The sequence below is a fragment of the Mycolicibacterium chitae genome, assembly GCF_900637205.1.
Taxonomy (GTDB): Bacteria; Actinomycetota; Actinomycetes; order Mycobacteriales; family Mycobacteriaceae; genus Mycobacterium; species Mycobacterium chitae.
This window is the reverse complement of the sequence record NZ_LR134355.1, coordinates 5232983-5289647: the sequence shown is the minus strand read 5'-3', so window position 1 is coordinate 5289647 and position 56665 is coordinate 5232983. Positions and strand designations below refer to the sequence as shown.

At 69.2% G+C, this 56665-nt stretch carries 53 protein-coding genes and 1 riboswitch (2 of these 54 cut by a window edge); of the genes, 35 read left to right on the top strand and 18 right to left on the bottom strand.

All coding sequences use genetic code 11. The features are described from left to right. The 4 genes in view from EL338_RS25160 to EL338_RS25145 are tightly spaced (at most 47 nt apart) and all read left to right on the top strand, a layout consistent with a single transcriptional unit that may run on beyond the window. Window positions 1–725, top strand: the 3' portion of a protein-coding gene (locus tag EL338_RS25160; protein ID WP_126336309.1) for a cytochrome P450. The gene continues 568 nt to the left of window position 1, outside the view; only the last 725 of its 1293 coding nucleotides appear in the window; its start codon lies beyond the left edge, outside the window; it ends in the stop codon at window positions 723–725. 3 nt (window positions 726–728) lie between these two features. Beyond that, window positions 729–1484 (top strand): SDR family NAD(P)-dependent oxidoreductase, encoded by a 756-nt coding sequence (locus tag EL338_RS25155; protein ID WP_126336307.1) that lies wholly within the window; start codon window positions 729–731, stop codon window positions 1482–1484. Then, entirely contained in the window at window positions 1481–2314 is an 834-nt protein-coding gene (locus EL338_RS25150; RefSeq protein ID WP_126336305.1) for an enoyl-CoA hydratase/isomerase family protein, read from the top strand. Before EL338_RS25155 ends, EL338_RS25150 begins: the two co-directional genes overlap by 4 nt. A 47-nt stretch (window positions 2315–2361) precedes the next feature. Further along, a complete protein-coding gene (locus tag EL338_RS25145) occupies window positions 2362–4560 on the top strand; it encodes a phosphatase domain-containing protein (RefSeq protein WP_235666292.1) in 2199 nt (732 codons plus the stop codon). Between the two features lie 13 nt (window positions 4561–4573). On the opposite strand, the gene EL338_RS25140 is transcribed toward EL338_RS25145, so the two are convergent. Further along, the gene (locus EL338_RS25140) at window positions 4574–5494 is read right to left on the bottom strand and encodes an SDR family oxidoreductase (protein ID WP_126336303.1); all 921 of its coding nucleotides are present in this window, start codon (window positions 5492–5494) and stop codon (window positions 4574–4576) included. A gap of 174 nt (window positions 5495–5668) precedes the next feature. After that, on the bottom strand, window positions 5669–6523 hold the full coding sequence (locus EL338_RS25135; protein ID WP_126336301.1) for an EamA family transporter: 855 nt from the start codon (window positions 6521–6523) through the stop codon (window positions 5669–5671). A 238-nt stretch (window positions 6524–6761) separates the two neighbouring features. Between EL338_RS25135 and EL338_RS25130 the strand changes: the two genes are divergently transcribed. From EL338_RS25130 to EL338_RS25095, 8 genes are all read left to right on the top strand, one after another. Further along, window positions 6762–7922: an aminotransferase class III-fold pyridoxal phosphate-dependent enzyme gene (locus tag EL338_RS25130; protein WP_126336299.1), complete on the top strand. Its 1161-nt coding sequence runs from the start codon at window positions 6762–6764 to the stop codon at window positions 7920–7922. Window positions 7923–7963: 41 nt separating this feature from the next. Continuing rightward, window positions 7964–8716, top strand: a complete 753-nt coding sequence (locus EL338_RS25125) for a PIG-L deacetylase family protein (protein WP_126336297.1) — start codon at window positions 7964–7966, stop codon at window positions 8714–8716. Window positions 8717–8816: 100 nt separating this feature from the next. Further along, on the top strand, window positions 8817–9770 hold the full coding sequence (locus EL338_RS25120; RefSeq protein ID WP_126336296.1) for a metal-dependent hydrolase: 954 nt from the start codon (window positions 8817–8819) through the stop codon (window positions 9768–9770). Beyond that, window positions 9763–10938: a hypothetical protein gene (locus EL338_RS25115; protein WP_126336294.1), complete on the top strand. Its 1176-nt coding sequence runs from the start codon at window positions 9763–9765 to the stop codon at window positions 10936–10938. The genes EL338_RS25120 and EL338_RS25115 overlap by 8 nt, the downstream gene beginning before the upstream one ends. Before the next feature lie 52 nt (window positions 10939–10990). Then, the gene (locus EL338_RS25110) at window positions 10991–11608 is read left to right on the top strand and encodes a TetR/AcrR family transcriptional regulator (protein WP_126336292.1); all 618 of its coding nucleotides are present in this window, start codon (window positions 10991–10993) and stop codon (window positions 11606–11608) included. Between the two features lie 75 nt (window positions 11609–11683). Then, entirely contained in the window at window positions 11684–12517 is an 834-nt protein-coding gene (locus EL338_RS25105; RefSeq protein ID WP_126336290.1) for a cutinase family protein, read from the top strand. A gap of 185 nt (window positions 12518–12702) precedes the next feature. Beyond that, window positions 12703–12942: a type II toxin-antitoxin system Phd/YefM family antitoxin gene (locus EL338_RS25100; RefSeq protein WP_126336288.1), complete on the top strand. Its 240-nt coding sequence runs from the start codon at window positions 12703–12705 to the stop codon at window positions 12940–12942. Window positions 12943–12998: 56 nt separating this feature from the next. Beyond that, window positions 12999–13349 (top strand): type II toxin-antitoxin system VapC family toxin, encoded by a 351-nt coding sequence (locus EL338_RS25095; protein ID WP_235666291.1) that lies wholly within the window; start codon window positions 12999–13001, stop codon window positions 13347–13349. Window positions 13350–13420: 71 nt separating this feature from the next. Here EL338_RS25095 and EL338_RS25090 read toward each other — a convergent pair whose 3' ends face one another. From EL338_RS25090 to EL338_RS25080, 3 genes are all read right to left on the bottom strand, one after another. Beyond that, entirely contained in the window at window positions 13421–14449 is a 1029-nt protein-coding gene (locus EL338_RS25090; RefSeq protein WP_126336284.1) for a fused (3R)-hydroxyacyl-ACP dehydratase subunits HadA/HadB, read from the bottom strand. A gap of 93 nt (window positions 14450–14542) precedes the next feature. After that, window positions 14543–15361 (bottom strand): PucR family transcriptional regulator, encoded by an 819-nt coding sequence (locus EL338_RS25085; RefSeq protein WP_126336282.1) that lies wholly within the window; start codon window positions 15359–15361, stop codon window positions 14543–14545. Between the two features lie 157 nt (window positions 15362–15518). Beyond that, window positions 15519–16958, bottom strand: a complete 1440-nt coding sequence (locus tag EL338_RS25080) for an APC family permease (RefSeq protein WP_126336280.1) — start codon at window positions 16956–16958, stop codon at window positions 15519–15521. A 257-nt stretch (window positions 16959–17215) separates the two neighbouring features. Between EL338_RS25080 and EL338_RS25075 the strand changes: the two genes are divergently transcribed. The 6 genes from EL338_RS25075 (at window position 17216) to EL338_RS25050 (ending at window position 24309) form a co-directional block, all read left to right on the top strand. Next, window positions 17216–19486, top strand: a complete 2271-nt coding sequence (locus EL338_RS25075) for a propanediol/glycerol family dehydratase large subunit (RefSeq protein ID WP_126336278.1) — start codon at window positions 17216–17218, stop codon at window positions 19484–19486. Further along, complete coding sequence (locus EL338_RS25070) at window positions 19483–19842, top strand: diol dehydratase small subunit (RefSeq protein ID WP_126336276.1); 360 nt, start codon at window positions 19483–19485, stop codon at window positions 19840–19842. The genes EL338_RS25075 and EL338_RS25070 overlap by 4 nt, the downstream gene beginning before the upstream one ends. Next, complete coding sequence (locus tag EL338_RS25065) at window positions 19839–21410, top strand: diol dehydratase reactivase ATPase-like domain-containing protein (protein WP_126336274.1); 1572 nt, start codon at window positions 19839–19841, stop codon at window positions 21408–21410. Before EL338_RS25070 ends, EL338_RS25065 begins: the two co-directional genes overlap by 4 nt. Window positions 21411–21660: 250 nt before the next feature. Continuing rightward, window positions 21661–22653, top strand: coding sequence for a glycoside hydrolase family 6 protein (locus tag EL338_RS25060; protein ID WP_179967134.1), 993 nt, complete (start codon window positions 21661–21663; stop codon window positions 22651–22653). Between the two features lie 184 nt (window positions 22654–22837). Beyond that, window positions 22838–23314, top strand: a complete 477-nt coding sequence (locus tag EL338_RS25055; protein WP_126336272.1) for a general stress protein — start codon at window positions 22838–22840, stop codon at window positions 23312–23314. Between the two features lie 113 nt (window positions 23315–23427). Further along, entirely contained in the window at window positions 23428–24309 is an 882-nt protein-coding gene (locus EL338_RS25050) for a TIGR03854 family LLM class F420-dependent oxidoreductase (RefSeq protein WP_126336270.1), read from the top strand. A gap of 23 nt (window positions 24310–24332) precedes the next feature. On the opposite strand, the gene EL338_RS25045 is transcribed toward EL338_RS25050, so the two are convergent. From EL338_RS25045 to EL338_RS25035, 3 genes are read right to left on the bottom strand one after another with little or no spacing between them, the layout of a single operon-like run. Then, on the bottom strand, window positions 24333–25388 hold the full coding sequence (locus EL338_RS25045; RefSeq protein ID WP_126336268.1) for an ABC transporter substrate-binding protein: 1056 nt from the start codon (window positions 25386–25388) through the stop codon (window positions 24333–24335). 14 nt (window positions 25389–25402) lie between these two features. Beyond that, window positions 25403–26194, bottom strand: a complete 792-nt coding sequence (locus EL338_RS25040; protein ID WP_126336266.1) for an ABC transporter ATP-binding protein — start codon at window positions 26192–26194, stop codon at window positions 25403–25405. Then, entirely contained in the window at window positions 26191–27225 is a 1035-nt protein-coding gene (locus tag EL338_RS25035; protein WP_126336264.1) for a FecCD family ABC transporter permease, read from the bottom strand. Before EL338_RS25035 ends, EL338_RS25040 begins: the two co-directional genes overlap by 4 nt. Window positions 27226–27288: 63 nt before the next feature. Beyond that, window positions 27289–27473, bottom strand: a riboswitch (cobalamin riboswitch). 121 nt (window positions 27474–27594) lie between these two features. Here EL338_RS25035 and EL338_RS25030 point away from each other — a divergent pair. Continuing rightward, window positions 27595–28620, top strand: coding sequence for a phosphotransferase (locus tag EL338_RS25030; RefSeq protein ID WP_126337130.1), 1026 nt, complete (start codon window positions 27595–27597; stop codon window positions 28618–28620). A gap of 60 nt (window positions 28621–28680) precedes the next feature. On the opposite strand, the gene EL338_RS25025 is transcribed toward EL338_RS25030, so the two are convergent. Then, on the bottom strand, window positions 28681–29403 hold the full coding sequence (locus EL338_RS25025; protein ID WP_126336261.1) for a (2Fe-2S)-binding protein: 723 nt from the start codon (window positions 29401–29403) through the stop codon (window positions 28681–28683). A gap of 174 nt (window positions 29404–29577) precedes the next feature. Here EL338_RS25025 and EL338_RS25020 point away from each other — a divergent pair, with 174 nt between their 5' ends. After that, window positions 29578–33972 (top strand): cation-translocating P-type ATPase, encoded by a 4395-nt coding sequence (locus EL338_RS25020; RefSeq protein WP_126336260.1) that lies wholly within the window; start codon window positions 29578–29580, stop codon window positions 33970–33972. A 2-nt stretch (window positions 33973–33974) separates the two neighbouring features. On the opposite strand, the gene EL338_RS25015 is transcribed toward EL338_RS25020, so the two are convergent. Next, window positions 33975–34427 carry a hypothetical protein gene (locus EL338_RS25015; RefSeq protein WP_126336258.1) on the bottom strand — a complete coding sequence of 151 codons (453 nt, stop codon included), beginning with the start codon at window positions 34425–34427 and terminating at the stop codon, window positions 33975–33977. A gap of 183 nt (window positions 34428–34610) precedes the next feature. On the opposite strand from EL338_RS25015, the gene EL338_RS25010 reads away from it, so the two are divergent. From EL338_RS25010 to EL338_RS24995, 4 genes are all read left to right on the top strand, one after another. Beyond that, the gene (locus tag EL338_RS25010) at window positions 34611–35549 is read left to right on the top strand and encodes an SDR family NAD(P)-dependent oxidoreductase (protein ID WP_235666290.1); all 939 of its coding nucleotides are present in this window, start codon (window positions 34611–34613) and stop codon (window positions 35547–35549) included. 61 nt (window positions 35550–35610) lie between these two features. Beyond that, window positions 35611–36228, top strand: coding sequence for a biotin transporter BioY (locus EL338_RS25005; RefSeq protein WP_126336255.1), 618 nt, complete (start codon window positions 35611–35613; stop codon window positions 36226–36228). A gap of 22 nt (window positions 36229–36250) precedes the next feature. Then, a complete protein-coding gene (locus EL338_RS25000; RefSeq protein ID WP_126336254.1) occupies window positions 36251–36937 on the top strand; it encodes an energy-coupling factor ABC transporter ATP-binding protein in 687 nt (228 codons plus the stop codon). Beyond that, window positions 36934–37539, top strand: a complete 606-nt coding sequence (locus tag EL338_RS24995) for a CbiQ family ECF transporter T component (protein ID WP_126336252.1) — start codon at window positions 36934–36936, stop codon at window positions 37537–37539. The genes EL338_RS25000 and EL338_RS24995 overlap by 4 nt, the downstream gene beginning before the upstream one ends. A gap of 72 nt (window positions 37540–37611) precedes the next feature. Here EL338_RS24995 and EL338_RS24990 read toward each other — a convergent pair whose 3' ends face one another. Both EL338_RS24990 and EL338_RS24985 read right to left on the bottom strand, forming a co-directional pair. After that, on the bottom strand, window positions 37612–38064 hold the full coding sequence (locus tag EL338_RS24990; RefSeq protein WP_126336251.1) for a hypothetical protein: 453 nt from the start codon (window positions 38062–38064) through the stop codon (window positions 37612–37614). Between the two features lie 26 nt (window positions 38065–38090). Next, window positions 38091–38864 (bottom strand): SDR family NAD(P)-dependent oxidoreductase, encoded by a 774-nt coding sequence (locus EL338_RS24985; RefSeq protein WP_126337128.1) that lies wholly within the window; start codon window positions 38862–38864, stop codon window positions 38091–38093. A gap of 253 nt (window positions 38865–39117) precedes the next feature. On the opposite strand from EL338_RS24985, the gene EL338_RS24980 reads away from it, so the two are divergent. From EL338_RS24980 to EL338_RS24945, 8 genes are read left to right on the top strand one after another with little or no spacing between them, the layout of a single operon-like run. Further along, complete coding sequence (locus EL338_RS24980; protein ID WP_126336249.1) at window positions 39118–39930, top strand: MlaE family ABC transporter permease; 813 nt, start codon at window positions 39118–39120, stop codon at window positions 39928–39930. A gap of 14 nt (window positions 39931–39944) precedes the next feature. Next, window positions 39945–40802, top strand: a complete 858-nt coding sequence (locus EL338_RS24975; protein WP_126333066.1) for an MlaE family ABC transporter permease — start codon at window positions 39945–39947, stop codon at window positions 40800–40802. 14 nt (window positions 40803–40816) lie between these two features. Further along, window positions 40817–42001 carry an MCE family protein gene (locus EL338_RS24970; protein WP_126336247.1) on the top strand — a complete coding sequence of 395 codons (1185 nt, stop codon included), beginning with the start codon at window positions 40817–40819 and terminating at the stop codon, window positions 41999–42001. Beyond that, complete coding sequence (locus EL338_RS24965; RefSeq protein ID WP_126336245.1) at window positions 41998–43029, top strand: MCE family protein; 1032 nt, start codon at window positions 41998–42000, stop codon at window positions 43027–43029. The genes EL338_RS24970 and EL338_RS24965 overlap by 4 nt, the downstream gene beginning before the upstream one ends. Further along, window positions 43029–44105 (top strand): MCE family protein, encoded by a 1077-nt coding sequence (locus EL338_RS24960; protein ID WP_126336244.1) that lies wholly within the window; start codon window positions 43029–43031, stop codon window positions 44103–44105. Before EL338_RS24965 ends, EL338_RS24960 begins: the two co-directional genes overlap by 1 nt. A gap of 2 nt (window positions 44106–44107) precedes the next feature. Then, on the top strand, window positions 44108–45589 hold the full coding sequence (locus EL338_RS24955; RefSeq protein ID WP_126336243.1) for an MCE family protein: 1482 nt from the start codon (window positions 44108–44110) through the stop codon (window positions 45587–45589). Next, window positions 45586–46809, top strand: a complete 1224-nt coding sequence (locus EL338_RS24950; RefSeq protein WP_126336241.1) for an MCE family protein — start codon at window positions 45586–45588, stop codon at window positions 46807–46809. The genes EL338_RS24955 and EL338_RS24950 overlap by 4 nt, the downstream gene beginning before the upstream one ends. Further along, the gene (locus EL338_RS24945; protein WP_126336238.1) at window positions 46809–48311 is read left to right on the top strand and encodes an MCE family protein; all 1503 of its coding nucleotides are present in this window, start codon (window positions 46809–46811) and stop codon (window positions 48309–48311) included. The genes EL338_RS24950 and EL338_RS24945 overlap by 1 nt, the downstream gene beginning before the upstream one ends. 93 nt (window positions 48312–48404) lie before the next feature. Here EL338_RS24945 and EL338_RS24940 read toward each other — a convergent pair whose 3' ends face one another. From EL338_RS24940 to EL338_RS24930, 3 genes are read right to left on the bottom strand one after another with little or no spacing between them, the layout of a single operon-like run. After that, on the bottom strand, window positions 48405–48914 hold the full coding sequence (locus EL338_RS24940) for an Rv2253/PknI dimerization domain-containing protein (RefSeq protein ID WP_126336236.1): 510 nt from the start codon (window positions 48912–48914) through the stop codon (window positions 48405–48407). Window positions 48915–48945: 31 nt separating this feature from the next. After that, a complete protein-coding gene (locus tag EL338_RS24935; protein WP_126336235.1) occupies window positions 48946–49554 on the bottom strand; it encodes a PaaI family thioesterase in 609 nt (202 codons plus the stop codon). Next, a complete protein-coding gene (locus tag EL338_RS24930; RefSeq protein ID WP_126336234.1) occupies window positions 49551–51092 on the bottom strand; it encodes an FAD-binding protein in 1542 nt (513 codons plus the stop codon). Before EL338_RS24930 ends, EL338_RS24935 begins: the two co-directional genes overlap by 4 nt. Window positions 51093–51279: 187 nt before the next feature. Here EL338_RS24930 and EL338_RS24925 point away from each other — a divergent pair, with 187 nt between their 5' ends. Next, window positions 51280–51879, top strand: coding sequence for a PadR family transcriptional regulator (locus EL338_RS24925; RefSeq protein WP_126337126.1), 600 nt, complete (start codon window positions 51280–51282; stop codon window positions 51877–51879). A gap of 14 nt (window positions 51880–51893) precedes the next feature. Here EL338_RS24925 and EL338_RS24920 read toward each other — a convergent pair whose 3' ends face one another. Further along, a complete protein-coding gene (locus EL338_RS24920; protein WP_126336232.1) occupies window positions 51894–53570 on the bottom strand; it encodes a 3-ketosteroid-delta-1-dehydrogenase in 1677 nt (558 codons plus the stop codon). A gap of 136 nt (window positions 53571–53706) precedes the next feature. Here EL338_RS24920 and EL338_RS24915 point away from each other — a divergent pair, with 136 nt between their 5' ends. Both EL338_RS24915 and EL338_RS24910 read left to right on the top strand, forming a co-directional pair. Then, window positions 53707–54864, top strand: coding sequence for a 3-ketosteroid-9-alpha-monooxygenase, oxygenase component (locus EL338_RS24915; RefSeq protein ID WP_126336230.1), 1158 nt, complete (start codon window positions 53707–53709; stop codon window positions 54862–54864). Next, window positions 54861–55115 carry a hypothetical protein gene (locus tag EL338_RS24910; protein WP_126336229.1) on the top strand — a complete coding sequence of 85 codons (255 nt, stop codon included), beginning with the start codon at window positions 54861–54863 and terminating at the stop codon, window positions 55113–55115. The genes EL338_RS24915 and EL338_RS24910 overlap by 4 nt, the downstream gene beginning before the upstream one ends. 67 nt (window positions 55116–55182) lie before the next feature. On the opposite strand, the gene EL338_RS24905 is transcribed toward EL338_RS24910, so the two are convergent. Continuing rightward, a complete protein-coding gene (locus tag EL338_RS24905) occupies window positions 55183–56259 on the bottom strand; it encodes a hypothetical protein (protein WP_126336227.1) in 1077 nt (358 codons plus the stop codon). A 119-nt stretch (window positions 56260–56378) separates the two neighbouring features. Beyond that, window positions 56379–56665 carry the 3' portion of an alpha/beta hydrolase gene (locus EL338_RS24900; RefSeq protein ID WP_126336225.1) on the bottom strand. It continues 673 nt past the right edge of the window, so only the last 287 of its 960 coding nucleotides appear in the window; its start codon lies beyond the right edge, outside the window; it ends in the stop codon at window positions 56379–56381.

Genomic DNA, 56665 nt, shown 5'->3' with positions numbered 1-56665 from the left:
GCACGATCGGCAGCAGCGGCGGGGACGCGATGCACCACTCGCCGCTGGAGTACCTCTACGGGAAGTTCACCGACTACATCACCGACCGCCGGGAGAACCCGCGCGACGACGTGCTGACCGGACTGGCCGCCGCGCTTTTTCCCGACGGCAGCACGCCGCCGGTGATCGACGTGGTGTGCGTGGCGGCCAACCTGTTCGCGGCCGGCCAGGAGACCACGGTGCGGCTGCTGAGCACAGCGGTGATGATGATCGCCGAAGACGCTGAGCTGCAGGCGAATCTGCGCGCCGACCGCAGCCTGATCCCCGGTTTCGTCGAGGAGGCGCTGCGGTTCGAAAGCCCCATCCGGGGCGACTTCCGCCTGTCCAAGGTGCCAGTCACCGTCGGCGGGGTGGATCTGCCGGCCGGTACCACGGTGATGCTGAACAACGCCGCGGCCAACCGCGACCCCCGGCGCTTCGAGGACCCGGACACATTCGACCTGAAGCGCCCGAACGCACGGCAGCACATCGCCTTCGGCCGTGGCGCACACAGCTGCCCGGGCGCGCCGTTGGCCCGCGCGGAGGCCATGGTGAGCCTCAATCGGCTCCTCGACCGCACCGGCGACATCTGGATCGACGAGGACAAGCACGGCCCGCCCGGGGACCGCCGCTACCGGTACCTGCCGACCTTCATCCTGCGCGGCCTCACCAAGCTGCACATCGGGTTCACCCCGGGGAGCGACTGAGACATGCCGTTCGAAGGAACCACCGCCATCGTCACCGGCGGTGCGCAGGGCCTTGGCCTCGCGATCGCCGAGGCGCTCGCCGGCCGCGGCACCAAGGTCGCCGTTTTCGACCTCGACACCGCCCAACTCGACGCCGAGGTCGCGCGACTACGGGAACAGGGTGGCACCGTCACCGGCTACACCGTCGACGTCTCGGACCGCGGGCAGGTCCGGGCGGCCGTCGAGCGGGTCCGCTCGGAACTCGGGCCGGTGTTGATCCTGGTCAACAACGCCGGGGTCGAACAGTTCGGCAAGTTCGCCGAGATCACCGACGAGCAGTGGGACCGGGTGATGGCGATCAACCTACGCGGGCCGTTCATCTGCACCCAGGAGGTGCTGCCGGACATGCTGGAGGCGGCCTGGGGACGCATCGTCAACATCTCCTCGTCGAGCGCGCAGGGCGGTCAGTCGCAGATGGCGGCATACGTCAGCTCGAAGTCCGGCGTGATCGGTTTCACCAAGGCGCTGGCGCTCGAGCTGGGGCCCAAGGGCATCACCGTCAACACCATCCCACCCGGAATGGTGGTGACACCGATGCTCGAGAAGGCGATCGCCGAGGGCCGGTTCACCGCGTCGTTGGAGCATTTCGCAAAGATCACTCCGGTGCGCCGCGCGGGCCGACCCGAAGACATCGCCAACGCCGCGATCTTCCTGTGCCAAGATGAGTCGTCCTATGTGACCGGACAGGTCATCGGTGTCAACGGAGGGCGGCGCACGTGACCGAATCCAGTGCGGCAGAGCAGGGTCCGCGGCCACCGGAGGGCGACTGGCTGGGCACGAAGTTCCTGCGCTTCGACCGCGAGGGACCGTTCGGGATCTGCACGCTGGACCGGCCCGAGGCCCGCAACGCGATGACGCCGGCGATGTACTTCGGCATCAAGTACGCGGTCAACCACGTGGGCTCCGACCCGGATCTGGCCGGGTTGCTGATCACCGGGGCCGGCGACGTGTTCGCCCCCGGTGGTGACATGGGCGGTGGCGGCGAGGACAACTGGCTGACCTTCGGCAGCGCGCTCGGCATGGATGCCCTGCCCTTCGACACGCTGCGGCAGTCGGCCAAACCGGTGGTGGCCGCCGTCAACGGGCTGTGCCAGGGCGGCGGTCTGCAGATCGCGCTGTGCGCCGACATGGCGGTCGTCAGCGATCGGGCCACCTTCCGGGTGCCCGAGCTCTACCGCGGCATCGCCGACACCTACTACAGCCAGATGCTTGCGCGGCTCATCGGACCGGTCCGAACCCGCGACCTGATGTTCACCGGCCGCACCCTGACCGCGCAGGAGGCGCTGGACTGGGGCATGGTCGCGCGCGTCGTCGGTCACGACGACCTGCCCGACGCGGCCCGCGAGGTCCTCGCGCAGTGCTGCCGAACTGCGCCCGGGGCCCGCACGGTAGTCAAGTCCAGCCTGGACAACTACCTCGGTCTCTACGACCGGGTCGGGATGCAGGCCAGCCTGGGGGCGCCGGAGTCCATCGAGGGCTTCATGGCGTTCAAGGAGCGCCGCTCACCGAACTGGGTGCATCCGGAGCTGCGCATCGACGGGCGGCTCTGAGGCCAAAGCCACGGTTTCGGCGGCCCCACCTCGGGAATAGTGGAGGGGTGCCGCACGACGACGATCACCCGTCGAACCCCTCCTTCGGCGTGGTCTACGACGCCGACGGCGTCCTGCCCGTCGTGCACCTGCGCCGCCAACTGGGCCGGGCGCGGGCCCTGTTCGCCCGGACCCCGCGCGACCGGCGCACCCCGTTGGGCATGCCGAAGCTGCTGCGGACGCTGGTCGAGTCCGAACTCGACGCGCCTGTGTTCTACCTGACCGCGGTGCCCGGGGCGTTCGCCCGGTTCTTCACCGAGTTCCTCCAGCGCGACGGCTACCCGGCTGGCCGACCGCTGATGTCCGGGCGCCTGCTCGCGCCGTGGGGACTGCTGGGTGTGGGCCTGAAAGGCAAACGCGCGACGCTGGACCGGCTCGCCGAGCAGCATCCGCAGCGGCGGTGGGTGCTCATCGGCGACGATGCCGGGCACGACTGGCGGTTGTTTGTCGACTTTGCGCGGCGCCACCCCGGCCGGGTCGCGGTGATCGCGATGCGCGAAGTGGTCACGCGCTCGCTGACCGAACGCACCTCGCAGGAACAGCACCGGTTCAGCGTGGTGGCCGCCCCCAACGGCGAGGAGATGGTGCCGCAGTTGCGGGCCTGCCTGGGCCTCGCACCGCCCCGCGGATCCGCCGTCGAGGACTGGTTGCTCACCGAGTCCGAACGCGGCAACGACGCGACCCGGCTGCGGGCCTGGACCGCGGGGAACAAGGTCGAACCCCTGATCCACGGGCGTACCTACTTCGACGCCCTCGCCGCGGCCGTAACCGACACCGGCGCAGGAGATCTGGTGCTCTTCGCAGGTTGGCGCGCCGATTCCGAGGAGCGGCTCACCGACCAAGGTCCCACCGTGGCCGACGCGCTGGGCAGCGCCGCGCGGCGCGGGGCGCTGGTCCGCGGACTGCTGTGGCGCTCGCACCTCGCCCAACTCGGCTACCACGCCGCGGAGAACCGCAGCTTCGCGAAAGACGTTGCCGCCGCGGGCGTCGAGGTGCTGCTCGACCAACGCATCCGGCCCCTCGGCAGCCATCACCAGAAGCTGGTCGTGGTGCGCCGGCCCGGGCGCCCCGGCGAGGATGTCGCGTTTGTCGGCGGCATCGACACGGACCTCGGCAGCCGCGACGACGCCGCACACCGCGGTGACCCGCAGCCGGTGTCACCCGACGAGGTGTACGGGCCCACCCCGGCCCGCCACGACCTCCAGGTGGCGGTGCGGGGACCGGCGGTCCGCGACGTGGAGGACGCGTTCCGCGAGCGGTGGGAGGACCCCGCCGCGCTGGTGCGACTGCCCTGGCATCTGCTCGCCGACCGGGTGCACGGGCTGCCCCGCACGGCGACGCCGCTGCCGCCGCCGGCCGTCGATCCACCCGAGGCCGGGTCGTGCGCGGTGCAGATCCTGCGGACCTACCCGCGGCGCCGCCCGGCGCATCCCTTCGCACCGCTCGGGGAGCGCAGCATCGCGCGGGGCTACGTCAAGGCGCTCAGCCGCGCCCGCCGGCTGGTGTACGTCGAGGACCAGTACCTGTGGTCGGTCGACGTCGCGCGCATCTTCGCTGCGGCGCTGCGGCGTTCACCGGAACTGCACCTGATCGCGGTGGTGCCGCGCCGCGTCGATCAGCAGGTGGCCACCCGCGCGGCCCAACTCGGCCAGGCCGAGGCCATGGCGATGGTGCGCGCCGCCGGCGGCCCGCGGGTGCAGATCTTCGATATCGAAAACGCCGCGGGCAGACCGATTTACGTGCACGCCAAGGTCTGTGTCATCGACGACGTGTGGGCCGCGGTCGGCAGCAACAACCTCAACAACCGCTCCTGGACCCACGATTCGGAGCTGACGGCGGCGATTCTCGACGACGAACGCGACCCGCGTGACCCGCTCGATCCCGCCGGCCTCGGTGACGGCGCCCGGTCCTTCGCAAGACGGCTGCGGCTGGACCTGATGCGCGAACACCTCGACCTCGCCGAGGACGCCGAACTGCTCGATCCCGACCGCGCCGCCGAGGCGGTGCGCCGACAGGCCGCCGATCTCGACGCCTGGTACGACGACGGGTGCCGCGGGCCGCGCCCACCCGGGCGGCTGCGGCGGCACAGCGGAGGCCGGCCCGCGAGGGCGCCGCGCCGACACCGGTGGCTGACCATCCCGCTCTACCGCCTGGTGCTCGATCCCGACGGGCGTCCGCTGGGCATGCGGTTGCGGCGCGCGTACTGACGCGCAGGCCTCCTCACGGGGACGGCTTGCCGCCGTTGACGTGGATCGTGGAACCCAGCACATAACTGGACTCCGGGGAGGCGAGGAACACGTAGGCCGGCGCGAGTTCGGTGGGTTGTCCCGCGCGCCCCAACGCGGTGTCCTTGCCGAACTCCGGCAACTCCTCGATCGGCTGACCCTTGCTGGGTTGCAGTGGCGTCCAGATGGGCCCGGGTGCCACGGCGTTGACCCGGATTCCCTTGTCCGCCAGTTGCATTGCCATGCCCTTGGTGAAGGCGTTGATGGCCGCCTTGGTCGAGGCGTAATCGATCAGGTCCGGTGAGGGCTGATAGGCCTGGATCGAGGTCGAATTGATGATGGTGGCCCCGGCCGGCAGATGCGGCAGCGCCGCACGGGTGGTGCGGAACATCGCCAGGATGTTCGCCTGGTAGGTCTGCTCGACCTGCTCGTCGGGCAGCTCCTCAAGACTCTCCGCGACGACCTGCTTGCCGGCATTGTTGACCAGGATGTCCAGGCCGCCGAGCTGCTCGACGGCCTGCTCGACCACCTCCCGGCAGAACGACGCGTCGGTGAGATCCCCGGGCAGGGTGACCGCCTGGCGCCCGGAATCGCGGATGATCCGCGCGACGTTCTGCGCGTCCTCCTCTTCTTGCGGCAGATAGGTGATCGCGACGTCGGCGCCCTCCCGGGCGAACGCCACCGCCACCGCGGCCCCGATGCCGGAGTCCCCGCCGGAGACCAGCGCCTTTCGGTCCACCAGCCGTCCGGTGCCGCGATAGGAGAACTCACCGATGTCCGCCTGGGGCAGCATCTCGGCGTCGAGGCCTGGTTCGGGCTGCGTCTGCTCCGGCGGTTCGATCGACGGGTACCGGGTCTTCGGGTTCTGGAACTGCAGCTGATCGGTGCGGGTGGCGTCTGCGTCCTGGGAAGCCATCGTGAGTCCTTCGAGGTTGCCGAACTGCGCGGACAGCCGGGTGCGGCCGACCGACCTTGGAAACCTCGGCATACCCGCCCGCTGCCGCGATAAACCGTCGCAGACTGCCCGGCGGAGTTTCGGTCCCCCCTGCCTCAGGCGGACACCACGCGACAATGGTTGTCCGCGAGGCTGTTACGCCACCACGATGAGGGTCGTCGCGGCCAGCGCGCCCGCCAGTCCCAGTGCCTGCGAGGTGCGGAGGCGCTCACCGAGGAACGCGAGTCCGATGATCACCGGGACCACCGGGTAAAGGCAGGCCAATACCACTGTGACCGTGACGAATTCCGACCGAAGGGCGTACAGGTAGGCCGTCAGTGCGCCGGCGGCCAGCACCCCGGCGGCGACGCTGAACGTGAACGCCGTCGGGGATTTTGCCCCGGCGGTGCGTGGGGTGGGGTTCCTCATGAAGGTCACGGCGGCCACCAGGACCGCCACGATCGCCGCTGCGCGACCGCTGAGGATGGGCCACAGCCCTGCCGAGGCGTCGGCCTGCGCGAGACACAGGTATTGCAGCGCGATGCCACCGCTGGCGCCGAGGCCGTCGTACACGGCGGCGCGCGAGGTGGTCCCGGACTGATCGGAGCCCCCGCTGATGAACCACAGCGCCGGCAGCGCGATCAGCACGCCGAGCCAGGTCAGTCCGGGTGGCCTTTCACCGAGGAAGGCCGCCGACACGAGCACCGGCAGCGCGACACCGCCGACGGCGCTGACCGGAACGACCACGGACATCGCGCCGCGGCTCAGCCCACGAAACAGGAAGACCATGGCCATCCCCGTGCCGATGCCCGAGGCCGCACCCCAGGCCAGGTCCGAGCCCGTCGCCGCCGAGGAGGCCTGGGCGAGCAGGGCAAGGGCGGCCACGCAGAGGCCGGCAACCTGTCCGATGAGGGCCACCCGGACCGGCGAGATGCGCCGCGACGCCAGACCGCCGAGGACATCGGAGATTCCGTATCCCAGCGCCGAGGTCAACGCGAGCGCGGCACCCATCCGTCAGATCGCCTGCGCGCGTTGGTCTTGGCCCATCTCGAGCGACAGCATCACCACCGCGATGGTAGTGGTCGCCCGCGGCGCTTCCTCGCGTGCCGTTGACGCCCTGCATGCAGCATGTCAATATCTCGGGCATGGCTCCCTTGGCATGCTGCATGCAGCACACAACCCGGTCTGGTCGATGTAGTTGAACGATCGTCTTCTCCGGAACAAGGCGAGTCGCCTGATCCCGGGTGGAATGTACGGCCATCAGCGGGCCGGCCTGTTCCCTTCGAACTTCCCGCAGTTCCTCGCCAGCGGCGACGGCGCGCTCATCCGCGATGTCGACGGCCGGGAGTTCGTCGATTTCCTGCTGGGCTACGGGCCCATGGTGCTGGGTTATCAGAACCGAGTGGTCGAAGAGGCTGCGCAGCGCCAGCGCGAACTGGCCGATTGTCAGAACGCCCCGTCGGCGCGCATGGTCGAACTCGCCGAACTGATGGTGGACATGGTCGATCACGCGCAGTGGGCCTACTTCGCCAAGAACGGCACCGATGCCACCACGACCGCGCTGACGATCGCCAGGGCCGCCACCGGCCGCGCCAAGATCCTGGTCGAGCGGGCCAGCTACCACGGCGCCGCGCCGTGGTGCACCCCGGGCACGGCGGGGATCTCGGCCGCCGACCGCGCCAACATCCGGTACTTCGACTACAACGATCTCCCAAGTCTGCGTGCGGCTTTCGACGAAGCGGACGACGACCTCGCCGGCGTGATCATCACCCCCTTCAAGCACAACGACGGGGTCGACCAGGAACTGATCGACCCGGCGTTCGCGCGCGAACTCCGCGCCACCTGTGACCGCAAGGGCGCCGTCCTGATCCTGGACGACGTCCGCTGCGGCATGCGCCTCGAAATGGGCAGCAGCTGGGCGAACCTCGACGTTCAACCGGACCTCAGCGTCTGGGGCAAGGCCATCAGCAACGGCTACCCGGTCTCGGCCATCCTTGGCAGGGACTCCCTGAGAGACGCCGCCGCCACGATCTTCAGTACCGGGACGTTCTGGTTTGCGGCCGTGCCGATGGCAGCGGCAATCGCGACCATCCAAGAACTCCGCGCCATCGACGGTGTCCGCCTGCAGCGCCGCGCCGGAGATCGGTTGCGTGCCGGTCTGGTGGCCCAAGCCCAAGCGCACGGATTCGACGTGTCCTACACGGGGCCAAGTCAGATGCCGTACCTGCGTTTCCACGACGACCCCGAGCACCAGCTCAGCTTCGCGTTCTCAGCCGCCGCGCTGGACAACGGTGTGTATCTGCACCCGCGCCACAACTGGTTCGTCAGCACCGCGCACACCGACGCCGTGATCGACCGCGCGCTCGAGGGCACCGACAGGGCGTTCGCCACGCTCGCCGCCAAATCCTGAAGCATTGCTCCGGCCGCGCGACGAGTGCCATGCTCGCCCGCATGACCGCTACCGATGACCGGCCCGCACTGCAACCGATTCGAGAGGACTGGGACACCGCGCTGTGTGTGGTCGCCCACCCCGACGACATGGAGTTCGGCGCCGCGGCGGCCGTCGCGCGCTGGACGCGGCAGGGCAAGAAGATCGTCTACTGCATGGTGACCAGCGGGGAGGCCGGTATCGATGGCATGCACCCCGAGCAGTGCGCGAAGACGCGGGAGGCCGAGCAGGTGGAGTCCGCCCGCATCGTCGGCGTGGACGTCGTGGATTTCCTGCGGCTGCCCGACGGCATCCTGGAGTACGGGGTGCCGCTGCGCCGCGCCATCGCCGCCGAGGTGCGCAAGCACCGTCCGGATATCGTCGTCACCAACAACTTTCGGGATGGTTGGGGCGGGCGGGCGCTGAACCAGGCCGACCACATTGCGACGGGGAAGGCGACGTTGGACGCGGTCCGCGACGCCGGCAACCGGTGGATCTTCGCCGAGCAACTCGTCGACGGCACCGAACCGTGGGGCGGGGTGCAGGAGGTCTGGGCCGCGGGCTCCCCGGGCGCCGAGCACGGCGTCGACATCACCGACACCTTCGACCTGGGCGTGGAGTCGCTGCGGACCCACCGCGCCTACATCGACGGACTGGGTTGGGAGCACTTCGACCCGGCGGAATTTCTCGCCGAGGCGTCCCGGCAGGCCGGGGCGCGGATGGGCGTGACTCACGCGACGATGTTCGAGGTCTTCTCCATGGGCTGGGGCGACTGACCGGACGACCCCAGGCTTGTCATCATACAGTCAGACGCCCTAGTGTCTGTTTGTATGTTGATGACCGTTGCGGTGGGCAACGCACGATGAGGGGTCGGCCATGACGGATCTGATCGTCCGCAAGATGCGCTTCGCGTTCGCGAGCTACCCGGTGCCCTTCCTCTGGAACGAGGCCAACCCGGCGTTCTCGGGGATGGCCAACGCGGTGTCCTTCCTGGCCATCGGCTTCGAGAAGATGATCGGCCGGATGATCACCGAGGCCATGCCGTTGATCAAGGACCCCGCCATCGCCGAGGAGGCCGACGCGTTCGTGCGCCAAGAGGGCCAACACTCGATGGCACACCGTCAGCACGCCAAGGGCCTGATCAAGTCCTACCCGCAACTGCAGCACACCTACGACAAGGTCATCGCGGCCTTCGACGACCTGACCGCCAACACCCCGCTGAAGTACCGGTTGGCCTACACCGCCGACCTCGAGGCCACCTTCACGCCGGTCTTCAAGCTGATGCTCGACCACGACGACACCCTGTTCGCCGCCGGCGACGACCGGGTGGCGTCGCTGTTCCTGTGGCACTTCGTCGAGGAGGTCGAACACCGCAGTTCGGCGCTGCTGATCTACGACGAGGTCGTCGACGACCCGTGGTACCGGATGCGGGTGGCGCCGTCGATCTTCAAGCACGTCTGGGCCGTCATCCAGATGGCCTGCGACGACTTCAACTCCTACATCCCCGTCGAGGACCGCAAGGTCGACGCCATCTCCACGTTCGGGATGCAGCGCCGCAAAAAGGCGGTGCTGCAGAAGCTTCCGTTCCTCAAGGTCAGCGACGACGGGCCGTTCGGCAACGCCTTCGGACACCTGCCGATCCGGGATCAGCTGGCCGCCGTGGTCGGCGTCGTCCGCAGCCAGATCCCCGGCCACGATCCCGCGCACGAAAAGCTGCCCGCGCTGGCCCAGGTCTGGTTCGATCGCTACGACGCGGGCTACGACGTCACCCGGTGGTACACCGCCGACGCCGACGACAAGGTCGAGTGGAAGCAGGCCGCCGATGTCTGAGCTGTGTGCGCCCACCTTCGAGGGCCTGGCCGAACGACTCGGCTTCACCTGCGCGGAGGCCGGCGGGCTGTTCGAGCTGCGCAACCCCTTGGCGTTGGAGAACTGGACGTTGCCGGTTCTCGAACTGCTGATCGTGGTCGGCGCGGTGCTGGCGCTGGTGTACGCGATCGTGCGCCTGCGCCGCCACAACGACCCGACCAACCTCGTGCTGTGGATCGGCGCGATCGCCTACCTGCTGATCATCGAGCCGCCGCTGTACTTCCCGGCCGCGTTCGGCATCAGCGAATACGTCGACACGATGTTCGCCCACAACGTGTTCACGGTCGAATTCCTCTGGGGCAGACTGCCGCTCTACATCATCGCGATCTATCCGATGATGGCCACCATCGCCTTCGAGATCGTCCGCGCGCTGGGCATCTTCCGGCGCTACGGCACCCTGCTCGGCGCCATCTGCGTCGGTTTCGTCCACCACGCGTTCTACGAGATCTTCGACCACCTCGGCCCGCAGCTGCGCTGGTGGGAGTGGACGCTGGATCATCCGATGAACCACCCGTTCCTCGCGGCGGTGCCGCTGCCCAGCGTCGTGGTGTTCGCCACCCTGTGGCCGATGTCGCTGGCGCTGTGCGTGCAGTTCTTCGTCGGCCGCCACGTCGATGCGGGCCGGAGTTTCACCGCCGGTCAGCTGGTGTGGCGCACCATCGTGATCGGGCTGCTCGCCTCGATCGGCACGGCGCTGCTGCCGCTGCCGGCCACCATTTCCGGTGGTATCACCGGGAGCACCACCGTGATCGGCGTGGCGTACGCGGCCGAACTGGTGCTCGTCTCGGTCATCGCGATCGTCGTCTTCGCGCTGCAGTGGCGTCGGCTGCGCGGCGGCGTCAACGAGGACCTGTTGGCCAACCAACCTCATTCGCCCGGCATCATTTTCGGCTTCGCCGCGGTGTATCTGGCGGTCCTGGCGGTGCTGTGGATCGCCGCGCTGCCGGCCTACTTCGGTGCCGTCGACGGCGTGACCGCCAACGGCGATCCCACCGGCAGCCTCTGGTACACGCTCGGCTGTTTCGTGATCGCCGCGGTGACGCTGGCGATGGCGGCCAAGGCGCAGCGATCGGTGAGCGCGACGGTGGTGGCCTCGCCGGTGTCGGCCGCGGAGGTCGACCGGGTCTGACGCGCCAGAACCGATATCCTGCGGGTTCGGTTTCGGCTCGAGGAGTTGTCAGGTGGCGCGCAGACGCGGTTGGGTGGGCGATCCGCCGAACAACGACGAGGAGGCCGCCGAGCGGATCGTCGCCGCGGCGGTCAAGCTGATGGCCCAGCGGGGCACCGCCGTCAGCATCGCCGAGGTCGCCGCCGAGATCGGCGTCATCCGCCAGACCGTCTACCGCTACTTCCCGACCGCCGATGCGCTGATGAAGGCCGCGGCGTTCGCGTCCGTCGACGACTTCTTCGATCAACTCGCCGCCGCCGTGCGGGGCATCACCGACCCGGCCGACGCGATGGTCGAGGGGGTGCTGTTCACCCTGGAGGAGGTGGCGCGCACCCCGCATCTGGGCACGCTGCTCTCGGAGTCCTACGGCGCGGCCCGTGATGTCGCCTCGGAGACCGCGCAGGGCTTCGGGCTGCGGATGATGACGCGCTTCGACGTGGACTGGGCGCAGTACGGCTACGACGAGTCCGCCCAGCGTGACCTGGTCGAATTCACCCTGCGGGTGATGCTGTCGTTCTTCGTTGCGCCCAACGACGCGGCCCGCAGCCGCGAGGAACTGCGCCGGTTCCTGCGGGACTGGTTGGGCAGTGCGATCCTGGCGCAACAGCAGCGTCGGGCCTCCGCCGAGTAACACCGACCACCCCTGCCGCGACTTACGGGGTAGCGCGGCGCCAGTGTGCCGCTGGGGTTCGGAAGGAAGATCGCTGTGCTTCGTCACCTGGGAATAGCCGTCGTGGCGGCCGCGCTGCCGCTGGCCGGCCTGGTCACGGGGACCGCGGCGGCGGCCCCCGCCTGCGCCGACGTGCACTGGATCGGCGCCGCCGGATCCGGTCAGCGCGACGGTGCGGGCCTGACCGCCAACGGCGGCATGGGTGACGTCGTCTACCAGTCCTATCAGCAACTGCGCTCCGAGTTGGCCGTCGACGGGCAGACCATGACCGCCGAGGCCGTCCAGTACCCGGCGGCGCCTGTGCCGGTCGACGGCGGCCTGGGCGGCTGGATGGACTTCATGGACAGCGTCGAGGACGGCGCCGACGCCACCGCCGAGCAGCTCGACGCCTACACCGAGAAGTGCCCGGACACCAAGGTGGTGCTCGCCGGATATTCGCAGGGCGCCATGGTGATTCACCGCAACCTGCACGACTTGGGTGACGACCCGCGCATCGCCGCGGCTCTGCTGGTTGCCGACGGCGACCGACTGCCGGCCGACACCACCATCAAGATGGGGTCGACGGCCGTGCTGCCCAGTGTGGGCAAGGGTGTGGCGCAAGAACATTCGTTCCTGGCCTCGACGGACACCTCGCCGCTGCCGGCCTCGATCGGCGCCCGCACCGTCAGCGTCTGCGACGTCGGCGACCCGGTGTGCGACTACGACCCGGATCAGGACGACGCCCTGTCGCCTTCTGCGATCGCGATCCACACCGCGTACTCGCCGACCGGCAGCGGCGTGCACGCCTGGGGGACGCCGCTGTATCAACTGGTCGCCGGGGCCGTCGCCGCGCCGGAGTCGGGGACGGTGGTCACCGCCCACGGGGCGTGACGAGATTCGCGCGTCTCATCGAGTCAGCCGTCACGCACAAGTCCACTCGCACAATGCCTGCGTGAGTTCTGCCTCGACGTAGCCAGCCAGTCAGCAAGCCGCGCCGTGAAGGTGACCGAGCCCAGCGAGCTTCAATCGGACTAGTCGGACTAGTCCGATTGGGGCTTCAGCGATACCATTGCTGCATGCAGGACAAGACAGTGACCAGTACGGAAGCGAAGGCCACGCTGAACGCCCTGCTGGCCGAGGTTGAGCGCAGTGGCACGGCGGTCACGATCACCAGTCGGGGACGCCCGGTCGCGGTGCTTTCGCCTGTACACGAGAAGCCGCGTCGGTTCGGTCAGTTGCCCACTCTCACCGTCCCGGAGGACTTCGACGATCCGCTGCCCGACGCGGAATTGGCTGTCTGGGAGGGTGATTCGTGACTTCCGGGGGAGGACCCCGAAACGTCCTGCTGGACACCCATACGCTGCTCTGGTTGGTGGCTACGCCCGAACAGCTGCGACCGGAAATCCGAGAGATGCTCTCCAACAGGAAGTGCGCCATCTGGGTCTCGGCCGCGTCGGCCTGGGAGATCGCGATCAAGACGAAGTTGGGCCGGCTGGACGGGGAGATCCTGCTGTCCGCATGGTCGGAGATCCTCGGTGACATGGCGGCGGGCGAGCTTTCGATCGATGCGCAAGACGCCATCCTGGCGGGACGCTTGCCGTGGGAGCATCGCGACCCATTCGACCGGGTGCTGGTCGCTCAGGCGGTGCGTCGCAATCTCACCGTCGTCACCCGTGATGCGCGGATCCTCGGCGCTTCGCTGGCGCCGACGCTCACGGCCTGATCGAGTCAGACCTCACGCACACGTCCGCTCGCACAATGCCTGCGTGAGTTCTGACTCGACGCGGCCCGACCTCAGCTGAAGCGCACACCCAGCGTCGCCAGGCCGAAGATCTTGCGGCCACCGGATTTCGCGCCGACGATGACGACGCCGCTGCGGGTCTCGGGGTCCAGCGACTTGATCCGACCGCTGAACTCGATATCCGCGCCCTCGGCGGCCGGCACGACCGCCGGCGCCGACAGCCGCACCGCGAAGCGGGTGACCGCGCCCGGGTCGCCCGACCAGGTCGAGGCGAATCCGGCGCCCAGGCCCATGGTGAGCATGCCGTGCGCGATCACATCCGGCAGCCCGGCGAACTTGGCGATGCCCTCGTCCCAGTGGATCGGGTTGGCGTCGCCGGCGACCCCGGCGTAGTTCACCAGGTCACCGCGGGACAGCCGGGTGTGGTGGACGGGCAACTCGTCGCCCACCTGCACCGCGTCGAAGGACGGGGTCGCGGGGGCGCGATCGCCGGGGGAGGCGATGCGCACCTCACCCTCGGGGCGCACCGTCTTGTGGTAGGCGCCGTCGGACTCCCCGATGTCGAGGATGTTCATGTCGTGCATCATGGCCTTCTGCACGGCGCCCTTGATGGCCGGATCGACGTCCTCGGCGGTCACGCCGACGACGGTGGTGTGCAGCGTGTGCACCCGCTCGCCGGCGGTGTCGGTGAACGTATTGGTCACCGTGATCAGGTCCCGGCCGGCGATCTTGCGCACCGACGTCAGCTCGACGTCGATCTCCAACTCATCGCCGGCGACGATCGGGCGGTGCTGCTCGAAGACCTCCTCGGTCTGCATGTAGGTGTCGTAGCCGACGACGACCTCTTCGAACATGCGGCGGTTGCAGGCCATGGCCGGGGTGGAGGTGAAGGTCAACGGCGCGACCAGGCCCGAATAGCCCAGCTCGGCGGCAGCGTCGACGTCCCAGTGCACGGGGTGGTAGTCCTGCACGGCGCGGGCGTACTCGCGCACCTTCTCGCGGCCGACCAGGTACGGCTGGTCCATCTTGTAGTAGTGGCCGACCCGGGCTTCGAGCGCCGACATTTCTGCTGCTGCGGTCATGATCTGTCCAACTCTTCTACCGGCCTGTTCGCGGAGGCCGACCAGAGCACACTAACGTGCCGGTGCCCGGGCCCGAAAATTCGCGCAGAGCGGTCATCCGTTCGAGACGTCGATCCGATGCACCCGGACGCTGACCTCCAACTGGAAGCGATCCGCGGGATCCTTCAGCGACAGCCCGGTGAGTTCCTCGATGAGCTTGATCCGATAGAGCAGGGAATGCCGGTTCAGGTAGAGGGCTCGGGCGGCTGCGCTGATGTTGGCCGCCTCGTTGAGCAGGATCTCCAGGGTGTGGACGAGTTGTCCGCGGCGCGTGCGGTCGTAGTCGACCAGCGGCTGCAACGTCCGCAGGACGGCCGCCATACTCTGCGGGTGCTGCCGCAGTACCTCGGCGAACTGGCGCGGTCCGTCCGCGTCCTCGGTACCGTCCATCGCCTCGGCGAACGCGTCGGCCATGTCGTTCCAGCCGTCGTCGTCCCCCGCGGATCGGCCGACCACCATCTGCACCCGGGCGTCGACCGGATTGATCTGCGGCAGAAGGCTTTTCTGGACGGCGGCGAACGCGATCTCCCAGGGCAGGCTCACCACCGGGAAGTCCCGGTCGTCGGCCAGCGGCACCAGCGACGACAGCAGCTCGCCGGTGGGGATCTCCGGTGGCGGGCTCAGCACCAGTCCGGCCGCCTCCGAGGTGGCGACGACATAGGTGAGGAACTCGCGGACGCCGGGCTGGCGGGTGTCGGCGCCGGTGGTGAGCACCAGGTCGCCGGCCCGCACGAAGGCCTCGGCGGGCGCGTGCATGATGTCGACCCAGCGCACTTCGCGCTGCAGTCCGCGTTGGCCCGCGATCACCGTTCCCTGGTCGAGCGGCGGAACGGTCAGGGCCATCGCCACAGTCAGCGGCGATTCCCGAGCCATATCGTCCCTATTCCCGATCGACCGCGCGACTCACTGCTGGGGTGCGGTCGGCGGAGCCGCGGCACATCTCCGAAGCCGCAGGCCTCACGGTAGCAGTGCCCCGGCTGGTTCCTGGGGGGGAGGAAACCAGCCGGGGCTGTCTACTGGCGGGTCGGATCTACAGACCCGCGGGGGTGGAGGTCAGGTCGGCGTTGGACCGGCGGCCCAGCAGCATGCCGATGCCGAAGAAGACCAGGGGCATCAGACCGAAGATGGCCGCGGTGGTCGGGGTGCCACCGACCACGAGGGTCAGGTTGGACACGACCAGCACCAGCGCCGCGGCCAGGCCCAGCGTCGCCGCCGACGCGAGCACCACGGTGCCTGTCGAGTTGCCGCGGCGGCTGAAGAAGATCACCACGGAGATGGTGGTCAGCAGCCACAGGATGGCCAGCGCCAGGATGCCCAGGCCGCCCAGCGGTCCGAAGATCCCCAGCACCGGATCGAGCTGCAGCGCCGCCAGCACACCCATGATCACGAAGGTCAGCACGCTGATCAGCAGCGAGGCGTTCGACGGCGATCCGTGTTGCGCGTGGACCTGACCGAAGCGCTTGGAGAACACGCTGTTCTGGCCCAGCACGAACGCGTAGCGGGTGGCGATGTTGTGGAAGGCCAACGCGCAGGCGAACACGCTGATGAACCACAGGCCGGTGGTGAGGTCGCGGCCGAGCATGCCCAGGTACTGCTGCGCGGTGTTCACCATGAAGTTGTCGGGGTCGGCCTCGGCCACCGCGATTGCCTTGTTGCCGCCGTTGCCCTCGATCAGGGCCCAGCTGGAGAAGGCGTAGAAGGTGGCGACGATGGCGACGGCCCAGTAGGTCGCCCGGGGGACGGTGCGGTCGGGGTCCTTGGCCTCGTCGCGGAAGACGGCGGTGGCCTCGACGCCGACGAATCCCCACAGCGCGTAGAGCAGGGCGATCCCGACGCCGCCCGCGAGGCCCTCCGGCGTGAACGAATCGCCGGTGATGCCTTCCTGGCCGCCCTGGATGACGATGACGAAGTCGAGCACCACCAGGATGGCGACCTCGGAGACCAGGAAGATGCCCAGCACCTTGGCGCTCAAGCTGATGTGGCGGTAGCCCATCCACGCGATGATCGCGAGGACCAGCGCGGTCAGCAGCCACCACGGGATCGACGGTCCGCCGAAGCGCTCGATGAACCCAGCGAGGATCACGCCGTCGTAGGCGGCCACGCCCAGCAGCGTCGCCATGTAGGCCGGCAGCGCCAGCACGGCCGCGCCGGTGCCGGCGGCCTTGCCCAGGCCCTTCTGGATGTAGGCGTAGAACGCGCCGGCCTCTTTGACGTACTTCGACATCGCCACGAAGCTGGCCGCGAACAGCAGGAAGATCACGCCCGCCACCAGGAACGCCACGGGAATGCCCGCGGTCTGGCCCAGCACCATCGCGATCGGCACGTTGCCGCCGATGGTCGACAGCGGCGCGGCCGCGGCGACCACCATCAAGACGATGGCGGCGACGCCCAGGTTGCCGCGCAGGTGGGTGCGACCGTCGTTGGGCGCATCCTTGGCACGCGTGTCGTCGGTGTTGACAACCTCGGACATTGATCCTCCTCACCACCGGAGCCGCGAAGTACCTGCTCCCGTCAGAGGCAAAGTGTGCGAGATGAGGGCGCCATTGTCATTGGGTAGCGCCGCTTTTCCAACATTGTGTTGTAGATCGCGTCGGCGTCGGTCCGGTGGACACCGCACAGCGTCACACAGGTTGTTGGAACATCGGCCGAGAACGTTGTCCGGTCCGCGAACTCGGCCGATGATGGGGGCCTCGAAGACCTCGAGACGAGAGAGGTACGGCGAACGTCATGCACCCAGAGGGCACAGACACCGAGCAGGACCACCGGCTGGGGCGTATCCGCATGCTGGATCAGCAGGCGGTGAATCTCGACGGATTCGCCGAGCCCGACCCCGAACTGGGCATGATCTCGCACGGTTCGCCCTACGACCCGGAGCCGTCGTGGGTGGTCGGCGAGGACGGCACCGTGCTCGAGATGGACTCGGTGGCCGCCGCGGACTTCGACACCATCGACGAATTCGTCGTGCGCTACGCCATCGATCATGATCAGGCGCCGCGGTCGATGGCCATGGCGGATCTGGAACTGGCCCGCATGATCGTCGATTCCAGCGTGCCGCGCGCCAAGGTACTGCGGATCTGCGCGGGGCTGACCCCGGCCAAGATGGCGCGGGTGGTCGCGACGCTGAATCCCGTCGAGATCCAGATGGCGATGATGAAGATGCGGGCCCGCCGCAGCCCCGCCAACCAGGCGCACGTGACCAACCGGCTCGACGATCCGCTGCTGATCGCCGCCGACGCCGCCACCGCCGTGGTCTACGGCTTCCGGGAGTTGGAGGCCACCGTCCCGGTGCTCGACGACGCGCCCGCGGTGGCCGTCGGTCTGCTGATCGGTTCGCAGGTGCCGGCGCCGGGCGCGTTGACCCAGTGCGCCGTCGAGGAGGCCCGCGAGCTGAAGATGGGTGTGCGGGGCCTGGTCTCGTACGCCGAGACCGTGTCGGTGTACGGCACCGAGCAGGTCTTCACCGACGGCGACGACACCCCGTGGTCCAAGGCGTTCCTGACCTCCGCCTACGCCTCGCGCGGCATCAAGATGCGGCTGTCCAGCGGCGCGGGTTCCGAGGTGCTGATGGGACAGGCCGAACGCAAGTCGATGAACTACCTCGAGGCCCGCTGCGTGGCGCTGGCCAAGGGGATCGGCGCCCAGGGCGTGCAGAACGGCGGTATCGACGGCGCCGGCATCACCGCCTCGGTACCCGGTGGCGTGCGGGAACTGATCGCCGAGAACCTCATGGTGATGCTGCGCGGACTCGAATCCTGCAGCGGCAACGACAGTTTGATGTCGGAGTCCACCATGCGCCGGACCAGTCGCACCCTGCCGGTGCTGCTGTCCGGGTCGGACTTCATCTTCTCCGGGTTCGGCTCGGTGGTGGCCTACGACAACATGTTCGGGCCGTCGAACTTCAACGCGGCCGACCTGGACGACTACCTGGTGATGCAGAGGGACTGGGGTGTCGACGGTGGGCTGCGTTCGGTGGAGCCCACGACGCTGGAGTCCATGCGCCGCCAGGCCGCCGAGGCCACCCGCGCGGTCTTCGAGTACTTGGGCCTGGCCGACTTCGACGACGACCACGTCGAGGCCGTCGTCGGGGCGGAGGGCTCCAAGGATCTGCCCGCCACCGACGGGGTGAAGGTGCTGCACGCCGCCACCGCCATCGACCAGCAGGGCCTGACGGTGCTCGACGTGGTGGCCGCGCTCGACGAGACGGGCTTCCCGGAGTTGGCCGAGCGGGTGCTGGGCATGGCCAAGGCGCGCATCACCGGCGACTATCTGCAGACCGCCGCGATCTTCGACGAACAGATGAACGTGCTCTCGGCGCTGCAGGACCCGAACGACTATGCCGGTCCCGGAACGGGTTACCGCCCGACGACGGAGCGCCAGGAGCAGATCGACACGGTGCGCCAAGCCCGCTCGGTCGCCGACCTGGTCAAGGAGCAGGCGCAGTACGCCGAACCGGCCCGGCTGACCACGCGCGGACCGGCCGCCGTGGGCGACGATCCGCGCGAGGTCGTCATCGGCGTCTCGCCGGCGTTGGGCACCAAGCTGTTTCGCAGCCTGTCCGGGTTGACGGTCTACGACGCGCTCGAGGAGATCCTGGCCGGGCTCGAGGAGGAACAGTGCGTGCCGCGGCTGGTGCGCATCAGCGGCAACATCGATCTGGGCTACATCGGCAAGGCCGCCGCGCGGCTGTCCGGCTCCGGGGTCGGGGTGGGCCTGCAGGCCAAGGGCACCACGCTGATCCACCGCCGTGACCTGCCGCCGCTGGCCAACCTCGAACTGCTCAGCGTCGCACCGTTGATCAGCCGCGACATGTACCGGTTGATCGGGATCAACGCCGGCCGGCACGCCAAGGGCACACCGCCGGCCCCGATGCGCAACGCCTACACCGAGGAGGCGATCACCGCGCGGTATCACACCCAGGTGGTCTCGATGGTCGCCATCGAACGCGCGGAGTCCCGCCATCACGACAGCACCAACGTCGAATTGGAGTTCCAGCGATGACCATCTCCGCGCATTCGGGTCGCGGCCTCGAGCAGGTGACCGTCGAGGCCGCCCGCAACGGCGATCTGACCCTCGACGACATCCGGATCAGCCGGGAGACGCTGCTGGTGCAGGCCGAGGCCGCCGAGGCCACCGGGTCGGCGCAGTTGGGCACCAACCTGCGTCGGGCCGCGGAGCTGACCGCGCTGAGCACCGACGACATGCTCGCCGCCTACGAGGCGTTGCGTCCCGGCCGCTCCACGTTCGAGGAACTCGAGGAGTTGGCGCAGCGCCTGGTGGCCCAGGAGGCGCATGCCTGCGCCGAGTTGGTCCGCGAGGCCGCCGCTGCCTACCGCCGGCGCGGCCTGCTGCGGTGACCATCTGGGCCGGCATCGATATCGGCAACGCCACCACCGAGATCGTCCTGTGTGGCGGGCCCGCCGGCCGCGAGGTGCTGGCCAGCGCGCGCACCCCGACCCGCGGCGGCAAGGGTTCGCTGCGCGCGGTGCAGGGCGCGGCGCAGTTGGCCCGCCGGCAGGCCGAGGCGCACGGCCTGGTGATCGACCGGGCCGCGTTCGCGCCGACCCCGCCCGTGCGGCTGGCCCTCGAAAGTGTGCAGCTGCAAACGCAATCCACCGGTCGGCTGGTCATCGCGACCCGCTCGGCGGCCACCACGGCCGGCGACGCCGTCGGGGTCGGCGCCCCGGTGCCGGTCCAGCGGCTCGACGAGGTCGCGGCGGATCGTCCGGTGGTGGCCTGCGCGACGCGGGAGTGGGGTTACCTCGAGGTCGCGCGGCGGGTGAACGCGGCGCTCGACGCCGGCCGCCAGGTGGTGGCGGTGTTGACGGAAAATGATGAGGCCGTGTTGATCTCGAACCGGCTGGGTGCGCGGCTGCCGGTGGTCGACGACGTCGAGATCGCGGAGGTGTTGGCCACGAGTCGGGTGGCGGTCGAGGTGCGGCAGGGGATGTCGGCGCTGCAGCGGCTCACCGACCCGTTCTGGCTGGTCGACGCGTTCGGCCTGGGCGACGACGAACACGACGACGCCCGCGTGGTGGCCGATCAGCTCTACGACAGCGCCTGCGCGGTGGTGTGCCTCGACGAGGCCGCACCGGCGCGCGAGGACCCGGCCGACGCCGGCCCCGAGCCCGGTGCGCCCGGGCCGGCCCATGTGGTGCGCCTGGCCGACATTGCCGCGCAGGCGAATTCGCGCCGCGGCTCCGTCGCGGTGGACGCGCTGGTGATGGCCACGATGGGTGACGAGGAGGGACCGCCTGCCGACGCCGAGGCGCTCAGCGCGGCGTTGGGGGTGCCGGTGGCGGAGGTCGAGTCGGAGGCCGCGGCCGCGCGCGTCGGGGCGCTGACCACTCCCGGGGTCACGCCCGATGCGGTGGTGGTCGACGTCGGCGGCGGGACCGTCGATGTCGTGGCCGAGGTGGCCCGCACGGTGCTGCCCGGCGCCGGGCAGCTGCTCACCGCGGCGACCGCCGCCGCGCTGGAGATCTCCAACAGCGCGGCCGAGTACGCCAAGCGGGCCGAGGCGGTCACCGCCATCACCGCTCAGCTGGTCGAGGACGAGCACGGCCGGCGACACTTCCTGGACCAGCCGATCGACGGCCGGTACACCGGTTGGCTGCTGACCTCGGCGCCCAGCGGGTTGCTGCCGTTCACGTCGCGGCTCTCGGGTGCGGAGTGGCGCAGCTGGCGGTTGGCGGCCAAGCGGCTGGTGATCGGCCATAACGTGATGACGGGCCTCCAACAGTCCGGCTCCGGGGCCGAGGCCGTGCTGTTGGTCGGCGGCGGCGCCAGCGACGACGAGCTGGTCCGCGCGGTCAGCGAGCAACTCGGGCACACGTTCAGCGTGGGCCGCGGCAACGTCAACGGGCAGCTGGGGCACCGGTACGCCGTGGCTTACGGGCTGGTGACCCTGGCGGCAGGCAGCTAGGACAGCGCCGAACAAGCCAGCCGGCCGGGCCGTCTCTGGACGGCCTCTCGATCAAATGGCGTCACCTCCGGGTGACGGTTATCCCCAGGGCGACGGGCGAGCGCCCCCCAGCTGTGCATGACTGTCACCCGGAGGTGACGAGTTCCGATCGAGGGGCCTCGCGGACAGCGCCGAACCCTGGCGAGAGAACCGCTGGTTGCGCGCCCCGAGGAGGCGGACCGGCGTGGCGCCAACTATGTTTCCTGGGGTGATGTCCTCAGCCCTCGGAGCAGTCGCTCGCTGGATGACCCCCTTCCTGACCGTGGCCGCCGTGGCGGGCATGGGATTCCTGGCCGAACCGGCGCAGATCGTTCCCGCCCCGCAGGTGCGGCTGACCGCCGACGGCAACCCGCTGGCCGGGCAGACCTTCTACGTCAACCCGAACTCGGCGGCCATGCGCGCGGCCAAGAGCGCCGGGGGCAGCCCGGAGCTGGACTACATCGCCAACACCCCGCAGGCGTACTGGATGGACCACCGGTCCACGCCGTCGGTGGACGCGAAGTACATCGCGACCGCGCAGGCCGCGGGGACCATGCCGATCCTGGCGCTCTACGGCATCACCAACCGGGACTGCGGCAGCTATGCCGCCGGCGGGTTCGGGTCGGCCTCGGCGTATCAGGGCTGGATCGACGGCGTCGCGGGTGCCATCGGCTCGGGACCGGCCGCGGTCATCCTCGAGCCCGACGCGCTGGCCATGGCCGACTGCCTGTCGCCCGACCAGCGGCAGGAGCGCCTCGACCTGATCCGCTACGCGGTGGACCGGCTGACCGCCAACCCCGCGACGGCGGTCTACATCGACGCCGGCCATTCGCGCTGGGTCGGCGCCGAGGCCATGGCCGGGATGCTCAACGAGGTTGGCGTGGCCAAGGCCCGCGGCTTCAGCCTGAACACCGCGAACTTCTTCACCACCGACGAGCAGATCGGCTTCGGCGACGCGATCTCGGGGATGACCGGCGGGAAGCCCTACGTCATCGACACCTCGCGCAACGGCCGCGGCGCCACCGACGACGAGCTGTACTGGTGCAACCCGGCCGGTCGTGCCCTGGGCTCGGCGCCCACCACGGCGACCGCCAGCCCGAACGTCGACGCCTACCTGTGGGTCAAGCGCCCCGGCGAATCCGACGGTGCCTGCAACGGCCATCCCCCGGCCGGGACCTGGGACAACAGCTACGCCCTCGAGCTGGCCCGCAACGCCGGCATCTAGCGGGCCGCTGCCTTCCCCGCGGGCCCTCACCCTTCCCCGCGAACGTGCATGTTCCCGGGCAACACGCCGCCACAATCTCGTAGTTTGCGCCCCCTCGGCACGGCCCCGTCGATAGATTCGCGAGCATTGGGTACTCCCACGCAGACCGGCGCCCCTCGCGCCGAGTGAATCTACGGAGGTAGCAGTGACGAATCCCAGCGGCCGGCCCGACCAGGTCGGCGCCAACACCGACCGGCAGGTCATCGCGTCGTTCACCAAGTACGTCGACGCGCAGCGACTCGTGGACCGGATGTCCGACGGCGGCTTCCCCGTCGAGCACGTCCGCATCATCGGCGACGGTGTCCGCACCGTCGAGCGGATCACCGGCCGGATGACGAAGGGCCGCGCGGCACTGTCCGGCGCGGGCGCCGGCGCATGGTTCGGCCTGCTGATCGGTCTGCTGCTGTCGATCTTCACCCTGGGCCCGGTGTGGATCGTGACCATGCTGGTCGCCCTGGCCATCGGCGCGTTCTGGGGCGCGGTGTTCGGCTTCGTCGCGCACCTGGCCACCGGCGGCGAGCGGGACTTCTCCAGCATCCAGACGCTGGAGGCCCAGCGCTATGACGTGTGCGTGACCGCGCAGTACGCCGGTGACGCCGCGCGCTACACCCAGGGCCTGTAACTCTCGGCGCCATCATCTCTCAGCGCGAGTGGGCTGGGGTCTCCCGCTTGTAAGGGGCGTCTCCGGCCGACGCGTGCGTCCGCTCACTGAGCCAGTCGAACGAGGAGTGTGCAATGAAGGTCCGGTTCGGCGTTAGCGTCGGCCTGGACGTTCCGCCCGCCGACCTGTCGGGGACGGTGGATCGTCTCGAGGACGCAGGTATCGACTCATTGTGGTTCTCGGAGTTGTTGTACACGCCGGCAGTTGATCCATTCATCGGTATGGCATTCGCCCTGGCCCGCACCACGCAGTTGAAGGTGGGCACGTCGGTGGCAGTGCTGCCGGGCCGGCACCCGGTGCTGGTCGCCAAACAACTGGCTTCGCTGGCGGCGCTCGCGCCCAGCCGGGTGTTACCGGTATTCGGGCTCCGCTCGGCGGTACCCGCCGAGCGCGAGCTCTTCGAGGTGCCCACGGGCCAACGGGCCGCCGTGTTCGACGAGTCGCTGGCGCTGCTGAGAACCGTGCTGCACGACCACAACGTCACGTTCACCGGCGCATTCTTCTCCGTGCGGGACGTCGAGATCCTCCCTAAACCGGTCAAGCCGCTGGATATCTGGCTTGGTGGCTCGTCACCGGCCGGATACCAACGAGTCGGTACCTACGCCGATGGATGGCTCGGCAGCTTCCTGACACCCACGGAAGCCGGGGGAGCGGTGGCGGCCATCCGCGCCGCGGCTGGGGCGGCTGGACGCGCGGTGCCCGAGGATCACTACGGGATCAACATTGCCGTCGGCGACGGCGCGCTGCCACAGCAGGCGCTGGATGCGATCCGTCGCCAGCGCCCCGATGTCGACCCTTCGGAGCTCGTCGCGACGGACTGGTCGCAGTTGCATCGCCAGATCGACGGTTATCTGGAAGCCGGATTGACGAAGTTCGTGATCAGACCCGCGGGCGGCAGCGGCGGTGCGGACTTCATCGACGAATTCGTTCGAGAGATGCTGCCGCGCCAGAACTGAGGCCCGAAGCGTGCCGGGTCACCCTACTCCAGCCAGTCGTTACCGGCCAGACCGAGCTGACGGACGTCCAACTGCGGCGTGATCCCCGATTCCGGTGCCAGCCCGTGGCTTTCGAGCACCGACCGCAGTACTTCCGCGGCATCGATGTTCAGCGGGCTGGACACCCACATGGCGTAGGGGAAGTTGATGAACCGGTTCTCCCGGACCGCCTTCAGGTTCCGGCTCGCGGGATTGCCGCGCAGCGCGGCGATCTTCTCCTCGACGGACTGGCCCGGATAGTCGACGAACGCGATGACGTCGGGGTCGGCGATGCTGATGCGTTCCCAGCTGACGGTGGTCCAGGTGTCCTGCACGTCCTCGGTCGCGTTGCGCGCCCCGGCCGCGTCGATGATGCCCTGCGGCCCGCCGAAGGCCCCGGACGAGAAGATGGTGTCGGTGCCGCTGTCGAACACGAACACCGTCGGCGTCTGCTCGGGTTGCGGTGCGGCGCGCAGGGTTTCGAGCCGCTCGGCGACCTCGTCGGCGGCCCGCGCGCCGATATCGGCGTTGCCGGTGATGGTCCCGATGTTGCGCAGGTCGGTGTCGAGGGCGACCCAGGGATCCATGGTGCCGCGGACGCGTTCGCCCTCGACGGGCCGGCACGCCTCCGAGAGCTGATAGACGTCGATCCCGTGCTGCGCCAGTATCTCCGGGGTGATCCCGCGGGCCTCGCCCATGCCGTAGTTGTAGCCGGCGTAGAGCACCTGCGGCCGGGCGCCGACGATGTTCTCCAGTGACGGCTGGGCGGGTGCGACCTCGTTCAGGGTGTCGACCTGTTCGCCGTACACCAGCCGAAGGACGTCGACGTCGCGGGCCATGGAACTCACCGCGGTCATCTGCTCGCGGGCCCCGGCGGCCAGGGCGATCGCGATCATCCCGCCGTCGTTGACGAACAACCGCTCGAGCGGTTGGCCGTACGTCACCTCCGCGCCGCAATTGGTGACCGTCACCGTGTCGACCGCCACGTCGTCGGAGACCGAACCGCAGGCGGTCAGTCCGCCCGCCAGTACCGGAATGGCCAGAGCGGCAATGAACTTCATCAGATTACCTTCGATCAGTTGGACGCCGGGTCGACGTGGGTGAGCAGGAGATAGGGCAGGCCGGTGGCCGGATGCGGGACGACGTCCCCGGCGACCTCGAAGACCTTCCGGAGCAGGCTGGCATCGAGCACCTCGGTGGGCGGGCCGTGCGCCAGGATCCCGCCGTCGGCGACGACGGCGACCGCGTCGAAGTGTCGCAGGACCAGGTCCAGGTCGTGCATGGCCGCAATCACGGTGCATTCCAGCTGGTCGAGGACCTGCATGAGGCGCAGCCGCCAGGCGGCGTCGAGGTGGTTGGTGGGTTCATCGAGAACCAGCACCGCGGTCTGCTGGGCCAGGGCCCGGGCCAGCACCACGCGATGCCGCTCGCCGCCGGACAGCTGAGTGCAGGGCCGATTTCCCCAGCCGCCCAGGCCAACTGCGCCCAGCGCGTCGTCGATGATGCCGCGATCCTCGGCGGCGGCCACCGACCACGGCTGCCGATACGGGGTCCGGCCCAGGCCGACCGCCTCGGCGACCGTCAGCTCGCCGGACGGCCGCTCCTCCTGGCCGACGAACGCGATCGTCAGCGCCCGGCGCCGCGCGGACAGCCGGCGCAGATCGTCACCGTCGACCCGGATCGCACCGTCGGCCGGGGCGTCGAGGCCGGCCAGCGCGCGCAGCAGGGTGCTCTTGCCGGCGCCGTTGGGGCCGACGACGGCCAGTCGCGTCCCGGCCGGGACGTCCAGTTCGACCCCGGCGACGATGGTCCGGGTGCCGCGGCAACACCGCAGACCCTGCGCGCGTACCGTCGCCGAAGCGCTCATGAGCTGTTCCCGAACTCGTAGCGCCGCCGGCCCATCAGGAACAGGAAGATGGGTGCGCCGATCAGCCCGGTGAGGATGCCCAGCGGCATCTCGCGCGGGGCGGCGGCGACCCGCGAGATCACGTCGACCCACACCAGGAACAACGCCCCGCCGCACACCGCGACCGGCAGCATCGCCCGATGCGTGGCGCCGACCACCAGGCGCGCCGCGTGCGGGACGATCAGCCCCACGAACCCGATGCCCCCGGACACGGCGACCAGCACCCCCACCAGCACGCCCTGGATGACGAACAGCGTGGTGCGCAGGCCGCGCACCGGGACGCCCAGCGAGGTGGCGGTGTCGGACCCGGCGGCGTAGGCGTCGAGCCAGGAGTGGATCGCGAGCATCGCCGCCAGCGTGATCACCACGACCGCGCCGGCCAGCGGCACCTTCGCCCACGTCGCGCCGGCGACGCTGCCCAGCATCCAGAACATCACGCCCTCGGCGGCGTGCGGGTCACCGGCGGTGAACACCAGCAGCGACGACAGCGCCATGAACGCCGAGGACAGCACCACCCCCGAGAGGATCAACCGCAGCGCCGTCAGCCCACCCTGGGCACGGGCCACCGTGTACACCGTGACGGTGGCGACCAGCGCGCCCAGCAGCGCGCCGCCCGACAGCGCCCACACCCCCAGGCCGGCCAGCGCGCCGAGGGTCATCACGGCCGTCGCGCCGACCGCCGCCCCGGCGGACACCCCGAGCAGGTAGGGCTCGGCCAGCGGGTTGCGGACCAGCGCCTGCATCAGCGCCCCCGCCAGCGCCAGGCCGGCACCCACGACCGCGGCGAGCACCGAGCGGGGCAGCCGCAGATCCCAGATGATCACGTCGTACGCCGCGTCCGCGACGTCGCCGCCGAGCCGCCCGACGATGGTGCGCCAGACGTCACCGATCGGGATGTGTTCGGCCCCGAAGGCCACCGACAACAGAATGCTCACGGCCGTGAGGACGGCCAGCAGCGCGGTCAGCGGGCCGGCGCGGAGCCGTCGTGTCATCGGAACAGCCGTCTTCTGCACGTCTTGCCTTTGAAGTCTGGGTAACTGTGCGCGAGTTACTCGGTGGACTCAGCGAGATCGGCAGGTCTTCGGACTCGGGATCGTTCGAACTCGACGCCTTCCCGGAATTGCTCCCAGTGGCCAGTGTCGAGCCCGTCTCCCATACCGCTGCGCGCCAGTCCCGGATTCACACCGGGTTCCCTGACACCCGCTATCAGGCGGATGCGACCGTTCTCTGCCGGTGAGGCTACCAATGCGCGAGTTCGGTACTGTCGGACCGTTACAAACACGAACCGTGTCGTAACTACCGAGGAGTGAACCTTGTCCCTGACCGTGCCCGCGAACCTGGACGAGATCACCCCCGAGTGGATGACCGCCGCGTTGGCGCAGCGCCACCCCGACGCCGTCGTCGACAAGGTGCGCGTCGAACTGCGCGACGACGGCACCAACCGGCGCGCCCGCCTGGGGCTGACATATACGACGGGCGAGGGGCCGGCGACGGTGTTCGTCAAGGCCGCCGACCCCGCCCACAAGGATCTGATCCGGATGACCAGCGGCATGTTCCACGAACCGCGGCTGTTCAGTTCCGGCGTGGAACTCCCGCTCGAGCACCCGCTGGTCTACGCCGCGATCGCCGACGAGGACGCCTACGACTTCTGCCTGGTGATGGAGGACCTGTCCGCGCGCGGCGCCGACCCCCGGGATTCGCTGCGGCCGCTGTCGGTGGAGCAGGCCGCCACCGGAATGCGGGCGCTGGGCCGCCTGCACGGACGCTTCTGGGGCCGGCGCGTCCTGGGCCATCCCGAGTTGGGCTGGCTCGAACCGTTCGTGGCGTTCGACGGTCTGCAGTACGCGCCGCTGCCCTCGGCGCTGGAACGCCTCGACGCCGACGAGACACCACGCGCGGTGCTGGAGTTGAGCATCGACCAACTCGTCGAGTCGATCTGGAAGCCCTACATCGGGACGCTGACCACCTCGCCACAGACCCTGCTGCACGGGGATGCCCACATCGGCAACACCTACCTCACGCCCGCCGGCGAGGTCGGCTTCCTCGACTGGCAGATGGCGCGACGCGGCAACTGGTCGCTGGACGTCGGCTACTTCCTGCAGGGCGCGGTCACCACCGAGGACCGCCGCGCGCACGAACGGCCCCTGCTCGACGAGTACCGCGGTGCGCTGGGCCTGCCGGGCGACGAGTTGCCGTCGGCCGACGAGATCTGGTTGCGTTACCGCGCATCGGTGGCCCACGGCCTGGCGCTGTGGTTGGTCACCGCCAGCGCCGACGGCGGCATGTGGCAGCGCGCCGAGGTGGCCGTCGCGCTGGCCCAGCGGTACGCAATCGCGTTCGGCGACTTGGATTCTGCGGCGGCCATCGCCGAGATCGCCGAGGGCTGAGTTGTTCGCGGGGCTACCCGCGAAACGCGTGCAACACCCGAACCCTCGGCGACCAGGCGCTCAGTCGACCAGCGGGCAGTCGCCGCACTTGGTGTGGTCCCGGGTGCGGTACCACAGGCAGCAGGTGTTCCGGCGCCACGGGCCCGTCGCGGCGGCGGTCATCTTGCCGGCCAGCGGGTGCCGGGCCAGCAGCGCGGTCGCCACCGGCGTGACCCGGTCATCGGAGCGGCCCGCGGCGATCCGGCGCGCACCCGACGACAGCGCCGAGGCCGCGTTGCCCCACAGCAATCCGTCGGCCACCCGCGCCACCGCGCGCAGCGCCGTGTGGAACCCCTCGAACTGATCGGCGATCACCGTCGCGGCCATGACGTCGGCCACCTCGGAGGCGCTCAGCGCGCTGCCGTCCCAGCCGCGAAAGTCGTTGAGGGTCAAATCCACTGAGCCCGACGGGTTCACGACGTAGCCCAGGCCGTCCAGGTCGAGCACCACCCCGCCGCGCTGCCACACGCCCAGCGTCAGCGACCAGCAGCGGGCCGCGAAGCCGTAATGCAGGGTCGAGGCCACCACGCGCCCCTCGTCGGAGCCGACGCTGACGCCGACCGCGTCCAGCAGCGATCGCAGCTGCGTCGGCTCGTGCAACTCCCGGCGGGACAGCACCGTCGTGACGGGGCCGACGTGCCAGCCGAAGTACGGCCCGAACCTGACGGCGTCCTGCACCGCCGCGCGCACGGCCTCGGGATCGGCCACCGGTGCGTGGGCGAGCTCAAAGTCGGTGTCGGGCATCGGCGTCGAACCTACCGAAGACTGCGGCTCGACGTGCAACCGCGTTGATCCTGGGCCAGAGTGGGTACCCAACGGCGTTGTGCGAAGGTTGGTGCTGGACAGAGATGACAGGTGACTTGATGGCGCGTCACGAACTCGGCGGGTCGTTGGCGCCGCAGCGGCATCGCTGCGGGGATGATTGACGTGGGTCTTTTCGGGACAGCGTTTCGCGCCGTTCAGGTCGTGGCCGGCACCGCGTTGTTGACCGGCGATGCCGCTCTCGGTGCCACCCGGGCAGTCGCGGATACCGCCGGCGGCGTGGTCGACGGTGTCGCCACGTCAGCGGGTACGTTGGCGCGAGCCGCGACAAACATGGCCCTCGAGGCCGCGGGCGGCCCCCCGGCACGTCGCACCAGCCGCCGCGGTGCCCGCCGCTGGATCGAGGTACGCGGACTCGGTGGTACGGATGCCGATGCGGTCGCGGACAAAGTGCTGGCCGCCGTGCGGGCGGTCCCCGGCGTCAGCGACGCGGTGCTGAACCGTTCGATGTCGCGGGTCGTCGTCACCGTCGAGTCCGGCGCCGCATCGACCGACCTGGCGGCCGTAGTGGCCGAAGCCGAACGTTCGGTCCGCGACGACAGCGGGCGGCACCGGCCGCTGACGCTGCCCTGGGACGACGAACTGTTGGCCGCTCGCAGCCTGGGTGCTGCGGCGGCCGCCGTCAGCCTGGGCATGGCGGTGACCGGGACGGCGCTGCGGCTACCGCGGGTGTCCGAAGCCGTGGTGGCCGTGCCCACCATGGCCGATCACATCCCACGGATTCGTCGCCTCGTCGAACGACGCCTCGGTCGCGAGGGTGCGGACCTGCTGTTCAGCCTGGCGACCTCGACGTCGGCGGCGCTGACCACCTCACCGTCGGCGGCGGCCGCCGAGCTGGCGACGCGCAGCATGCTGGCGGCGGAGGCCTGGAACGTGCGGGAGGCATGGCACCGCCACGAACCCCGACTGACCGACCATGCGCCGGCGACCGGCGAACCGCAGCGCGGCACCCTCGAATTCGACATGGGTGCCGGCGAACGGTACGCCGACCGGATCGGCTGGGTCGGCGTGACCGCCGCCGCCATCCTGGGCGCGGTTTCCCGCAATCCCACCGTCGGTGCGGGGGCTGCCCTGATCACCGCGCCCAAACCGTCGCGGGCCACGCGAGAAGCATTCGGTTGTTCGATGACGCGCGGGCTGACCGCGCACCACGACGCCTTGGTGGTGCGGCCCCGGGCGCTGCGGGCGCTGGATCGGGTGGATGCGATCGTCATCGATCCCCGCGCGCTGTACACCGACCACCTGTCCGTCACGCGCCTGACCGGCGTCACCAACTCCGAACGCACTCGGGGCTGGCAGGCGGTGCAGGCCGCGCTCGACGACGGCGGGCTCGAGCCCGGCTGGCATTCGTTGTCGAGTATTCCGGGAGCCGGGCGCGCCGGCGCGGCGCTTGTCAGCCCGGTCCGCAACCCGTTCGCCGCGGCGGTGGTCGCCGAAGCCCGCCGGACACCGGCGCGGGTGGTATCGGTCGACGACGCCGGCCTGCGGTCGCTGGCGCAGGGTTTCGACCAGCTCTATCCACTCGACGGCCCCGTCGACGATGCACTTGCCGCCCTCGTCGCCGAACTGAAGGCCGACGACAAAACCGTCGCGTTGCTCACCACGGCGGGCATGGAACTACCGCACGCGGCCGACGTCACGATCGGAATTTCCGGTGACGACGAGCGACCGCCCTGGGGCGCCGACGTCCATGTCCCCGATCTGGTCGCGGCCTGGCGCGTGCTGCACGCCATGCCGGCGGCGCGCTCGGCGACCGCCAAGGGCATCCGGCTGGCGGCGTCGAGCACCGCGATCGGCGCGCTGATGCTGATCCCCGGGGTGGTCGGCCGCGGGTCGGATTCGGTCAACGTCGGCGTGCTCGGCGGCCTGTGGACCGGGTTCCGTTCGGGAGCAAAGGTATTCGACGATCCGCTACCGCAGCCGGAGCCCACCCACGACTGGCATGCGATACCGACTACCGAGGTACAGCGGTTGCTGCCGCGGCCGCCGGACGAACTCCGTCCGGACATCAACGGCCGTGACCCCGCGCAACTGCTGCGCTGGGCGCAGCGCGGCACGGCCTGGTCGTGGGAGCTCACCCGGGACTTCGCCGCCGAGATGCGGGCCAACCTATCCGACCCGATCACCCCGCTGCTGGCCACCGGGGCCGTGGCCAGCGCGCTGCTCGGATCGCCCTTCGACGCGGCACTGGTGGGCGGCGTGCTCGTCGCGAACGCGGCGCTGTCGTCTCAGCAGCAACTGCATGCCGAGCGTGTCCTGCGCCGGCTGCTGGTCGACGAGGAGCCGCTGGCCCGGCGCCGCGTCGGCCCCGATGACGAGGACCGCTGGGAGAAGGTGCGCGCCGACCGGTTGCGGCCCGGCGACGTGATCAAGGTGAATGCGGGCGAAGTGGTCCCGGCCGACGCCCGGCTGATCGAGGCGTCGAACGTGGAGAGCGACGAGTCGTCGCTGACCGGCGAATCCCTGCCCGTACCCAAGTCGACCGAACCCACGCCGGGGGCGCCGCTGGCCGAACGGTCGGGCATGCTCTACACCGGCAGCACGCTGGTGGCCGGCACGGCGATCGCCGTGGTCACCGCGGTCGGGTCGCGCACCGAGATGCGCCGCGCGATGGCGATGGCGCCGCAGGGGGCGCGGGAGATCGGTCTGCACCGACAACTGAGCCGGCTCACCAAGCGGGCCCTGCCGTTCAGCGTGACCAGCGGCGCCATGGTCGGGCTGCTGAGCATCGCCAGGGGTACGCCCGTCCGCTCGGCCGTCGGCAGCGCCGTGTCGTTGATCGTCGCGGCGGTCCCGGAGGGCCTGCCGCTGGTGGCGACCTTGGCCCAGCTGGTCGCGGCGCGCCGGCTGAGCAGCGAGTCGGTACTGATCCGCAACGCGCATTCCATCGAGGCGCTGGCTCGCCTGGAGGTGGTGTGCTTCGACAAGACCGGCACGCTCAGCCAGAACCGGCTGCGGGTCAGGTCAACTCGGCCGCTGGCTGACTGGACCGAGGACGAGGTGCTCGACGCCGCGTTGAGCACGACGTTCTCCCAGCCGGGTAAACGCGCCCTGCACGCGACCGACGACGCCATCCGGCGGGCGGTGTTCGGCAAGGACAAGACGGCCGCCCGCGCGGAGGTGGAGCGGGACGGCTTCCTGCCCTTCCAGGCCGGCCGGCCGTTCGCGGCGGCCATCCGGGGCAACCGACTGACCATCAAGGGCGCCCCCGAGGTGCTCGTCTCGGCGTTGACCCGGACCAACGGGGCGCTGACCAAGCGGCTGGATGCGATGGCCGCCGAGGGGTTCCGCGTGCTGGCGGTGGCCACCCGCGAACTCAGCGAGCAGCAGGCCGCCGCCGCGATCGCCGATCCGGCGAAGTTCGAGGAGTTCTGCCGCTCCAATCTGACTCCGATGGGCCTACTCGGGTTGACCGACACACCCCGCGAAAGCGCGCCGATGGTGTTGGACGAGTTGAACCGCCGCGGTATCGGAGTCCGGCTGATCACCGGCGATCACCCGCTCACCGCCACCGTCGTCGCCCGCGAACTGGGCCTGGAGGTCGACGCCGACCAGGTGATCACCGGCGGGGACTGGGAGCAGCTGTCCGCCGACGAGCAGGCCGAGGCGGTCCGGTCCCGGGTGGTGTTCGCGCGGATGACGCCGGAACACAAGATCGACGTGGTGCAGACCTTGGAACGCAGCGGCGTGGTGACCGCCATGGTCGGCGACGGTGCCAACGACGCCGCGGCCATCCGGGCCGCCAGCGTCGGGATCGGGGTGGCCGCCCGCGGCAGTGACCCCGCCCGCACCGCCGCCGACATGATCCTGCTCGACGGCCGGATCGAGGCGTTGATCGACGCCCTCGACGAGGGGCAGCAATTGTGGCGACGAGTCCAGTCGGCGGTCTCGATGCTGCTGGGTGGCAACGCCGGCGAGATCGCCTTCGCGTTGCTGACCAGCGTGCTGACCGGGCGATCTGTTCTCAACGCGCGCCAGATGCTGCTGGTCAACATGCTCACCGATGCGTTGCCCGCCGCGGCCCTGGCGGTCAGTGCGCAGAACAACACCGAGGCTGCGGATCGCGACGAGTCGGCCATGTGGCGCGCCATCGGCATTCGCGGTGCGTCGACCACGTTGGGTGCCACGTTGGCGTGGGTGATGGCGAGCGTGACCGGTACGCGTAGCCGAGCTTCGACGGTGGCGCTGATCGGTTTGGTGTCGACCCAGCTTGCGCAGACCCTGACCGATTCTCGGGATCGCCTGGTGGTGCTGACGGCGCTCGGCTCGTTCGCGGTATTGGCGGGCATCATCAGCACGCCCGGGCTGAGCCAGATCTTCGGGTGCACTCCGGTGGGCCCGGTGGGCTGGGGCCAGGCCTTCGGGGCGACCGGGGTCGCGGCTCTGGCCGCCGTACTCGCGCCGGAACTGCTCAACAACCTTGCCGACGCTGTGCGGCAGCGCCTCGGCGACGCGGGATTGCCCGACGGCGAGCACGCCGGATCGCAGTAGCGCTAAGAGCGGGCTCTGGTCGTCTTCCGGGGCGCGGACTTCGCCGCCTTGCGGGGCGCTGATCTTGTCGTCTTGCGGGGCGCGGAATTGCTTGCCTTACGGGCAGTTTGGCGCGGCGTTCTGGTCGACGTGCCGTTGACCGACCGCAGCTTGGCAGGTTCGGGGGCGGAGTCACCGCCGTTGCGGGCGAACTGGTTCAGCAGGAGCGCGGCGCCGCCGGCGCCCAGCGCGACCGGCCATTGGACAACGCTGGTCGCCGCGACCGCTCCGATCGTCAAGATTGCCGCGGGAGTTGACTTGCTGCCCGAATCCACGCCCTCCCGGATCCCCTTGACCACACCTTGAGCGCCACCGATGACGCCGTTGACGGCCGCGCCGCCGACCGCGCCGGCGACAGCGGTGGTGGTACTGGCCGCCTTGGTGACAATTTGGGTCGCCCCATGCACGATATTCATTGTTCGTCCACCTCGATTTCGCCCGGAATAGTCCCAGGCTACGCGGGTTTCCTGCGCGCCGATATAGCGCGAGTGCCGGTACCGTTGCGGCGAGGCGAGTGCGATGTTGCGAAACCTCGAGGCATAACCGGAAAGCGATACAGTAACGCGTATTTGGCAGCCGTTCAGTCTTCAGGAGGCGTAGTGACCGACCCCGTCCCTTCGACATCAGCTCTGGGCGTCGTCGACGGTATCGACCTGACGGGCAAGACCTGCGTCATCACCGGGGCCTCGTCGGGGCTGGGGCGGGAGTCGGCGCGTGCGCTGGCGAGCACGGGCGTGCGACTGGTGCTGGCCGCCCGCAACCGCCCGGCGTTGGAGGAGACCAGCACCTGGATTCGTGAGCAGGTGCCGCAGAGCCAGATCTCGCTCGTGGAACTGGATTTGACGTCGCTGGCCAGTGTGCGCCGCGCCGGGGCCGCGATTGCCGAGCAGGCCCCCGTCATCGACATCCTGATGAACAACGCCGGGGTGATGTTCACCCCGCTCGGCCACACCGAGGACGGCTTCGAGATGCAGTTCGGCACCAACCATCTCGGCCATTTCGAGTTCACCCGCCAGCTGCTGCCCGAGTTGTTGGCGGCCGACGACGCCCGCGTGGTCAACCTTTCCTCCGACGGCCACCTGATCTGCGACGTGGATCTCGACGACCCGAACTGGCGCCGCCGGCCCTACGACAAGTTCCTGGCCTACGGCGCCTCGAAGACCGCCAATATTCAGCACGCTGTCGAACTCGACCGCAGACACCGCGAGGACGGGTTGCGCGCGTTCGCCGTGCACCCCGGTGTCGTCGCGACCGCGCTGGCCCGGCACATGTCCGGGCCCGACTTCGCCGCGCTCGGCGAGATCGCGCCGGCGCACACGCCGTCCGCGGGCGTCTCAGCGGGCGTCCTGACCAGCATCGTCGGCCCCGAGCAGGGCGCCGCGACCCAGGTCTGGGCGGCCACCACGCCCGATCTCGACGGCCGTGGCGGGCTCTACCTCGCCGACTGCGCCGTCCGCGGAGACGCGGCCCCCTACGCGCTGGATCCCCAGCGGGCCGCGGATCTGTGGGCCCTTTCGGAGGACCTCTGCGCCGACTGAGCTGCCTGGTGCCGAGGGAGGCGGTGCCGGCCGGTCCACGGTGACGGCGATAATTCACGGCATGGATGGACAGGCGGATCAGCCCGCGGGCCGCTTCGCCGTCTCCGCGCGGGACCTGACGCAGGCCGCCGTGTTCGCGGCGTTGCTGGCCGCGCTCGGGCTGCCGGGCACGCTGACCGTCGGGCCCAGCGGGGTGCCCATCACCGTGCAGACCCTCGGGGTCATGCTGGCCGGTTCGATCCTCGGGGCCCGCAAGGGCGCGCTGGCGATCATCCTGTTCACGGTCCTGGCGCTGGCCGGGTTGCCGATCCTGGCCGGTGCCCGCACGGGGTTGGTGGCGCTGGCCTCGCCGACGGCCGGGTTCTTCGTGGCCTGGCTGCCCGCGGTGCTGGTGATCGGGGCGTTGACGGCGACGATGATGCCGCGCTACCGGGTGGTCTGGGGGTTCCTGATCAACGTCTTGGGCGGCATGGTGGTGATCTACGCGTTCGGGACCGCCGGGCTGATGCTGCGCACCGACCTGTCCTGGTGGGCCGCGCTGTCGGCCAACGGTCTGTACCTGCCCGGCGATCTCGGCAAGGCCGTAGTGACGGCGCTGGTGGCCGCACAGGTGCACCGGGCCTGGCCCGGCCTGATCCCCGTCCGGCGGCGACGGCCGGCCGAGGCCGTCGATGGCTGAGGACAGCATGGCTGAGGACGGCATGGCTGAAGACAGCATCGTCTTCGACGGCGTCGGCCACGCGTTCGGCGAACGAACCGTGCTGCAGGACATTTCGCTGAACCTGACCGAACGCCGGGTCGGTGTGGTCGGCGCCAACGGCAGCGGCAAGTCGACGCTGGCCCGGATGATCAACGGGCTGGTGATCCCCGACCGGGGCACCGTCCGCGTGCACGGCCTCGACACCCGGCGCGCGGTGCGCAAGGTGCGGCGCAACGTCGGGTTCGTCTTCACCGATCCGGACCGGCAGATCCTCATGCCGACCGTCGCCGAGGACATCGAACTGTCCCTGTCGCGGCACCGACTCAGCCGTGCCGAACGCGCCGAGCGCACCCAGCGGGTCCTGCACCAGTTCGGCCTGGCCGGCCACGCCGACCAGCCGGCGCAGCTGCTCTCCGGCGGGCAGAAGCAGCTGCTGGCGCTGGCGGCGGTGCTGGTCACCGAGCCGCGGGTGGTGGTGGCCGACGAGCCGACGACCCTGCTGGACCTGCGCAACGCGCTGATGCTGCGCGCGGCGTTCGCGGCGCTGGACACCCAGCTGGTGGTGGTCACCCACGACCTGACGCTGGTCGAGGACTTCGATCGGGTGATTGTTCTGGAGGACGGCCGGATTCACGCCGACGACGTGCCCGCGGTCGCGTTGGACGCCTACCGACGGCTCATGACATGAGCGTGCTCGGGGTGTATCGGCCCGGCACGTCGGTGCTGCACCGGCTGCCCGCCGGGCTCAAGCTCCTCGGTCTGGGCGCGCTGATCGCGCTGGCCGCCGTCCTGGTCGACACGCCCGCCAAACTCGGGGTGGCCGCCGTGGTGGTCGTCGCGGTGTTCGCGGCCGCGCGGATGATGAATCCTAAAGCCATTGTGGCCCAGCTGCGCCCGGTGTTCTGGGTGATCGCCATCATCTTCGCGTTCCAGCTACTGTTTACCGACTGGCGCCGGGCGCTGGTGGTGTGCGGGGTGCTGCTGCTGTCGGTCGCGCTGGCCGCGGCGGTGTCGGCGAGCACCCGCACCACCGACATGCTGGCGGCGCTGACCCGGGTGATGCGGCCGTTGGCGCGCTTCGGTTTTCCCGTCGAGCAGGTGGCGTTGGCGCTGGCGCTGAGCATTCGGGCGATCCCGCTGATCATCGACATCATCCGCGAGGTGGAGGAGGCCCGCCGCGCCCGGGGGCTGCGGTTCTCGCCGCGGATCGTGGTCGCGCCGGTGGTGGTGGCCGCGCTGCGCACCGCCGACGGGTTCGCCGAGGCGCTCAGCGCGCGCGGCCTGGACTGACGCCGCGAGCTTGCATCCCGTGTACACGACACGCCGGTAGGACGTACACCCGATGCGCGCTCGGCGTCCGGGCTAGAGGCGCACTAGCGAGAACGGATAGTTGATAGTCCCGCCGGGCGCACCGTCACAGCCCGCCGCAAACGACGACGACAGCGTGCCCTGAAGGCTCGCCACATCCCAGGAGTACACATCGCGGGTCGGGATTATCGGCCCGTAATACACGTTGCCGCAACGCAAGCCGTCGGGGACATCGACGGTCAGGGTGTAGCGGCCGTCGACCAGGTGTGCCTCGCCGGTGTACTCGAACGCCTTGGCTATGGGCATCGGAATCGCCGAGATGTGCGCGCAGTCCTCGGCGGCGGGGATGCAGTGCGACACCGCCCAGGTCCAGGTATGGAAGTCATACCGGTCCGGAATCACCAGCGAATAGTTGGCGAAGAACGGCTCGGAATTCGCTGCGGGGGAACCGAACAGGCCCGCGATCGACAGCGCCACGACGGCGCCCAGCAGCGTGACGATCCTCACCGGAAACCTCCCTGAATCACAACGGCTCACATGTGCGATCCGCCGTCGATGCGGACCTCGGTGCCGGTGATGAAGTACGCGTCGTCGCTGCCGAGCATGGCCACCACCCCGGCGACCGCGTCCGGGTTGGCGAAGATGGCCCCGCCGTCCAGCGGCAGCATCGGGGCCACCTTGCCGAACAACGCGTAATCGGCGTCCTCCGGGAGCCCGGGGCCCACGCTCTGCCGCGAGGCGCCGGTCCCGTCGGTCATGCCCGACGAAATCGAGCCGGGCTGAACCGAATTGAAGCGGATCCCGGCCTTGGCGAACTCCAGCGCCCAGGTGTGTGTCATCGCCAGCACGCCGCCCTTGGAGGCCGCGTAGGCGGACATGTAGGGATGGGCGAATTGCGCCGAGGTGGAACTGAAGTTGACCACCGCGGCCCCCTTCCCGTCCCGCAGGGCCGCGATGGCCTCCCGCGTCACCAGAAAGGTCCCGATCAGGTTGATGCGCAGCACCTGCTCGAAGTCGGCGAGCGTGGTCTCGGTCAGGTGAGCCGAGCGCAGGATGCCCGCCGCGTTGACCAGCGTGTCGAGGCCGCCGAGGGTCTTCACGGCCTGCGCCACGCCGTCGCGCACCGAGTCCTCATCGCCGACGTCCAGCACCACGGTGGACAACCGGTCGCCGTGCTCGCCGGCCTTGGCGACGGTGTCGGCGAGACCGTCGGGGCTGATGTCGGCGGCCGCCACCCGGCCGCCCTCGGCGAGGATCCGCAGCACGCAGGCCTGGCCGATGCCCGACCCGCCGCCGGTGATGAGCACCCGACGCGCGGCGTAGCGGGACAGCGGTGCTTCGGCGGACGGCGACACGGCGCGACTCCTCGGGGCGATGACAGGGGTGGACTTCTCGACTGGAGGCTACGTTCCCGCCTGCCCATACGTACAGGTCGGACGCTTCCCGGTAGATGGGACAGCGCGTGTCAACGGTCATCCCGGGCTGTCACCGTCTCCTTGGTCGGTGCGCCGACGCGTCGTTGTCCCATTCGGTAGCCAGTGAGGGAGGGTTCTGCGGCACATGGTCACCAAGGCCCAGGACCGCTGGTCGGTAGGACTGCCGCTACTCGGCGCGGGCACGTCGGGGCCGATGCACGCGATCGGTGGACTCCTGTCGATGTCGGCCGACGCCGTGAAGTTCCTGTTTCGCAGGCCGTTTCAGGGCCGCGAGTTTTTGGAGCAGTCGTGGTTTGTGGCGCGGGTGTCGTTGGCGCCGACGTTGTTGGTGGCGATTCCGTTCACGGTGTTGGTCAGCTTCACGTTGAACATTTTGTTGCGGGAGTTGGGGGCGGCGGATCTGTCGGGGGCGGGTGCGGCTTTTGGTGCGGTGACGCAGTTGGGTCCGATGGTGACGGTGTTGATCGTCGCGGGTGCGGGGGCGACGGCGATGTGTGCGGATCTGGGGTCGCGGACGATTCGTGAGGAGATCGACGCGATGGAGGTGTTGGGGATCAACCCGGTGCAGCGGTTGGTGACTCCGCGGATGCTGGCCTCGGGTTTGGTGGCGTTGTTGCTGAACAGTTTGGTGGTGATCATCGGGATCCTGGGCGGTTATGTGTTCTCGGTGTTCATCCAGGATGTGAATCCGGGGGCGTTCGCGGCGGGGATCACGTTGTTGACCGGGGTGCCGGAGGTGATCATCTCGTGTGTGAAGGCGGCGTTGTTCGGGTTGATCGCGGGGTTGGTGGCCTGTTATCGGGGGTTGACGATCACCGGTGGTGGTGCCAAGGCGGTCGGTAATGCGGTCAACGAGACGGTGGTGTATGCGTTCATGGCGTTGTTCGTGATCAACGTGATCGTGACCGCTATCGGTATCCAGATGACGAATAACTAGGCGGGGCGCACGCTATGGGTACTTCGACATTGTTACGGCAGCGGTTTCCGCGGTTGGTCGGCCAGGCGGGCCGGCCGGTGGATTTCTTTTCCCGTATCGGTGATCACATCTTGTTCTACGGTCGCGCGATTGCCGGGGTGCCGCACGCGACGATGCATTTCCGCAAGGAGATCATCCGGTTGATCGCCGAGATCTCGATGGGTGCGGGCACGTTGGCGATGATCGGCGGGACCGTGGTGATCGTCGGGTTCTTGACGTTGGCCACCGGTGGGGTGTTGGCGATCCAGGGGTATTCGTCGCTGGGCAATATCGGTATCGAGGCGTTGACGGGGTTCTTGTCGGCGTTCATCAATGTGCGCATCGCTGCGCCGATCGTGGCCGGGATCGGGTTGGCCGCGACGTTTGGTGCGGGGGTGACCGCGCAGTTGGGGGCGATGCGGATCAACGAAGAGGTCGACGCGTTGGAGTCGATGGGGATCCCGCCGATTGAGTATCTGGTCTCCACGCGGATCATCGCGGGCATGACGGCGATCACGCCGTTGTATGCGATCGCGGTGATCATGTCGTTCGTGGCGGCGCAGTTCACCACGGTGGTGCTGCTCGGGCAGTCCGGTGGGTTGTACAACCATTACTTCTATACGTTCTTGAACCCGATCGATCTGCTGTGGTCGTTTTTGCAGGCGATCCTGATGGCGATCACGATCTTGTTGATCCACACCTACTTTGGCTATTTCGCCACCGGTGGGCCGGCCGGGGTCGGCGCCGCGGTCGGTAACGCGGTACGCACCTCGCTGGTCGCGGTGGTCAGTGTGACCCTGCTGGTCTCCCTGTCGATCTACGGCTCCAACGGCAACTTCAACCTTTCAGGTTAGGGCGGAGCGCAGCGATGGCACTGGACAAGAGGCAGCTGGTGGGAGCGGCCAGCCTGCTGATGGCGTTGGCCGTGGTGGCGGTCGCGGTCGGGTTGTTCCGCGGCGACTTCACCAAGACGGTCCCCGTCACCGTGCTGTCGCAACGGGCCGGTCTGGTGATGAACCCCGACGCCAAGGTGAAATTGCATGGCGCCCAAGTGGGTTCGGTCAAATCCATCGAATCCCTGCCCGACGGGACCGCTGCCCTGCACCTGGCGATGGACCCGGCCTACATGGACATCATTCCCGCCAACGTCACCGTGGACATCGCGTCGACGACCGTGTTCGGCTCGAAGTTCGTCGACCTGGTCCCCCCGGCGGATCCCGCCGCCGAACCGTTGCGAGCGGGTCAGGTGCTCGGCGCCGAGCACGTCTCCGTGGAGATCAACACCGTCTTCGAACAGCTGTCCTCGGTCCTGAACAAGATCGAACCCACCAAACTCAACGAGACCCTCGGCGCCCTGGCGACCGCCGTGGACGGGCGCGGCGAACAGATCGGCCAGATGCTGACCGACTTCGACGAGTTCCTCGCCAAGATCGACCCGAGCCTGCCCGCCATGGAGCATGAGATCGCGGTGGCCCCAGAGGTATTCAGGGCCTACGCCGATGCGGCGCCGGACCTGGTGACCACCGTGGCCGCGTCGACCCGGATGAGTCAAATGCTGGTGGACGAACAGCAGCACCTCGATGCCCTGCTGATCAGCGTCATCGGCCTGGCCGATACGGGCGACGAGGTGGTGGGTACCAACCGGGCGGCGATCACCGACCTCATGCGCCTGCTGGTCCCCACCACCGACCTCACCAACCAGTACCACCCGGCACTGACCTGCGGGATCGGCGGCGCCGTCGAATTGGCCAAGGCGCCGGGCACACCGATGCCCGGCGGGGTGCTCCTGCAGACCGTGGTGCTGGGCCAGGAGCGCTATCGCTATCCGCAGAACCTGCCCAAGGTGGCCGCCACCGGCGGCCCGCAGTGCACCGACCTGCCCAAGGTGCCGTTCCAGAAGCGGCCGCCGTTCGTCATCACCGACGTCAACGCCAACCCCGCGCAGTACGGCAACGACGGCATCCTGCTGAACTCCGACGCCCTCAAGCAGGCGCTGTACGGGCCCATCGACGGACCGCCGCGCAACACCGCACAGACCGGGCACCCCGGATGAGCGGGCTCGGGAAAACCGCCGCAAAGTTCGGCGCGTTCGGTCTCACGATGGTGCTGCTCACCGCGGGCCTCTTCGTGATCTTCAGCCAATACCGCTCGGGCTCCACCCACGGCTACTCGGCGCTGTTCGAGGACTCTTCGAGTCTGAAGACCGGGGACTCGGTGCGGGTGTCCGGAATCCGGATCGGCACCGTGCGGAAGGTGGACCTGCAGCCCGACAACACCGTGCTGGTCGCCTTCGACGCCGACGACCACATCAGGCTCACCGAAAGCACCCGGGTCGCGGTGCGCTACCTCAACCTGGTCGGCGACCGCTACCTGGAACTCCTCGATGAACCCGGGTCCGGCAAGCTCCAGCCGCCGGGGTCCCACATCGGACTCGATCGCACCGAGCCCGCGCTCAACCTCGACCTGCTGCTCGGCGGTCTCAAGCCGGTCATCCGCGGGCTCGATCCCGAGGATGTCAACACGCTGACCGCCTCCCTGATCCAGATCCTGCAGGGCCAAGGCGGGGACCTCGAGTCGCTGTTCGCCAGGACGTCGTCGTTCACCAACGCGGTGGCCGACAACGGGGAAACCGTGGAGCGCCTCATCGACAACCTCAACGAGACCCTGGCGGTGCTCGCCAAGGACGGCAAGAAGTTCTCCGGCGCGGTGGACGGGCTCGAGCGCCTGGTGAGCGGGCTGGCCGAGGAACGGGACCCGATCGGCGAGGCCATCACCGCGCTGGACCACGGGACGGCCTCCCTGGCGGATCTGCTCACCGAGGCGCGGCCGCCGTTGTCGGGCACCGTGGATGAGCTGACCCGGTTGGCGCCGCTGCTGTCGAACGACACGGATCTCGCGCGGCTGGACCTCGCACTGCACAAGACCCCGAAGAACTACCGCAAGCTGGTGCGACTGGGCTCCTACGGCAGCTGGCTGAACCTCTACCTCTGCGGGATCTCGATGCGCGTATCGGATCTCGAGGGGCGCACCGCCTATTTCCCCTGGATCATTCAGAACACGGGAAGATGCGAGGAGCCCTGATGCTGAAGTATCGCGAATCTTCTTTGGTCCGGGCCGGATTCATCGGCCTGGTGCTGGTCGTGCTGATCATCGCGGTGGGCCTGCAGCCCCAGCAGTTGGTGTCGATGGCGACCTCGGTCCGGTATCAGGCGGTGTTCGCCGAGGCCGGGGGGCTGGCCGCCGGCAACGAGGTGAAGGTTTCGGGCGTCACCGTCGGCACCGTCACCGACGTCGAACTCGATGCCGGCAAGGCCCTGGTGACGTTCGCCGTCAACAGCAAGGTGCGCCTCGGCACCGACACCGAGGCGCAGATCAGTATCGGCACGCTGCTCGGGGAACGAGTCCTGGTGGTCGAACCCCGCGGCAGCGGCAGCCTCGGTGCGCGCGGCGTCATCCCGGTGTCGCGGACCGCGTCGCCCTACACGCTCAACGACGCCCTCAACGAATTCACCTCGAACACCGCCGAAACCGACACCGCGGCCATCAACCAGTCGCTGGATACGCTGTCGGAGACCATCGAGCGGATGGCGCCGCAGCTGGCGCCCACCTTCGACGGGGTCAGCCGGCTGTCGAAGTCGCTGAACAATCGCAACGAGTCGCTGGGCAGCCTGCTCGACACCGCCGGGGCCGTCACCGGAATCCTGTCCGAGCGCAGCGATCAGGTGAACCGCCTGCTGCTCAACGCCAACGATCTGCTCGGCGTGCTGCGGGACCGACGGCATGCGATCGTCACCCTGTTGGCCAACACCACCACGGTCGCCCAGCAGCTGTCCGGCCTCGTCGACGACAACGAGCAGGAGCTGGCCCCGACACTCGAGCAGCTGAACCGGGTCTCCGAGATGCTCGAACGCAACCGCGACAACCTGACGCAATCGCTCGAGGGCCTCGCGAAATACCAGTTGACGCAGGGCGAAGCGGTCAACAACGGGTTCTACTACAACGGGTTCCCGGCCAACCTGCTGCCGGGGCCCGCGATCCAGCCGTTCCTCGACTACGCGCTCGGCTTCCGCCGGGGCGTCGATGCCGGTCAGCCGCCCGACAATGCCGGGCCGCGCGCCGAATTCCCGTTCCCCTACAACGGCATTCCCGGAGGATGAGCATGATCGCCAACCGGCGGCTCGGTCCGCGGGCCACGAAGTTGCTGCTCTCCGCTCTGGCGGCGGTGCTGGTGGCAGGCGTGGGATACCTGGCCTACCAGCAGTTCCTGGGTCCCAAGACCATCGTCGCCCACTTCAAGTCGGCGACGGCCATCTATCCCGGTGACGAGGTGCGCGTCGTCGGGGTGCGGGTGGGCACCATCGACTCCATCGAGGCCGCCGGGACGCAGGCCCGGGTGACGCTGCACGTGGACCGCGACGTGCCCGTTCCCGCGGATGCGAAGGCGATCATCGTGGCGCCCAACCTGGTGTCGGCCCGTTATGTGCAGCTGACCCCCGCCTACGGTTCGAGCCCGGAGGCCGGCGGCCAGGTCATGGCCGACGGCGCCGAGATCGGTGAGGACCGCACCGCGATTCCGGTCGAGTGGGATCAGATCAAGGACCAGCTGACCCGCCTGGCCACCGAACTGGGTCCCGAGAGCGGGGTCTCGGACACCTCGCTGGGTCGCTTCATCGACACCGCCGCCGACGCGATGGCCGGCAACGGCGACAAGTTCCGGCGGACCATCACCGAACTGTCCGACGTCGGAAGGATTCTCGGCGAGGGCAGCGGTGACATCGTGGCGACCATCGAGAACCTCCAGGTGTTCGTGAGTGCCTTGCGGGACAGCAACACCCAGATCGTGCAGTTCCAGGATCGCCTCGCCGACGTCACCAGCGTGATCGACGGCGGCCGCTCGGATCTGGACTCGGCGATCACCGAACTCTCCCAGGCCGTCGGCAAGGTGCAGCGGTTCATCGAAGGTTCGCGCGACCAGACCGCCGAGCAGATGCAGCGGCTGGCGAACGTGACCCAGGTGCTGTCCGACAACAGCATGGTGGTCAAGAACGTCCTGCATGCCGCGCCGAACGCGCTGGTCAACGGCTACAACATCTACAACCCGGACTCCGGCGGGCCGCGCGGGTCGTTCGCGGTCAACAACTTCGCGAACCCCCTGCATGCGATCTGCTCGTCGATTGCCGCGGTGCAGAACGTCACCGCCTCCGAATCGGCCAAGGCCTGCGCCGAATATCTGGGCCCCGCACTGCGGCTGATGAACTTCAACTATCTGCCGTTCCCGTTCAACGCCTACCTGGGGCCCGCGCCCAAGAACGTGATCTACTCTGATCCCGCTCTCGCACCCGGTGGTTCGGGACCGGCCCCGGTGCCGGCCGAAATCCCCCCGGCCACGTCCGCGTACACCGGCGCCGGCGGCGATTCACCGCCGCCGCCGGGCTGGTTCGACCCGCCCCAACCGCCGGGCGCCTACGCGCCCGACGGGTTGCCCGCCGGCCGCCAGCCGGCCCTGTATCCCGGCGCCCCGATCCCCCCGGGCGTGCCGGCACCGCCACCGGCGGCGCCCGCGGCCTCGAACCTCGCCGAGATGTTGCTGCCCGCCGAGACGCCCGCTGCAGCACCGGCACCGACGGGAGGCACCCGATGAGGACTGGACGGATCACCCGTGCCGTGGCCGCGGCGTGCGCCCTGGCCGTGGTGGCTTCCGGCTGCTCGTTCGACGGCCTGAACTCGTTGCCGCTGCCCGGCACGGTGGGCACCGGCAGCGGCGCCCTGCACTATCAGGTAGAGATCGCCAATATCGGTACGCTGGAGTCGAATTCGCCGGTCATGGTGAACGACGTCGTCGTCGGTGCGGTCGGCACGATGGTGGTGGACGACTGGCGCGCCCACGTGGACCTGTCGGTGCGACCCGATGTGGTGGTCCCGGCGAACGCGGTCGCCACCGTGGGCCAGACCAGCCTGCTGGGTTCGATGCATCTTGCGCTCGACCCGCCGGTGGGGGAGGAGCCCACCGGTCGCCTGCCCGCCGGCGCCACCATCCCGGTGGACCGGACGTCGACCTACCCGTCCACCGAGCAGACGCTGTCGTCGCTGGCGGTGGTCGTCAACGGCGGCGGCCTGACCCATATCGGCGGCATCATCGACAACTTCAGCGCTGCGCTGGACGGCCGGCAGGGCCAGATCCGCGACCTGGTCACCCGAATGAACAAGGTCGTGGGCCTGCTGGACAACCAGCACCACAACATCATCGCCTCGATCTCGGAGTTGGAACGGCTCGCCGGGACCTTCGCCGGCGAACGGGAAGTGCTCGCCGCCGCGCTGGACCGCATTCCCCAGGCCCTGGAGGTGCTCAACGAGCTGCGCCCGCGGATCACCACAGCACTCCAGAAGCTGGGGCACTTCAGCGACACCGCAACGCAACTCATCACCGATTCGCAGGCCGACATCGTCCGCAACCTGGAGAATCTCGAACCGACGGTGCGGGCGCTGGCCGACGTGGGCCCCGATCTGGCGACCGCGCTGGCCTATCTGCCCACCTACCCGTACACCCAGGAGTTCATCGACCGCGGCATCCGCGGCGATTTCATGAACCAGTTCATCGTCTTCGACTTCACGATCTCGCGGCTGAAGAGCGGACTCATGCTCGGCACGCGGTGGGGTGAACCGAACGCTTCCTTGGTGCCGGCTCCCGGGGACCCCTGGTACTCGACCTACACCCGGGACCCGCTCAACGCGCCGCTGACGCCGATGCCCGAGGACGTGGCGACCATCCCGCCGCTCGTCGAGGCACCGGCAGCCGCACCGGCAGCCGCACCGGCAGCCGCACCGGCAGCCGCACCGGCAGCCGAGGGAGGGCAGCCCTGATGCTGACGCGTTTCGTCCGCGCCCAGTTGATCATCTTCGCGATCGCCTCCGTGATCGGGTTGAGCACAATGGCTTTCGTCTACATGCAGGCCCCGGTGCTGCTCGGGATCGGACGCATCACGGTGACCCTGCAGGCGCCCGCCACCGGCGGCCTTTACCAGTTCTCCAACGTGACCTACCGGGGCATCGAGGTGGGCAAGGTCACCGACATCCGCCCGACCCGCGAGGGGGCCGAGGTGACGATGTCGCTGAAGACCTCCCCGAAGATCCCCACCGACCTGGACGCCAAGGTGCTCAGCGTGTCCGCGGTCGGCGAGCAGTACGTCGACCTGCTGCCGCGCACCGACAGCGGTCCCTATCTGGAGGACGGGGCGGTGATCGTCGCCGACCGGTCCGCGCTGCCGCAGCCCGTCGGCCCCATGCTCGACCAGATGAACGACCTGGTCGGCAGCATTCCCACCGGCAAGCTCACCGGCCTGCTCGACGAATCCTTCAAGGCGCTCAACGGAACCGGCCACGACCTGGGCTCGTTGTTCGACTCCTCGGCCAGGTTGGCGGCCGACCTCAACGCGACCGGGGAAAGCACCCGCACGCTCATCGACGACGGCCGACCCTTGCTCGACGGTCAGGCCGCCAGTGCCGCGGACATTCGCACCTGGGCCCGCAGCCTGGCCGGCATCACCGGTCAGATCGACGCGCGCGATGCGGAGGTCCGGACGGTGCTGCGCTCCGGTTCGGGCGCCGCCGACGAGGCCTCGCGGCTGCTCAACCAGGTCAAACCCACGCTGCCGGTGCTGCTGGCGAACCTGACGACGGTCGGGCAGATCGGCGTCACCTACCACCGGTCGATCGAACAGTTGCTGGTGCTGCTGCCGCCCTACCTGGCCGCCACCCAGTCCTACGGGTCGTCGCTGAACAACCCGACCGGACTGGCCCTGGCGGAGTTCACCGTTACCCTCGGCGACCCGCCGGCGTGCACGGTGGGCTTCCTGCCGCCGTCGGAGTGGCGCTCGCCGAACGACCTGACCGACGTGGACACCCCGGACGGGCTGTACTGCAAGCTGCCGCAGGACTCGCCGATCGGCGTGCGCGGCGCGCGCAACTATCCGTGCATGGCGCAGTCGGGCAAGCGCGCACCCACGGTGGAGATCTGCGAGAGCGACGAGCCCTTCCAGCCCTTGGCGATGCGCCAACACGTGCTCGGCCCCTATCCGGTCGACCCCGGCCTCATCGCCCAGGGCGTACCCCCGGACAGCCGGGTCACCCCCGATGCGAACATCTTCGGGCCCGCCGAGGGCACCCCGCCGCCGACGCCGGTTCCGGCCGACGGGGCGCTGCCCGCGACGCCGAGCGCGCACCACGGAGCGGACGGGCCCTCGGTCGCGATCGCCACCTACAACCCTGGGACCGGGCAGTACGCCACGCCGGACGGCAGCGTGTTCAGCCAGTCCGACCTGGTGCAACCGGCCCCGCAGAGCTGGGAAGACCTGATGCCGCGCTGATTTCGCCCAGCGGTTCTCGCCGAGGGGCAGGTTGTTGTACGCATCGCCCGAGAGGCCCCGTCAACAAGTCGACTCTGGGCGATGACAGCAGAATCAGATCTTGGTGAGCTTGAACGGCATGTTGATGTACACCGGCTTGTTCACGCCGCACGCACCGCTGGGTCCCGTGGTGATGTCCTCCCCGACCAGCGTCGTCGACGTCGGGTCGGCGTTGGCCCCGTCGGGCGTCATCGCCTTGAACCGGAAGGTCTGCAGGCCGGGGGCGGTGCTGCCGTCGGGGCAGGGCACCCAGTCCTCGATGGTGTGCTTGACGTACCAGACGCCGCTGCGCTGATAGATCGGCGCGGTCCAGCCCCAGTCGCTGTGCACGGTGCCGGTGCATTCGCCCGGATAGCTGCACTGCGTGCTGACGGTCCACGTGCTGCGCAGGCTCGCCTGGTCGTAGAACACCTCGTTCTTGCGGGCCCACTCACCGTTGGACGTCGCGACGTAGGTGCCGTTGATGCCCCAGTCCGGATTGTCCGCGGCCGCAACCGAACTGCTCGCCATGCCGCCGAGCGCCACGACGGTGGCGACGGTCAGAACTGTGGGGATACGCCGCATTGCCTGCTCCTCGGTTTCGGTTGCCGCACGGTCATGACTTCGCCCTGGGGCGGATGAAAACACCCTCGGCCTGCACGGTGACCACACCGTCGGCGTCCAGGAGGCGGCCCACCGCAAAGGTTTTCCCGCGCTCCTCCCGGTCCGTCCAGGCCTCGGCGCGCACCGGGCCCAGCGGGGTGGGTGCCACATAGCGCAGCGTCAGCGTGCCGGTGAAGGCCGGTGCGTCGCGGCGGTGGGCGGTGGCGCTGAGCACGTGGTCGAGGATCAGCGCGCACACGCCGCCGTGCACCTGCCCGGACGGACCCTCGTACGGCGCCCCGAGGGTCAGGTCCGCGGTGGCGCGGCCGTCGGCATCGCGCTCCACCAGCAGGGGAGGGGCAATCGCATTGCGCTTCCCGATCAACACGTTGCCCCAGGTCAGCGTCCGGCCGTCAGTGGTGGCGCGCATGCTGAACGGTTCCGGGGCCAGCCGCGACCCCAACAATTCGGTGGCCTGCTCGATCAGGGCGTGCGCCCGGCGCACGTCCGCGTCGTCGGCCTCGCTGCGGATCGTGACGTCGACGAGTTCGCGCAGCGACTGCGCCAGCGGGGCGAACAGCGCCTCGCTGCGGTCGATCTCGTCCGGCGTCAGGCGGGTCAAGGTCCGGCCCTCCCGGCCGCCATGTCCAACGCGGCGAAGTGGCTGAACAACATCGAAGCGCCGATCGGATTGCCGCCGCCGGGGTAGGCGGTTCCGCTGACGGCGGCCATGGTGTTGCCCGCGGCGTAGAGACCCGCGATCGCCGCGCCGTCGGCCGTCAGCACCCGGCCGCGCGTGTCGGTGCGCAGCCCGCCCTTGGTGCCCAGATCCGAAAGTCCGAACGCTGCAGCGTGATACGGCGGGGTATCGATCGGGACCAGGGGTGAGGCGCCGTCGGTGAAGGAGCGGTCGTAGGGTTCGTCGCCGCGACCGAAGTCCTCGTCGGCGCCGAGGGCGGCCAGCCGGTTGAACCGTTCGATGGTGGCGGCGAGGTTGTCGGCCGGGACGCCGATCGCCGCGGCGAGCCCGTCGAGGGTGTCCGCGGAATGCCACAAGCCGGCCGCGCGGTACTCGTCGGCGTCGACCATCGAGACATTGGTGGCGCCCACCGGCGGGATGGCGCCGGCCCGATCGTCGTAGATCATCCAGAACGGCAGGGTGGTCGTGCCGGCGGCCAGCTGCCGGATCACCTCGCGGCCCAGGCGGTCATACGGTGCGGACTCGTTGACGAACCGGTGACCGTCCTGGTTGACGAAGATGCCGCCGGTGAACCACAGCGCGAAGGCCGACCGACCGTCGGGATGCGTCATCCCCGGCGACCACCACGCCTGGTCCATCAGGTCGGTGTCGGCGCCGACGGCGACCGCGGCGCGGTGCGCGGCGCCGGTGCTGCCCGGCCCGCCCATGGTGTCCTCGGCGCTGCCGGGCACGGCGTACTGCGCTCGCATGGCCGCGTTCTGTTCGAAGCCGCCCGCGGCCAGCAGCACCCCGCGGCGGGCGTGCACCCGCACCGGGGTGCCGTCCTGCTCGATCACGGCACCCACCACCGCGCCGTCCTCGACGATCAACTCGGTCAGCGGTGCGTTGCGCCAGCAGAACGCGGTGGGCAGCTTGGCGAGGGCGGCCAGGAAGCGGCCGACCAGCGCGCGGCCGCCGACCAGCAGGTCGGGGGCAGGAGCACCGAGACGCTCGGTGTCCAGCGGGCCGCGCACCAGACCGGTGTACTGCCCGAGTTCGCGCTCCGGCAGCGGCACCGGGATGGTGTGCCGCAGACCGTCGTTGCGGGCCCCGGGCGCCGATCCGTAGTAGTCCGGCCAGGGCAGCGCCATGAATTCGAAGGCCGGGTCCTGCTCCAGGTAGGAGATGAGGCCCGCCCCGCCGCGAACGTAGGCCTCTTGCAGGTCCGACGGGGTGCGGTCACCGACCACCGCGTGGAAGTAGGTCAGCGCCTCCTCGATGGTGTCGTCGCTGCCGGCGCGGGTCAGCGCAGGGTTGCACGGGAACCACATGCCGCCCCCGCCGGAGTAGGCGGTGGTGCCGCCGAACTGATCGGTGGCCTCGGCCACCAGCACCGAAAGGCCCTCGCGCGCCGCGGTGTAGGCACCGGCCAAGCCGCCGCCCGAACCGGCGACGATCACGTCGAACTCCGCGTCGTACATGAGCCTCCTCGCTAGGCGAATCTCAATCTGCTGGATGGGCCGGGTCGTTGCAACGTGTCGTCCCGATCAGCGGTAGCGGGGCCGCCGGGTTTGCCGACGAGATTGCTAGCCTTGGACAGTGCCGGAAGTTCCCGACGACGCCGCTGACCAGCCCAACCTGACGCCCACCGGGTGGGCTTTGCTGGGCATGTTGTCCGGCGGCGACGAGCTCTCCGGTTATGACATCAAGAAGTGGATCAACTGGGTGATCCGATTCTTCTACTCCAGCCCGGCCTACAGCCAGATCTACTCCGAGCTCAAGAAGCTCGAGCAGCTCGACCTGGTGACCTCGCGCGTGGAGGCCACCGCGCGCAGCCGGCGGATGTACAAGATCACCGACACCGGGCTGGCCGCGGTCACGCGCTGGACCAACGAGGAACCGGTCGAGCCCCCGACCCTGAAGCACAACCCGATACTGCGGGTGATCTTCGGGCACCTCACCGAGCCGGGCCGACTCAAGGAAGTGCTCACCGAACACGCCCAATACGCCGATCGGATGCAACGCGAGGCCGCCGCCGAGGTGCGCGGCACCGACGAGCAGCCCACCTGGTCCTACGCGCGGCTGGCGCTGCAGTGGTCCGAGCGCTACTACGGGGCCGAGCGGGAACTGGCGCTACAGCTGATCAAGGACCTCGACGCCGCCGAGGAGACGTTCACCGAGGCCGGTGAGGCCGGTGCGCAGTTCCCGGTCCGGGAGTACTGGTACGAGGTGGAACGGCGGATCGCCGCGGAGAAAGACCAGGGCTGAGCCGCCCCGCGTGATCAGTCGGTCCGGCCCGCGGCGTGGCGCGCGGCGAGGTAGCCGAACACCAGGCCCTGGCCGATGGTCGCCCCCGCCCCCGGGTAGCTGGCCCCGAACGTGTTGGCCGCGGTGTTGCCGATCGCGTACAGACCGTCGATGGCCGCGCCGTCCTCGCGCAGCACCCGGCCGTGAGTGTCCGCCCGGACCCCGCCGCAGGTCCCCAGGTCGCTGAGCACGACCTTGACCGCATAGAACGGACCGTCCTCGAGCGGCCGCAGGTTCGGGTTCGGCGTGCGGGTGGGATCGCCGTAGTAGCGGTCGTAGGCGCTGTCGCCCCGGCCGAAATCGGTGTCCTTGCCGGTGCGGGCCAGCTGGTTGAAGCGGTCCAGGGTGGCGGCCAGCGCCGCCTCGTCGACGCCGACCGAGCGGGCCAGGCCGGCGACGTCGTCGCTGCGATGGGCGATGCCGGCGTCGTACCAGGTCTTGGGGATCGGCATGCGCGGAAACAGTTCGGCCGCAAGCAGATAGCTGTTGCGGTACTGCTGGTCGAACACCATCCACATGACCTCGACCGGGTTGCCGTCGCGTTCCCGCTGCAGAACCTGCTGGCCGAACGTCATGTAGTCGGTGGCCTCGTTGATGAACCGGTTTCCGGTCTGATCGACCAGCAGGCAGCCGGGTAGCGATCGTTCGGCGAGCATGACGGTCGGCTCGCCGTCGGGCAGCGGCGCGAACGCGGGGAACCACCAGGCCTGGTCCATCAGGCCGATGCCCGCGCCGAGATCCTGCGCCGCGCGAATACCGTCGCCGGTGTTGCCCTCGGCGCCCAAACTCAGGTCTGCGCGCAGTGATTCGGACTGGAACTTCTGCCGCCAGTCCATCCGGTGGTCAAAGCCGCCGGTCGCGAGCACCACGCCGCGGCGGGCGGTGATCGTGACCTCGGTGCCGTCGCGTTCCACCACGGCGCCGTGCACCCGGTCACCGTCGATGAGCAGCCGCACCAGCGGGGTCTGCGTCCACACCGGGATGCCGGCCTGCACGACACCGGCAAACATGCCCGCGGCCAGGGCCTGACCGCCGGCCGCGTAGCGGCGTCGCAACGCCAGGCCGCCGATACCCTGCACGGCCCGGCGCAGGATGCGGGGGACCGCCTTGCGGGGTACCCGTGCCATCAGGTTCAGCCAACGGTAGTCGGCGCCGGTGACCGGCATCGGGAACGACGACTTCATCACCCCGGGCCGCAGTCGGCGCAACTCGGAGCCCAGCATCGCGGTGTTGAACGGTCGGCATTCACAGGTCCGTCCGACGGCGCTGCCGCCGGGCAGTTCCGGGTGGTAATCCGAATAGTCCTTGGCCCACTGGAATTTCATCGGTGTGGTGCGGCGCAGCATCTCGACCGTCGCCGCCCCGTGATCCAGGAAGGCCCGCGCCCGGTCGGCCGGTGCGGCGTCGCCGATCACCGATTCCAGGTAGGTGCGACCGGCCGCCATCGTGTCGTCGGAGCCGGCCTCGATCAGGATCGGGTTGGCCGGCATCCAGAACGCGCCGCCGGACCGCGCGGTGGAACCGCCGACATAGGCGGTCTTCTCGACGATCAGCGTGGACAAGCCGAGCTCGTGGGCGGCCAACGCCGCGGCCATGCCGGTGCCCGAGCCGACAACCAGGAGATCGACCGCGAGGGTCTGGGGATCAGTCACCGAGCGATTCTCGGCTCGCGGCGGCCGGTGTGGGTCCGCTTGGCCCGGTCAGTGGAACACCACGCCCCCTACCGGGTGTTTGCGGTGCTACAACGGGGTGAACTGCAAGCTTTCAACAGCGAGGATGGCAGAGGAAATGACATCGTTGCAGCCCGACGGCGTCGATGAGGTGCGTCAGATCGAGGCCCAGGCCGCGCCGGCCCGATTCGCCCGTGGCTGGCACTGCCTGGGCCTGACCCGCGACCTCGGCGACGGGAAACCGCACTCGATCAATGCCTTTGGCGGAAAACTGGTGGTGTTCCGGGGTGCCGACGGCAAGCTCAACGTGCTGGACGCCTACTGCCGGCACATGGGTGGCGATCTGTCCGACGGGGAAGTGAAGGGCAACGAGATCGCGTGCCCGTTCCATGATTGGCGCTGGGGCGGCGACGGCCGCTGCAAACAGGTGCCCTACAGCCGGCGGGTGCCCAAGCTCGCGCGGACGGCGACCTGGCCGACCATGGAGCAGGACGGCATGTTGTTCGTCTGGAACGACCCGGAGAAGAAGGCGCCGCCGGCCGACGTGACGATCCCCACCATCGAGGGCGTCGGTACGGACAAGTGGACCGACTGGCATTGGTACACCACGGTTGTCGAGACCAACTGCCGCGAGATCATCGACAACATCGTGGACATGGCGCACTTCTTCTACATCCACGGCGGGCTGCCGACGGGATTCAAGAACATCTTCGAAGGCCACGTCGCCACGCAGTACTACAAGAGCGAGGCCCGGCCGGATCTCGGTTCGGGTGAGGGCGCGGCGATCCTGGGCACGACGTCGGTGGCGTCCTATTACGGACCCTCGTTCATGATCGACGAGCTCACGTACCACTACGAACACGGCGACCAAAGCACCGTTCTGCTGAACTGCCACTATCCGATCGACGAGAACTCGTTCGTGCTGCAGTACGGGATCACGGTCGAGAAGTCCGATGCAGTACCCGAGGACCTCGCGATGCAGATGGCCGTTGCCCTGGGCGATTTCGTGAAGATGGGCTTCGAGCAGGACGTCGCCATCTGGCGTCGCAAGGCACGCATCGACAATCCGCTGCTGTGCGAAGAGGACGGGCCGGTGTACCAGGTGCGCCGGTGGTACGAGCAGTTCTACGTCGACGCCGCCGATGTCACACCCGACATGGTGGACCGTTTCGAATTCGAGATCGACACCACCCGTCCGCGCGAGGCGTGGATGAAGGAAGTCGAGGACAACCTGGCGAACAACCGGCTGCCGCGCCTGGTGGGTCTGACCACATGACCGTGCGGCCCGACGTCCGGCTCGCCGATGCGCCGATGCGGCCGGTCGGCTGCGGGTCGTGCGGGGCCCAGGTGTTGGTCCGCAAGAGCAGCTGGGAACAGACCAGCGTGCAGTGGAACCGCGACGCGATGCTCACCTGCGTGGAGCGTCGGAGGGGGCGCGGGCAGTTCACCCTGTGCGCGAACCTGCGCTCCTCCATCGAGGCGGCGGTCCGCGACGGCGAACTTGCCATCGTCGACGATCCGTCCTGACTGTTCGACCAATAAGTATGGCCCCGGCACCCTTTCGGGTGCCGGGGCCATACTTTATGGCGGAGCGTCAGGCCAGCTGGAACGCGCTCAGCGGCGCTTCGTCTGGGTAGCTTGCGGGGCCACCGAAGTCGTAGCCGGCGTTGAGCGCGCCGATGAACTCCGGATCGTGCAACGGGGCGCTCGGGATATCGAGCTTGATGCCCCGCTTGCCCAGATCGTCGACCATCATGTCGATGGCCTTGTCGATCGACAGGTCGTCGGAGTGGTCCATGTTCTTCTTGAGCTCGTCGTAGTCCTCGAAGACCTCGGCGGACCAGTGCACCAGGAAGCGCAGTTCATCGGTGTGGTGCCGGGCGATGACGTCGTCGCCGTTGCGGAGTACCCAGTGGTCGCGGGAGGTTGGATCGCCGGCGAAGACGGTATCGAACGCCAGGCCGGCCGGGACCTGTTGGTCCAGTGGGCCGTTGGCCTCGCCGCGGTGCACCAGCATCTCGTTCTGCACGACCACGCCACGGTTATAGACCGGCGGCTGAACACGTTTCGGTGCCTTCATCGGGCCGTCGGGCCAGTAGGTGAATCCGCTGCCCTCATCGTGGGAGAACCAGGTGATGACCTGGGCCATCTTGATCAGGTAGTCGGTGAATAGGCCCGACTTGCCCATGACGCTGACCAGCCAGGTGGGCGCGTTCTCGTAGCGCACCCCGCGAAAACTCGGCGAATCGAGGTGTCCCGGATCGCGATTGGCGCACGGGCCGTTGATGTTGAACAACATCATCTGGGGCTTCGCGTACTCGGCGTTCCAGTACGACTTGGCGGCGTCAAGGAACTTCGCGTTGTAGAAGCAGTCGTGCAACTCGGGATAGAGCACGGTGCCGTGGTTGGCCAGATGACCGCGGAACGTGGGCGTGAGGAACAGATCCAGGGTGGGTTCGAAACCCTCCGGGAAGGCGCCGCTCATGGTGGCCATCAGCTCCTCGGCCGAGGCGAAGTGCTGAGCGATGATCAGGCTCCAGGGCGCATCCTTGCGCACCACGTCCAACAGACGATCGCGCTGGTCGTCGGTGTAGACGTTGTCGACCTCGCGCGGTGGCGCGGCCGGGCGAAGGATGTCGGACAGCTCCATCCGCCGTTCTTCAGTGAGCATCGTGGGGCTCCTATCCTCGGTTCTCGGGCGTGGATGCACGCCGGGTCTGGTGTCGATTGTGTGCGGTCTCCGCGACGCCCGAGGCCAAGGTGTCCAGCCATCGGGACAGCAGAAATAGGCTAGAAGCGCAACGGATTGGCGAACTTTGCGCGCAGCAGCGCGCCGGTCTCGGCCATCGCGAGGCGCCCGCGCGCCGTCGTCTCCGACCGCATCAGGAAGCCGTGGTAGATGCCGGGGTATCGGGTGAGGGTGGTCTGCACGCCCGCATCCCGGAGTCGGTGGGCATACCGCTCGCCCCAGTCGGAGATCGGGTCCAACTCGGCGGTGACGACGATGGCCGGCGGCAGGCCGCGTAGGTCGGCGGCGTAGGCCGGGACGCGCCGGATGTCGTGGGGGTCGCCGGCAC

What these genes read in the sequence shown, in the direction of transcription:
- EL338_RS25090 (WP_126336284.1), bottom strand. Translation starts at nt 14,449, where the DNA reads ATGACCGCAGCAGCAGAAATGTCGGCGCTCGAAGCCCGGGTCGGCCAC.
- EL338_RS25005 (WP_126336255.1), top strand. Translation starts at nt 35,611, where the DNA reads ATGGATGGACAGGCGGATCAGCCCGCGGGCCGCTTCGCCGTCTCCGCG.
- EL338_RS24940 (WP_126336236.1), bottom strand. Translation starts at nt 48,914, where the DNA reads ATGCGGCGTATCCCCACAGTTCTGACCGTCGCCACCGTCGTGGCGCTC.
- EL338_RS24995 (WP_126336252.1), top strand. Translation starts at nt 36,934, where the DNA reads ATGAGCGTGCTCGGGGTGTATCGGCCCGGCACGTCGGTGCTGCACCGG.
- EL338_RS25015 (WP_126336258.1), bottom strand. Translation starts at nt 34,427, where the DNA reads ATGAATATCGTGCATGGGGCGACCCAAATTGTCACCAAGGCGGCCAGT.
- EL338_RS24950 (WP_126336241.1), top strand. Translation starts at nt 45,586, where the DNA reads ATGAGGACTGGACGGATCACCCGTGCCGTGGCCGCGGCGTGCGCCCTG.
- EL338_RS24910 (WP_126336229.1), top strand. Translation starts at nt 54,861, where the DNA reads ATGACCGTGCGGCCCGACGTCCGGCTCGCCGATGCGCCGATGCGGCCG.
- EL338_RS25070 (WP_126336276.1), top strand. Translation starts at nt 19,483, where the DNA reads ATGACCATCTCCGCGCATTCGGGTCGCGGCCTCGAGCAGGTGACCGTC.
- EL338_RS25080 (WP_126336280.1), bottom strand. Translation starts at nt 16,958, where the DNA reads ATGTCCGAGGTTGTCAACACCGACGACACGCGTGCCAAGGATGCGCCC.
- EL338_RS24955 (WP_126336243.1), top strand. Translation starts at nt 44,108, where the DNA reads ATGATCGCCAACCGGCGGCTCGGTCCGCGGGCCACGAAGTTGCTGCTC.
- EL338_RS25085 (WP_126336282.1), bottom strand. Translation starts at nt 15,361, where the DNA reads ATGGCTCGGGAATCGCCGCTGACTGTGGCGATGGCCCTGACCGTTCCG.
- EL338_RS24925 (WP_126337126.1), top strand. Translation starts at nt 51,280, where the DNA reads ATGTTGTCCGGCGGCGACGAGCTCTCCGGTTATGACATCAAGAAGTGG.
- EL338_RS25115 (WP_126336294.1), top strand. Translation starts at nt 9,763, where the DNA reads ATGTCTGAGCTGTGTGCGCCCACCTTCGAGGGCCTGGCCGAACGACTC.
- EL338_RS24945 (WP_126336238.1), top strand. Translation starts at nt 46,809, where the DNA reads ATGCTGACGCGTTTCGTCCGCGCCCAGTTGATCATCTTCGCGATCGCC.
- EL338_RS25045 (WP_126336268.1), bottom strand. Translation starts at nt 25,388, where the DNA reads ATGAAGTTCATTGCCGCTCTGGCCATTCCGGTACTGGCGGGCGGACTG.
- EL338_RS25035 (WP_126336264.1), bottom strand. Translation starts at nt 27,225, where the DNA reads ATGACACGACGGCTCCGCGCCGGCCCGCTGACCGCGCTGCTGGCCGTC.
- EL338_RS25030 (WP_126337130.1), top strand. Translation starts at nt 27,595, where the DNA reads ATGACCGCCGCGTTGGCGCAGCGCCACCCCGACGCCGTCGTCGACAAG.
- EL338_RS24960 (WP_126336244.1), top strand. Translation starts at nt 43,029, where the DNA reads ATGCTGAAGTATCGCGAATCTTCTTTGGTCCGGGCCGGATTCATCGGC.
- EL338_RS25140 (WP_126336303.1), bottom strand. Translation starts at nt 5,494, where the DNA reads ATGGCTTCCCAGGACGCAGACGCCACCCGCACCGATCAGCTGCAGTTC.
- EL338_RS24975 (WP_126333066.1), top strand. Translation starts at nt 39,945, where the DNA reads ATGGGTACTTCGACATTGTTACGGCAGCGGTTTCCGCGGTTGGTCGGC.
- EL338_RS24970 (WP_126336247.1), top strand. Translation starts at nt 40,817, where the DNA reads ATGGCACTGGACAAGAGGCAGCTGGTGGGAGCGGCCAGCCTGCTGATG.
- EL338_RS25000 (WP_126336254.1), top strand. Translation starts at nt 36,251, where the DNA reads ATGGCTGAAGACAGCATCGTCTTCGACGGCGTCGGCCACGCGTTCGGC.
- EL338_RS25125 (WP_126336297.1), top strand. Translation starts at nt 7,964, where the DNA reads ATGACCGCTACCGATGACCGGCCCGCACTGCAACCGATTCGAGAGGAC.
- EL338_RS24915 (WP_126336230.1), top strand. Translation starts at nt 53,707, where the DNA reads ATGACATCGTTGCAGCCCGACGGCGTCGATGAGGTGCGTCAGATCGAG.
- EL338_RS25040 (WP_126336266.1), bottom strand. Translation starts at nt 26,194, where the DNA reads ATGAGCGCTTCGGCGACGGTACGCGCGCAGGGTCTGCGGTGTTGCCGC.
- EL338_RS24965 (WP_126336245.1), top strand. Translation starts at nt 41,998, where the DNA reads ATGAGCGGGCTCGGGAAAACCGCCGCAAAGTTCGGCGCGTTCGGTCTC.
- EL338_RS25020 (WP_126336260.1), top strand. Translation starts at nt 29,578, where the DNA reads ATGATTGACGTGGGTCTTTTCGGGACAGCGTTTCGCGCCGTTCAGGTC.
- EL338_RS25050 (WP_126336270.1), top strand. Translation starts at nt 23,428, where the DNA reads ATGAAGGTCCGGTTCGGCGTTAGCGTCGGCCTGGACGTTCCGCCCGCC.
- EL338_RS24930 (WP_126336234.1), bottom strand. Translation starts at nt 51,092, where the DNA reads ATGTACGACGCGGAGTTCGACGTGATCGTCGCCGGTTCGGGCGGCGGC.
- EL338_RS25130 (WP_126336299.1), top strand. Translation starts at nt 6,762, where the DNA reads ATGTACGGCCATCAGCGGGCCGGCCTGTTCCCTTCGAACTTCCCGCAG.
- EL338_RS25120 (WP_126336296.1), top strand. Translation starts at nt 8,817, where the DNA reads ATGACGGATCTGATCGTCCGCAAGATGCGCTTCGCGTTCGCGAGCTAC.
- EL338_RS25060 (WP_179967134.1), top strand. Translation starts at nt 21,661, where the DNA reads ATGTCCTCAGCCCTCGGAGCAGTCGCTCGCTGGATGACCCCCTTCCTG.
- EL338_RS25135 (WP_126336301.1), bottom strand. Translation starts at nt 6,523, where the DNA reads ATGGGTGCCGCGCTCGCGTTGACCTCGGCGCTGGGATACGGAATCTCC.
- EL338_RS24980 (WP_126336249.1), top strand. Translation starts at nt 39,118, where the DNA reads ATGGTCACCAAGGCCCAGGACCGCTGGTCGGTAGGACTGCCGCTACTC.
- EL338_RS25075 (WP_126336278.1), top strand. Translation starts at nt 17,216, where the DNA reads ATGCACCCAGAGGGCACAGACACCGAGCAGGACCACCGGCTGGGGCGT.
- EL338_RS25100 (WP_126336288.1), top strand. Translation starts at nt 12,703, where the DNA reads ATGCAGGACAAGACAGTGACCAGTACGGAAGCGAAGGCCACGCTGAAC.
- EL338_RS25155 (WP_126336307.1), top strand. Translation starts at nt 729, where the DNA reads ATGCCGTTCGAAGGAACCACCGCCATCGTCACCGGCGGTGCGCAGGGC.
- EL338_RS24905 (WP_126336227.1), bottom strand. Translation starts at nt 56,259, where the DNA reads ATGCTCACTGAAGAACGGCGGATGGAGCTGTCCGACATCCTTCGCCCG.
- EL338_RS25025 (WP_126336261.1), bottom strand. Translation starts at nt 29,403, where the DNA reads ATGCCCGACACCGACTTTGAGCTCGCCCACGCACCGGTGGCCGATCCC.